Source organism: Enterobacter sp. 4974935 (genome assembly GCF_058661735.1).
In genome coordinates, this window is record NZ_JBZWGT010000003.1 from 565,587 (window position 1) to 622,892 (window position 57,306).

Consider the following 57,306-nt stretch of genomic DNA (forward strand, 5'->3'; position numbering starts at 1 on the left):
GGTTTCAGGAACCAGCCAGATCGTGAGAACAATAAAGAACAGGTTCAGACCGGCGTAGACCCAGAAGGTATTGGCATTACCCAGGGTATTGAGCATGGTCAGGAACGTTGCGCCGACGATCATGTTGGCAATCCAGTTGGTTGCGGTAGAGCAGGTGATACCAAAATCACGCCCTTTCAGCGGCTGGATCTCAGAACACAGTACCCAAATCAGCGGACCGGCGCTCATCGCAAACCCAATAATAAACATCAGCAGCATCGCCACGGCGAAGTACTGTGCCGTTGGGGAGTGAATGCCCATGTGCATCATGGTACCCAGCACGCCCATCCCGACGGCCATGACCAGGAAGCCCAGCGTCAGGGTTGGTTTACGCCCCCAGCGGTCCACCAGACCGATAGCGATAAAGGTCGCCAGCACGTTGGTCAGGCCGACGATCACGGTGCCCCACATCTGTTCGGTGGTGTTGGTGTAGCCCGCCAGTTCGAAGATTTTCGGCGCGTAATACATGATGACGTTCATCCCGGTGAACTGTTGCATGATCTGTAACAGCACACCGAGGAACACCGCGCGGCGGAAGTTGCTGTTCTCTTTGAACAGCGCCCAGCCGGACTGTTTGACCTTCAGGCTTTCGCGGATCTCTTCCAGCTCGTTTTTGGCTTCGGCGCTGGTATCACGCAGGCGTAAGAGCACGCGTTCGGCATCGTGGAAGCGGCGTTTGGCGGCGAACCAGCGTGGGCTGTCCGGCAGGAAGAAGACACCAATCAGCAGCAGAATGGCCGGAATGATGATGACGCCCAGCATCCAGCGCCATGCGCCGCTGTAGCTGAAGGCGGTATCGGAAAGATACGCCCCCAGAATACCGATGGTGATCATCAGCTGGTACATGGAAATCATGCTGCCGCGGATTTTTTCCGGTGCGATTTCAGACAGGTACAGCGGGGCAGTATAAGACGCCACGCCCACTGCCAGACCGAGCAGCACGCGGGAGAGGATCAGCACTTCAACGTTAGGCGCAGCGGCAGAGAACAGTGAGCCGGCAACGAACAGGATCGCGCCGATCATCAGGCTCTTTTTACGCCCGAGCTTAAAGGAGAGCCAGCCGCTGCCGACCGCGCCGACGGCGGCACCGAACATCATGGAGCTGACCACCCATTCCTGAGTGTGTGCGCTAATCTGGAACTCATCGGTGATGAAAGGTAATGCACCGGCAATTACGCCAATATCCAGGCCAAAGAGTAATCCTGCCAGAGCGGCGAGGAAGCAGACGAAGAACGTCATTGCCTTATTGGACGTACGCCCCTGTTTATTATTGTCAGGCATTATGCCCTCCAGTTGGGTTATCAGTTTTTACGATATTAAGAGTAGGTGAGCGGCTCATAAAAATATGTGAGTCAAATCACAACGGTGTAATCGGTTACACTAGTTTGTAACCGTAAAAATAATTAAAGCTTTGAAAATATAGAGGTAAATTAATTGATATGCATCGCGTTTGCACAAATTTCAGACTTAACTGAAAGGGAATGTAACAGCAGAAGAAATGCGATCATGCAAAGAGAATATTCTGAAAGCGGGGTATAGAGAGTGAGGTGTAAACGGTTCCAAACATTGCCGGGTGGCGGCTGCGCCTTACCCGGCCTACCAAAATTCACTACCCGTAGGTCGGGTAAGGCATAGCCGCCACCCGACATAAAAAAGGCCAGCACAAAGGCTGGCCTGTTTAAGCTGCTGGCAGTCGATTATTTCAGACCGGCAGCATCACGCAGCAGGGCGGCTTTGTCGGTTTTTTCCCAAGGGAAATGTTCGCGACCAAAGTGACCGTACGCTGCAGTTTCCTGGTAGATTGGGTGCAGCAGATCCAGCATCTGAATCAGACCGTATGGACGCAGGTCGAAGAACTCACGCACCAGCAGGGTCAGCTGTTCAGAAGGCACTTTTTCAGTACCGAAGGTTTCCACCATGATGGAGGTTGGCTCAGCCACGCCGATGGCGTAGGAAACCTGAATTTCACAGCGGTCAGCCAGGCCCGCAGCAACGATGTTTTTCGCCACATAACGTGCAGCGTACGCCGCAGAACGGTCCACTTTAGACGGGTCTTTACCGGAGAACGCGCCGCCACCGTGGCGCGCCATGCCGCCGTAGGTATCTACGATGATTTTACGACCGGTCAGACCGCAGTCACCCATTGGGCCGCCGATAACGAAGCGTCCGGTTGGGTTGATGAAGAATTTGGTCGCAGAGCTCAGCCATTCAGTTGGCAGAACCGGCTTGATGATCTCTTCCATCACCGCTTCCTGCAGGGATTTCTGGTCAATATCTTCAGCATGCTGCGTGGAAAGAACCACGGCATCAATGCCGACGATTTTCCCGTCGTCATACTGGAAGGTCACCTGGCTTTTTGCATCCGGACGCAGCCACGGCAGGGTGCCGTTTTTACGCACTTCAGCCTGACGCTGCACCAGACGGTGTGCGTAAGTCACCGGCGCTGGCATCAGCACGTCGGTTTCGTTGGTCGCGTAGCCGAACATCAGGCCCTGGTCGCCCGCGCCCTGTTCCAGCGGATCGGCACGGTCAACGCCCTGGTTGATGTCCGGGGACTGTTTGCCAATAGCGCTCAGTACGGCGCAGGAGTTGGCATCAAAGCCCATATCAGAATGTACATAACCGATCTCACGCACCGTGTTACGGGTGATCTCTTCGATATCAACCCATGCGCTGGTGGTGATCTCACCGCCAACCAGAACCATGCCGGTTTTGACATAGGTTTCACACGCTACGCGCGCCTTTGGATCCTGCGCGAGGATCGCATCCAGCACCGCATCGGAGATTTGGTCAGCAATTTTATCAGGATGTCCTTCTGATACGGACTCGGACGTAAACAGGTGTTTTGCCATGTTTTATTTCACCTAAAAGGAATTTGGTTAGCTCGAACTGCTGTGTGGAATAGCCAAAGGAGATAATTCTACCAAGGCCTGCAGGATTTTGACACTGGCAGTCTGAGTGTTAATCGGTATGGATGGATTAACATCTGGACGTCTATTTTAGGTCACTTCTTCACCCGATTTCCAGTTTTTTTTGACTCACCTCTCACTGCGTTGAAAACACGGCTGGAAATTTTTCCTGACGGCGCTGGCAACCTGCGCATTTTTGTTTTGCTTTTTAGCGACCTTCTCGGTATAAAACGCGGCGCGCGGCTCATATAAAATAAGCGCTCGATGAACACATCGTGTCGCCACTTCCAGCCGGGTTAAGCAGTGAACTTTTAGCTTTGGCTTGTGGTCCGTTTCAGCAGAGGCGGCCGTGGAGGTGATACGAGATAATGAACCATTGTTTTCCGCTCATTCAGCGCAGCCGTTCTGGCGCGCATTTGATTCCCACCCGCACTTCTGGTCTAAACACCTGCCGATGTTATACCCATCTCGGTGCTTCTCAGGATTCCAGAGCCGGTCACGCTTTGTGAAAACTGAACAAGGGCGCTCTTGTTAATACAGGAGTTTTCTCGTGGTTTCGCCGAACCTTGTCATACAGAGTTCGGATACGTGTTTTACAATGATATGAATAAGAAACCGGTCGCACGGTCTGGATTTCAGCATACTCTGCTGGGAAATGGAGCCGTTAATGGGTTGTTATCGCCGTATAACGCTGCGATAGTAGTCAACTGTTTTACACTTAATACAAAGAGTTGAGGTTCGCTATGTCTGACGACATGTCTTCGCTTTCGCCTTCGTCAGCAGGCGAACAGGGTGTACTACGTTCTATGCAGGAGGTTGCGATGAGCTCCCAGGAAGCCAGCAAGATGCTGCGCACTTACAATATTGCCTGGTGGGGCAATAACTACTACGACGTTAACGAGCTGGGCCACATCAGTGTCTGCCCGGATCCGGACGTCCCGGAAGCGCGCGTGGATCTCGCTAAGCTGGTGAAAGCCCGTGAAGCCCAGGGTCAGCGCTTGCCTGCACTGTTCTGCTTCCCGCAGATCCTGCAACATCGCCTGCGTTCTATTAACGCCGCGTTCAAACGCGCGCGGGAATCGTATGGTTATAACGGCGACTATTTCCTCGTTTACCCGATCAAGGTAAACCAGCACCGTCGCGTGATTGAGTCCCTGATCCACTCCGGCGAACCGCTGGGCCTGGAAGCTGGCTCCAAAGCGGAGCTGATGGCGGTTCTGGCGCACGCGGGCATGACCCGGTCGGTGATCGTCTGTAACGGCTATAAAGACCGCGAATACATTCGTCTGGCGCTGATTGGCGAGAAGATGGGCCACAAGGTCTATCTGGTGATCGAGAAGATGACCGAAATCGCGATCGTGCTGGAAGAGGCCGAGCGTCTGAACGTGATCCCACGCCTTGGCGTGCGTGCGCGACTGGCGTCGCAGGGTTCCGGTAAATGGCAGTCTTCCGGCGGTGAAAAATCCAAGTTCGGCCTCGCGGCGAACCAGGTGCTTCAGCTGGTGGAAATTCTGCGCGAGCGCGGTCGTCTGGACAGCATTCAGCTGCTGCACTTCCACCTTGGCTCGCAGATGGCCAACATTCGCGACATCGCCACCGGCGTGCGTGAATCGGCACGTTTCTACGTTGAGCTGCACAAGCTTGGCGTAAATATTCAGTGCTTTGACGTGGGCGGTGGCCTGGGCGTGGATTACGAAGGGACACGCTCGCAGTCTGACTGCTCGGTCAACTACGGCCTGAACGAATACGCCAACAACATTATCTGGGCGATTGGCGATGCCTGCGAAGAGCACGGCCTGCCGCACCCGACGGTGATCACCGAATCCGGCCGCGCGGTCACTGCGCACCATACGGTGCTGGTCTCTAACATCATCGGCGTTGAGCGCAGCGAAATCACTGAAGCCACGCCTCCGGCAGACGATGCCCCACGTTCCCTGCAAAGCATGTGGGAAACCTGGCAGGAGATGCACGAGCCGGGCACGCGTCGTTCTCTGCGCGAATGGCTGCACGACAGCCAGATGGATCTGCACGACATTCACGTCGGTTATTCTTCAGGCACCTTTAGCCTGCAGGAACGCGCGTGGGCGGAGCAGCTCTATCTGAACATGTGCCATGAAGTGCAGAAGCAGCTCGATCCGAGCAACCGCGCACACCGTCCGATTATCGACGAGTTGCAGGAACGTATGGCGGACAAAATGTACGTCAACTTCTCCCTGTTCCAGTCGATGCCGGATGCCTGGGGTATCGACCAGCTGTTCCCGGTTCTGCCGCTGGAAGGGTTGAATCATGCGCCTGAACGCCGCGCGGTGCTGCTGGACATTACCTGTGACTCAGACGGCGCGATTGACCACTACGTCGACGGTGACGGTATCGCAACGACCATGCCAATGCCGGAGTACGATCCGGAGAACCCGCCAATGCTGGGCTTCTTTATGGTGGGTGCGTATCAGGAGATCCTCGGCAACATGCACAACCTGTTCGGTGATACCGAAGCGGTTGACGTGTTTGTCTTCCCTGACGGCAGCGTGGAGGTTGAGCTGTCCGACGAAGGGGACACCGTGGCGGATATGCTCGAATACGTTCAGCTGGATCCGAAAAAACTGCTCACCCAGTTCCGCGATCAGGTCAAAAACACCGGTCTGGACGATGCCTTGCAGCAGCAGTTCCTGGAAGAGTTTGAAGCGGGTCTGTACGGGTATACGTATCTGGAAGACGAGTAGTAAAACCTCCCTCTCCCGGTGGGAGAGGGTTGGGGTGAGGGCATCAGACCGCACAATGCCCTATACTCACTTGAACCCGTATGAATTAACGGCGATAATTCGCCCCACTATGCGATTTACGAATCAATCCCTTCCTCGTCGGGTTTAACGACGCGGAGGGGATTTTTTTTCATCTGTTTTTAATGTATCGACTTTATAAGAGGTCAGGACATGAGCACTTTAGGTCATCAGTACGATAACTCTCTGGTATCTAACGCGTTTGGTTTTTTACGCCTTCCGATGAACTTCCAGCCTTACGACAGCGATGCTGACTGGGTGATCACCGGCGTACCGTTCGACATGGCAACGTCCGGTCGTGCGGGTGGACGTCATGGCCCGGCGGCAATCCGTCAGGTTTCCACCAACCTGGCCTGGGAGCACAACCGCTTCCCGTGGAACTTCGACATGCGCGAGCGCCTGAACGTGGTGGACTGCGGTGATCTGGTGTACGCCTTCGGTGACGCGCGCGAAATGAGCGAAAAATTGCAGGCGCACGCCGAGAAGCTGCTGGCGGCCGGTAAACGCATGCTCTCCTTCGGCGGTGACCACTTCGTGACCCTGCCGCTGCTGCGCGCCCACGCGAAGCACTTCGGTAAAATGGCGCTGGTGCACTTTGACGCGCATACCGACACCTACGCGAACGGCTGCGAATTCGACCACGGCACCATGTTCTACACCGCGCCGAAAGAAGGCCTGATCGATCCGAACCACTCCGTGCAGATCGGCATCCGCACCGAGTTCGACAAAGACAACGGCTTCACCGTACTCGACGCGGGCCAGGTGAACGATCGCGGCGTGGACGATATTCTGGCTCAGGTTAAGCAGATCGTCGGCGATATGCCTGTCTACCTGACCTTCGACATCGACTGCCTGGATCCGGCATTCGCACCGGGTACCGGTACGCCGGTGATCGGCGGCCTGACGTCAGACCGCGCCATCAAGCTGGTGCGCGGCCTGAAGGATCTGAACATTGTCGGGATGGACGTGGTGGAAGTGGCTCCGGCCTATGACCAGTCCGAGATCACCGCGCTGGCCGCGGCGACCCTGGCGCTGGAAATGCTCTACATCCAGGCAGCGAAAAAAGGCGAATAAGCCTTACGCGCTGATTGCTGCTGCGCGCCGCATGCGCAGCAGCAACATTCCCCAGGCCAGCGTGAAGGTGTGGACAAACCCCGGTTATTTCGCGGGCGATGACCATTCCCGTCAGCGAGCCTAACAAAGGCGAAATCGCGCAGTCCGCGGCCCAAAGCGCAATGCTGCTTAATAATCCCTGCCGATAATGAAGTTTGCTTTCAATAACCGACGTTAATAATAGAGCGGAAAAACCATAACCCAGAAGAAAGCAGGTCATGAGTAGACCCTGTAACATTCTGTTTTCATTTAACTGAAAATGTTCGGCAAATTCCGGGTTTAAATCATTACCGAGATATTTACCCGATCGACGTACGAAATAATAATGAGTAATAAAAGCGCAATCGTGCCTTGCCATCTTGCCGTCATCATGTCCGCCTTACGTTTTTTGTAACTTATATTTTTCATCAATGTGATTGTCACAGAGCTAAAATGATTCACCTGTGAAACTCATTGTTTATTAAAGATAAATTAAAAATGAGTTTCACCGGTGAAACGCGAAAGAGGTGACGTTAATTTATTTTTAAAGAGTAAAAAGAAAGGAAGTCAATATCTTTTATTCAAAATAAGAGACCATTAAAAAAACGTATTTCTCACGCTGTAATAATGAAAATTTCATATCGCTGCATTTTTTCGTGATCCCTTGCACACTTAGTAAATTAATTGCCGATCGATTAACAAATTCGTCACATTGTCGCTTGACGAAACATTCATCGCTTTTATATTGACCGTATTAAATAAGAAACAGAGTTTCATATATGAAACAAAAGCCTGGAGGATCGTGATGAGCTGGATAGGCGTATGTGACGCAGAACAAGTACAGGAAGATTTCCCTTTTAGCGGCAACGTCGACGGGAAAGAGATCGGCGTTTACCTGATCGACGGTGAATATTACGCGCTGGAAGACGTATGCCCCCACGCCTATGCCCTGCTGAGTCAGGGCTTCGTAGAAGACGGCAAGGTGGAATGCCCGCTGCACGAGGCGGTGTTCGACGTCAAAACCGGCCAGTGTCTGCACGGCCCCGGAGGACGCAACCTCAACCGTTACCCGGTTCGGGTCTTTGAAAACCAGATTCAGATTACCTTTGTTGAGGAGACCGTGGCATGAGCGACACGCTGAACTACAACCCGGCGCTGCCGGAAAGCCGCCAGTTTACCCCGCCGGCAGAGGGCGGTAATGGCGCCATTCACAAGCCGGGCGAGTACCAGAACCTGATCTGGCAGACCCGCAGCCGTGAGCCGGAAAGCTGGGAGGTGAAGCTGATTGCGACGCTGGAAGATCTCTTCGAGCAGGGCGTTGAAACCCTGCCGGAGCTGGTAAACGGGCTGAACGCGGTGCGCATGCACGACCAGCAGGGCGAGCCGTGGAGCGACGCCAGCTTCCAGGTATTCTTACAGGTTAACGGCTACTGAGGGCAACGCGATGACAACGACCGTACAACACTATCTGGATAAAGGCCTGCGCGGCCTCTGGTATCCGGTGCTGGCGAGCTGGGAAGTGCAGTCTGCGCCGGTGGGCATCACCCGCCTGGGCGAGCAGATTGTGGTCTGGCGCAACAAAGACGGCCAGGTGCAGGCGCTGGAGGACCGTTGTCCGCACCGCGGCGCGCGCCTGTCGATGGGCTGGAACCTCGGCGACCGCATCGCCTGCTGGTATCACGGCGTAGAGGTGGCGGGCAACGGCGAGGTGAAAGACGTGCCCGCTGTGGATAAATGTCCGCTGGTCGGCCAGCAGTGCGTGCGCAGCTATAACGTGCAGGAGGCGCACGGCGCCATCTTCCTCTGGTTTGGCGTCACCGCGGACCAGCAGCCGGACGAACTGGCCTTCCCGGATGAACTCGCCGACACGGAAAACTTCAGCAACTTCCTCTGCACCGCCGCGTGGAAATGCAATTACCAGTACGCGCTGGAAAACGTGATGGACCCGATGCACGGCACCTATCTGCACTCCTCCTCGCACTCGATGGCGGAAGGGGATCGCAAGGCCGACATGGTGCTCCAGCCGACCAAAACCGGCTTTATCTTTGAGAAGAAAGGGCAGAGCGGCGTCAACTTCGACTGGGTGGAGCTGGGCAACAGCGGCACCTGCTGGATGCGTCTCTCCATTCCGTACAAGAAGCGTTTCGGGCCGGGCGGCCACTTCTTTATCGTCGGCATGGTGGTGCCGGAAGATAACGACAACTGCCGCGTCTTCTTCTGGCGCATCCGCCGCGTGCAGGGCTGGCAGCGCGATATGTGGCGCTTCATGTACCGCAACAGGCTGGAAAAACTGCACTGGGAAGTGCTGGAGCAGGACCGCGTGGTGCTGGAGAGCCTGGCGCCAAACGCCCGCGATCATGAATACCTGTATCAGCACGACGTTGGCCTCTCGCGCCTGCGTCGCATGATGCAAAAGGCCGCCAAAGAGCAGCTGGCGATGCGTGAAGCACAGCAGGGGGCCGCCTGATGAACGGGCTGCTGAGCGGCAAGCGCATCGTCATAACCGGCGCCGCGCGCGGGCTGGGCTACCACTTTTCCCAGGCCTGCGCGGAGCAGGGCGCGGCGGTGGTGATGTGCGACATCCTCAAAGGCGAGCTGGCCGAGAGCGCCCACCGGCTGAGCGAGCGGGGATATGCGATCGAATCGCACGTTATCGATCTGGCCGATCCGCAGTCCATTGAGCAGGTGTTCAGCGCGATTGGCGAGCAGGGGCAGATTGACGGTCTGGTGAACAACGCTGCGATGGCGACGGGCGTCGGCGGCAAAAATATGCTCGATTACGATCCGGATCTCTGGGATCGGGTGATGCGCGTCAACGTCAAAGGCACCTGGCTGGTAACGCGCGCCGCCGTACCGCTGCTGCGCGAGGGGGCGGGCATCGTGAACGTCGCGTCCGACACCGCGCTGTGGGGCGCGCCGCGCCTGATGGCCTACGTCGCCAGCAAGGGCGCCGTGATTGCCATGACCCGCTCAATGGCGCGCGAACTGGGTGAAAAGCGTATACGCATTAACGCCATCGCGCCGGGCCTAACCCGCGTCGAGGCGACGGAATATGTCCCCGCCGAACGGCATCAACTCTACGAAAACGGCCGCGCGTTAACCGGGGCACAGCAGCCGGAAGACGTCACCGGCAGCGTGGTCTGGCTGTTAAGCGATCTGTCGCGGTTCATCACCGGACAGCTGATCCCGGTCAACGGCGGTTTTGTCTTTAACTAAGGTAGGGCGATGATGGCAAACGATCAGGAAGTGAAGTATCTGGTGCCGGGGCTGGAGCGCGGTTTACAGCTGCTGTTGGCCTTTGGCGAGCAGCATCGCGATCTGACCTTTGCCGAACTGCATCGGCTGGTGGATATGCCGAAGGCCACCGCCTATCGCGTGGTACAGACGCTGGAGTACATGGGATTTCTGGAGCGCAACACGCGCACCAATACCTTTTCGCTGGGCATGAACGTGCTGCGTCTTGGCTTTGAGTACATCGCCTCGCTGGACGTGGCGCAGGTCGGCCAGCCGGTGATCGAGCAATTGCGCGACGTGAGCCAGTGCAGCAGCCATCTGGCGATCCGCGACGGGCGCGACATTATCTATATCGCCCGCGTCAGCGCCGCCGGGTCGCGTATCAACCAGGTCAGCATTGGTACCCGTCTGCCGGTGCACTGCACCTCGCTGGGCCGCATGCTGTTGACCGATATTTCCCGCGCTGATTTCGAACAGCTGTTCCCGCATGAGCGCCTGCCGGGCAACACGCCGGGGCAGCTTCACGACCGCGAAGCCCTGTGGCAGATGGTACAGCAGGACAAAGCCCGCGGGTATGTCATCGGCGAATCCTTCTTCCGCCACGGCATCTCTTCCATCGTCTACCCGGTGTATGACCGAAGCGGCCGCGTGGCGGCGGTGGTCAGCATTCTGGTGCCGTCGGAGGAGATCCCACTGAGCGACCGCGAGCGCCTGCAAAACGAGGTTCGCCTCGCGGCGGATAAAATTTCTGGCTTCTTAGGGTATCTGTCACAGGCCAGTTAAATCAGTGAGTTAACGTCAGGCGCTTGACTGCGTCGGGCATGTTTTACGCCCAATCTGGGCCAGATGAGGCAACGAACGATGAGTATAACCGGAATTGAAAAGCTGGAATTTGGTGTGGAAGACCTGACGCACTGCGCCAAATTTATGCGTGATTTTGGCCTGACGGGCGATGCCAGCGGCCAGCGTTTCATCACCCTGAGCGGCGCGCGCGTGGAGCTTAACCCGATCGACAGCCCCGACCTGCCGCCCGCGTTTGAAGCGGGCAACACTCTGCGCCGCATGACCTGGGCGGTTGCCAGCCAGTCTGAGCTGGATGCGCTGCGCCCGAAGCTGGCGCAACAGCCAGGTTTTCGTGAAGTGGGCGACGCGCTGGAATGCCTGGATCCGAACGGCATGACGCTGCGCGTGCAGGTGACCCAGCAGACCGACGTGGAGCTTAACGTCGAGCCAATAAACCAGTGGGGCGACGCCCGCCGTATCGACACGCCCAGCCCGGTTTACGATCGCGCCCAGCCGATCAACGTGGGGCATGTGGTGTTCTTCGTGGAAGAGCTGGCGGCAGTAGAGGAATTCTACCACGAGGTGCTCGGCTTCCAGGTCTCGGATCGCTATATCAACCGCGCCGTGTTCCTGCGCTGCGGGGCGCGTGGCGGCCATCACAACCTGTTCCTGCTGCAACTGCCGAACCGCAAGCGCGGCCTTAACCACGTGGCCTTCACCGTGCGCGACATCCACGAGGTGATCGGCGGCGGTATCGCGATGAATAAACATGACTGGAGCACCTTTATCGGGCCGGGCCGTCATCCGGTGTCGTCGGCGTACTTCTGGTACGTCAACAGCCCGACCGGCGGCGCGTTTGAGTATTACACCAACGACGACTACCTGACCGAAAACTGGCAGCCGCGCGAGCTGGAGCATTCCCTGGTCTCCTTTACCGAATGGGCGGTGGAGGGCGGGATTGACCACGACACGCGCCGTCAGCAGAAAAAGCCGGAGGCGGTATGACATCGCGCATTGTCATTATCGGCGGCGGCCAGGCGGGCGGCTGGGCGGCGAAAACCCTGCGTGACGAGGGCTTCGACGGCGAGATTTGCGTGGTGGCGGAAGAGGAATGGGATTTCTACGAGCGGCCGCCGCTGTCAAAAGCGTCTCTGCTGGAGCCGGACTCCGCGCTTCCGCGGCTGTTTAGCGAAGAAGCGCAGCAGGCGCTGAACCTGATCTGGTACCGCCCGCTGCGTGCTGAATCAGTCGATCGTGAAGAGAAAATCGTGCGTTTAAGCAACGGCGAACGTCTTAGTTACAACATCCTTTTAATCGCTACCGGCGGGCGGGCGCGCCTGCCTTCGCAGGCGTGGGCCAGCCATCCGCAGGTCTACACCCTGCGCCACTGGCAGGACGCGCAGCGCCTGAAAAGTCGCCTGTCGGAAAGTCACAAGCTGGCGATTATCGGCGGCGGCTGGATTGGCCTTGAGATTGCCGCTTCCGCGCGGAAAAGCGGCGTGGCGGTCACCCTGTTCGAGCAGCAGCCTGCGGTGTGCATGCGCTCGGTGAGCAGCGAGGTGTCCCAGCGCCTGGAGGCCATCCACCGCGAGCAGGGGGTGGAGATCCGTACCGGCTGCGGCGCGCTGGAGCTGGAGGACGATAATGGCCTGCCGGTCATCCACTGCGACGGCAACCGTGAAACCTTTGATACGGTCGTGGTCGGGATCGGCGTCGATCTCAATCTGGAGCTGGCGCTTGATGCGGGGCTGAAAACCGGGCGCGGGATCGTGGTGGATGCCCATGGACGCACCTCGGATCCATTCATCTTTGCCGCAGGAGATGTCGCCCAGCACCATCACTACGGCTTGTGCATCCAGTCCTGGGCCTTCGCCCAGAATCAGGCGGTGGCGACGGCGAAAGCGATGCTCAACCGCGATGCGCCAGGTTATGACGACGCGCCGTGGCTGTGGTCGGATCAATATCAGCACAATATTCAGATCCTCGGTATTCCGCAGCCGGAGAGTAAAACGATAGTGCGTGAAGATGCGCTGTTCTTCTCGCTGGATGAAAACGGGCGGCTGACGCAGCTGGTGGCGTTCAACGATGCGCGCACCGTCAAGCTGGCGAAGCGCTGGATGGCGGCGGGGCGGGATCTGTCGAACGTACCGCTTGCCGACCCGACATTTTCACTGATGTCACTGCGATAGCTAACCCGCACCCGTAGGGGGAGAGATGACCACACTAGAGACGAACACCGCGCCGGTTGAGGCGAGCGGTGAGGGGACCCGCACGCCCGAAAAAGCGGTGCGCTGGGCCATCCCGCTGTCGCTGCTGGCCTGCGTGCTGCTGGCGTTTTTCGACAAAATCAGCATCGCGGCGCTCTTTTCGGATACCCATTTCCAGCAGGCGATGGGCATTGATTTCGACACCACGCGCCTCGGCATATTGATGAGCGCCTTCCTGCTGAGCTACGGCTTTTCGTCGGTATTTTTGAGCGGTTTAGGCGACAAAATTGCGCCGCTGCGCCTGCTCACCGGGATGATGGCTGTGTGGTGCGTGCTGATGGTGGCGATGGGCTTTACCCATAACTACACGCTGATGATCGTCCTGCGCATCCTGCTGGGCGTGGCGGAAGGGCCGCTGTTCCCGCTGGCTTTCGCCATCGTGCGCCACAACTTCCCGCAGCATCTGCAGGCGCGCGCCACCATGCTGTGGCTGCTGGGCACACCGGTAGGGGCGGCAATTGGCTTCCCGCTCTCCCTCTGGCTGCTGAACACCTTCGGCTGGCAGAGCACCTTCTTTGTCATGGCCATGCTTACCGTGCCGGTGCTTATCTTTGTACGCATCGGCCTGCGCGGGATCCGTCTGGAGGCTAAACCCGGCACTTCGCAGGCGTCTCAGGACGAGCGGCGCGCGGCGCGGCGCGAGCTGTTCGTCAGCCCGCATTTCTGGATCATCTGCATCTTTAACATCGCGTTCCTGACCTACCTGTGGGGCATCAACGGCTGGCTGCCGGGCTACCTGATCAAAGGCAAAGGCATTCACCTTGAGCATGCAGGCTGGCTGTCGTCGATGCCGTTCATCGCCATGCTGGCGGGGGAAGTGATTGGCGCGTGGCTCTCGGACAGGGTCGATAAGCGCGCGGCGGCCTGCTTTATCTCGATGGCGGGGGCGGCGGTGGGGCTGGCGGCGGTGATGCACCTCGATACCCCGCTCGCCGTCATCGCGGCGATGAGCTTCAGCACCTTTATGTGGGGCACCGGCGCGCCCAACATTTTCGCCCTGCTGGCGAAGGCCACCCATCCCCGGGTGAGCGCCACGGCGGGCGGCATTTTCAACGGGCTGGGAAACTTTGCAGGCGCGCTGTCGCCGGCGGTGATGGGCGCGCTTATCGCCTTCACCCACAGCATGGATTCCGGGCTGATTTTTCTGGCGGTGATGGCGGCGGTGGGCTGCGTCCTGTTACTGCCGCTGCTGAGACGTTACTGAGGAGAGTGTCATGACTGATTCAACCGTAACCCACAAAACGGGCATCAAACCTGACCATCTGACGATGGAAGAGTGGGTCGAGTCGCGCATCGCGCGCTTCGAAGGCCGTAAATACGACTGGAACGCGCTGAAGTTCCAGGCCGATTTTGACCCGAAATACCGCCGGGCGCAGATGCGCTACATCGGCACCGGCGCAACCGGCGTGGCGAACGACACCAATACCGTGCAGGCGGACCATTTTACCTTCTCCACCATGGTACTGCCGTCGAAGTGCGAAGGGCCGCTGCACCTGCACGACGACGTGGAAGAGGTGTTCTTCATGCTCAAGGGGCAGATCACGCTGATGATCCAGGACGGCGACAACTACACCGAAACCGTGCTGCGCGAGCGTGACCTGATCTCCGTCCCGCCGGGCATCTATCGCGGCCTGTTTAACCACGGGGAAGAGGAAGCGCTGATGTGCGTCATGCTGGGGACCAACAAGCCGGAAATCCCGACCTATCCGTCCGACCATCCGCTCTCGAAAGTGAAGCGGAACTAAGGGGGCGCCATGACGGGTTTTCGTGAACAGGGAAGCGGCATTCCGCTGATGCTGCTACACGGGATCAGCTCTGGCGCTGCGTCCTGGCACAAGCAGATGGCGCTGAACGGTTTTCGCGTGCTGGCGTGGGACATGCCCGGTTATGGCGAAAGCCCGATGCTGGCCGTCGCGCGGGCAAACGCGGGGGATTACGCCGACGCGCTGGCGGCGATGCTGGATCGCGCCGGTGTCTGGCAGGCGGTGCTGGTGGGCCATTCCCTGGGGGCACTGGTCGCAAGTGCCTTTGCGGCGAAGTTCCCGGATCGCGTCATTCATCTTGTACTGGCCGACGCTGCGCAGGGCTACGGCAATGCCGCGCCGGAGCAGCGGGAGCAGGTCTGGCGCAACCGCGAGCAGCAGATGGCGTTGGGCGGCGAAATCCTCGCCCAGACCCGTGCCGCGAAGCTGCTGCGCCCCGGCGCGCGCGCGGAAGATATCGCCACCGTCGCGGCGGGCATGCGCACGCTGCGCCCGGAAGGCTACCTTGCCGCCGCGTGGATGCTGGCGCATGACGACATTCACGGCTGGCTTAAACGATACTCCGGCACGTTTGAAGTCTGGTGCGGCGAGCAGGACGCGATAACGCAGCCCGAACTGGTGCAGGGGCTGGCGCTGCGCTACGGCATGCCGTTTACCGCCATTCCGCAGGCCGGGCACGCCAGCTATCTCGATAACGACGTGTTTTTCAACCAACAGCTTTTACGCATTAACGAAGAGGTGCGCGATGAATGCACAAATTGACGGGCGCGTAGCGGTAGTCACCGGCGGTTCTTCTGGCATTGGCTTTGAAACGCTGCGCCTGCTGCTGGGTGAAGGGGCGAAAGTCGCCTTCTGCGGCCGTGACCCGGATCGGCTCGCCAGCGCCCATGCGACGCTGCAAAACGAATTCCCCCACGGGGAGATTTTTTCTTACCGCTGCGACGTGCTGAACGCCGACGAGGTTCAGGCCTTTGCGGATGCGGTGCAGGCGCGCTTTGGCGCGGCTGATCTGCTGATCAACAACGCCGGGCAGGGCTACGTGGCGCACTTCCATGACACCCCGCGCGAGGCGTGGCTGCACGAGGCAGAGCTGAAGCTGTTTGGCGTCATCAATCCGGTGCAGGCGTTTCAGCCGCTGCTGGAGCAGTCAGACATTGCCTCTGTTACCTGCGTCAACTCCCTGCTGGCGCTACAGCCGGAGGAGCACATGATCGCTACCTCCGCTGCTCGTGCCGCGCTGCTGAACATGACGCTGACGCTCTCGAAAGAACTGGTGGGTAAAGGCATTCGCGTCAATTCCATTTTGCTCGGCATGGTGGAGTCCGGCCAGTGGCAGCGCCGCTTTGAAAACCGGGCGGACAAAAGCCAGAGCTGGCAGGAGTGGACGGCGGATATCGCGCGCAAGCGCGGCATTCCAATGGCGCGCCTCGGCAAGCCGCAGGAGCCCGCGCAGGCGCTGCTGTTCCTCGCCTCGCCGCTGGCCTCGTTTACCACCGGCGCCGCGCTGGACGTTTCCGGCGGCTTCTGTCGCCATCTGTAAGGACGCATCATGAAAAAGGTAATGTTGATTGGTTTTGGTGCCATGGCGCAGGCGGTGATTGAGCGCCTGCCCGCCGGTGTGGCTATCGGCTGGATCGTGGCGCGCGCGTCTCACCATGCCGCCATTCACGACCAGTTTGGCGATGCGGTCGAGGCGCTGTCGTCGCCAATGGCGTGCGCGCAAACGCCGGATCTGGTGCTGGAATGCGCCAGCCAGCAGGCGGTGGCCCAGTACGGGGAAGAGATCCTGCGTCGCGGCTGGCATCTGGCCATCATTTCCACCGGCGCGCTGGCGGACAGCGCGCTGGAGCAGCGTCTGCTCGCTGCGGGCGGAAAACTCACCCTGCTTTCCGGTGCGGTGGCCGGTATCGACGGGCTGGCGGCGGCGAAAGAGGGCGGCCTTGAGCGCGTTACCTATCAGTCGCGCAAAAGCCCGGCCAGCTGGCGCGGCAGCTATGCCGAGCAGCTTATCGATCTGAATGCGGTGTCAGAGGCAGAGGTCTTTTTTGAAGGCAGCGCCCGCGAGGCGGCGCGGCTGTTCCCGGCGAACGCCAACGTGGCGGCGACCGTGGCGCTCGGCGGCGTCGGGATGGATGACACCCGCGTGCAGCTGATGGTTGACCCGGCAACGAAACGTAACACTCACACGCTGCATGTCGAAGGATTATTCGGCGAGTTCCATCTGGAGCTGAGCGGGCTGCCGCTGGCGTCTAACCCTAAAACCTCCACCCTGGCGGCACTGAGCGCGGTGCGCGCCTGCCGCGAGCTGGCCCTGAGCTGAGGAGTGACGATGGACGATCTGAAGATTTTTATCGGCGGCCAGTGGCGACACGGCGGAGGTAACCCGATGCAGAGCCACTTCCCGGCAGACGGGTCGATCAACGCGACGCTGAACGCCGCCAGTCTGGATGACCTGGAGGAGGCGGTAGACGCCGGAGAGCGCGCCTGGCGCGATCCCGCCTGGCGTAACAGCCTTCCGCACGTGCGGGCGAAGATCCTGCACAAGGTGGCGGATCTTATTGAATCCCGTGTGGATGAACTGGCGCAGATGCAGAGCCGGGATAACGGCAAGCCGCTGGCGGAAGCGTGCGGGCTGGTGATGAGCGCGGCGGGAACGGCGCGCTACTTTGCCGCCGCCTGCGAGCTGCTGGAGGGTGAACTTCCGACACCGCGCCAGCCGGATCTGCTGACGCTGAGCCGCTACGAGCCCCTTGGCGTGGTGGCGGCCATCACGCCGTGGAACTCGCCGATTGCCAGCGAAATGCAGAAGGTCGCACCGGCGATTGCCGCCGGGAACGCGGTGATCCTCAAGCCCGCCGAAGCCACGCCGCTGATGGCGCTGGAGCTGGCGCGGATTTTTGAACAGGCCGGGCTGCCCGCCGGGCTGCTGAGCGTGCTGCCGGGCAAAGGCTCGGTGATTGGCGATGCGCTGGCGCGTCATCCTCGCGTGCGCAAAATTTCCTTTACCGGCGGAACCACTACGGGCCGTCATCTGGCGCACGTGGCGGCGGAAAAACTGATCCCGGCCTCGCTGGAGTTGGGCGGCAAATCGCCGACTATCGTGCTGGAGGATGCCGATATCGAACAGGCCGCGCGCGGGATCTGCTACGGCATTTTCAGCTCGGCGGGGCAGGCGTGCATCGCCGGATCGCGGCTGTTTATCCACGAGAGTATTTACGCCCCGCTGATGGCGAGGCTGCTGGAATTAACTCGCGGGCTGCGCGTCGGGCATCCGTTTACCGACGGCGTGCATGTAGGACCGCTGATCGGCGAGAAACATCGCCAGAGCGTAATCGAGTACGTCGAACTGGCGAAGCGGGAAGGGGGCCGCGTGCTGTGCGGCGGCGAGATCCCCGCCGATCCCGCTCTGGCAAACGGCAGCTTCTTCCAGCCAACCATTATCGAAGGGCTACACAACAGCGCCCGCGCATGTCAGGAAGAGATCTTCGGCCCGGTGCTGGTGGCGATGCCGTTTCGCGATGAAGCGGCGCTTATTCGCGTGGCGAACGACTCGGTTTACGGCCTGGCGGCGGGGATCTGGACGCGCGATACCGGGCGCGCCCTGCGTCTCAGCGAGCAGCTGGAGGCAGGCACGGTGTGGATCAACACCTACAAAGTTTTTGCGATTTCGACCCCGTTCGGGGGCTTTAAAGAGAGCGGTCTGGGCCGCGAGAAGGGTATCCAGGGGCTGAAAGCCTGGATGCAACAAAAGAGCATTTATCTGGCGACGGGTAACAGCGTCAACCACTGGTGCGACTGAGAAAGGGTGAGCAATGAGCGAAATGATAACCGTCGGCGACGCCATCGCCAGAACGCTGGAGCAGTATCAGGTTGAGGCCATCTACGGCGTCATCTCCATTCACAACCTGCCGATAGCGGATGCGGTTGGGCAGCGGGGCAATATCCGCTTTGTGCCCGCGCGCGGTGAAGCCGGTTCCGTCACCATGGCCGATGCCCACGGGCGCTTTTCCGGCCTCGGCGTGGCGCTGACCAGCACCGGCGCGGGGGCCGGGAACGCGGTAGGCGCGCTGGTGGAAGCGATGAATGCCTGCACGCCGCTGCTGCATTTAACCGGGCAGGTAGAGAAAGCCTGGCTGGACGCCGACACAGGGTTTATCCATGAAACCCGCGACCAACTGACCTTCCTGAAGGCCAGCTCAAAACGGGCGTACCGTATCAGCAATGCGAATCAGGCGATAGCCATTCTGCATAAAGCCATCCAGGACGCGCAGACCCCGCCGTGCGGACCGGTTTCGGTGGAAATCCCGATTGATATTCAGGGCGCCAAAATTCCGCTGTCGCTGGTAACCGCCCCGGTAAAACCGGCATCGGTTCCAGCCGTGGATACCGGGATGGTTGACGCGCTGTGGGCGCAGCTCAAACAGGCGAAACAGCCGCTGCTGTGGCTGGGCGGCGGGGCGCTGGGAAGCGCTGAGGCGGTGAAAAAACTGGCGGATGCGGGCATCACCGTGATTTCCAGCACCCACGCGCGCGGCGTGCTGCCGGACGACCACCGCGCCAGCCTGCGGGCGTTCCACAACTCGCCGTCGGTGGAGGCGCTGATTGCGCAGTGTGATTTTACGCTGGTGGCCGGTTCACGTCTGCGCAGCAACGAAACCCGCTCCTGGACGCTTGAGCTGCCGTCCCCGCGGGTGCAGATTGATATCGACCCGGCGGCGGCCAGCCGTAACTACCTGATGGATAGCACGTTGATAGCAGATTGTTCAGCGCTGCTTGGCGCGCTGGCTAAAAAAGTGCAGGGCCGCGAGTGGGGCAACGCCCAGTGGGATATGCAGGTGCAGCAGGCGGTCGGGCAAGCTGAGCAGGGGCTGCGCGAGCAGTGCGGCGCCTATGCGAAGCTTAACGACGCCATAGAAAAAGCCCTGCCGAAAGACGGCCTGCTGGTGCGCGATATCACCGTGTCCGGCAGCCTGTGGGGTAGCCGCCTGTTCAGGGCTAACGGTCCGCTGCTGAACATTCACTCCCTCGCCGGGGCGATTGGTATGGGACTGCCGATGGCCATCGGCACCGCGATTGCTAACCCGCAGCGCAGGGTGGTGGGACTGGTGGGCGACGGCGGCCTGAGCCTGAATTTAGGCGAGCTGGCGACGCTGGCGCAGGAGAAAGCCAACGTGACGCTGCTCATCATGAACGACGGGGGCTACGGCGTAATGCGCGGTATTCAGGATAAATATTTTGGCGGGCGTCAGTATTATAACGAACTGCATACACCGGACTTTACCCTGCTGGCGCAGGCGATTGGCCTACAGGCCTGGAGCGTTGAGCGGGCTGAGGACTTTGATGCGGTGATGACGGAAGCGCTGGCGATGCCGGGGCCGTCGGTGGTAGAAGTGCGGATGGGGCAGATTGGCGCCCTGAAGTTTGCCGGGCCGCCACAGAAAACGCTGTACTGATTGAGCCTTGTTGCCCGGTAGCGCGGCGCGCACCGGGCCGAAGTTTTATTTAATTCCGTCTGCCGCCATGCGGTCACGGATATGCTGCGCGCGTTCAACGGAGGCCGGGTGATCGTCAAACATGGAGCTTTGACGGCCTTCCTCCAGTTTCGCCAGTTTTTCGAAGCTGGTGGCTAAACCCGATGGATTGATGCCGCGTTTGCGCAACAGATCGTAAGAGTAGTCATCCGCTTCCGACTCCTGACGCTGGGAGAACTGGGAGTTAACCAGTTTCTCACCCACGTCGCCCAGCTGCGACTGGGACAGGCTGCCGACAATGCCGCCCGCAGAGGCCGCCGCAGCACGCACGGCATTGGTGCCCAGCGCAACCTGCATCCCTTTCTTTACGTGACCGAGAGCAACGTGACCCATTTCATGGCCGATCACCGCTTCCACTTCGTTGTCGGTCATCATGTCCATCAGGCCGCTGTAAACGCGGATACAGCCGTTAGCCATCGCGAAGGCGTTGACGTCTTTCGCCATATACACCTTGTAGTTCACCGGCTGACCGTTAATGTTGTCGCCCAGCGCGGAAGCAATCTTGTTCAGACGCTGCGTGTAGGTGCTGTTTGCCGGGGCAAGCGTAGCTTTTCCATCCATATCCTTACAGGCCTCGTCGCTCAGCGCTTTCACCTGCGCATCGCTCAATGAGTAGGCCTGAAAAGCTTCTGCGCCTGAGGTCATCAGGCCGTTAGAATCCATATTCTGACAGCCGCTTAGCAGGAGCGTTGTTCCCACAGCCAGCCCAATTGCACGCATTTTCATGATGTTGCTTCCGTACTCGTTAATCTGAATTAATTCCGAAAAATGCACCGTCAACGAAGCCGGTGTCGGGCTAAGTATAAGGAATATCTACAGGGGCGGGCGAGTAGATTGCGCAACATGCGAGCATGATCCAGAGATTTCTTAAGCTGCAAAAGAATGGTCCATGTACATGCCCTGCGGCTTGGGTTACATTGTTGGCACTTTTTTCCGGCGTAGCCCAAAACGCGCTGTCGTCAAGGGCATGGCCTTTAACAGTCCGATCTGGAGTTAAAATGTCCTCACGTAAAGAGCTTGCTAATGCTATTCGTGCGCTGAGCATGGACGCAGTACAGAAAGCCAAATCCGGCCACCCGGGCGCCCCTATGGGCATGGCTGACATCGCCGAAGTCCTGTGGCGTGATTTCCTTAACCACAACCCGCAGAACCCGGCATGGGCAGACCGCGACCGTTTCGTGCTGTCTAACGGCCATGGCTCTATGCTGATCTACAGCCTGCTGCACCTCACTGGCTACGATCTGCCAATCGAAGAGCTGAAAAACTTCCGTCAGCTGCACTCCAAAACTCCAGGTCACCCGGAAGTGGGCTACACCGCTGGCGTTGAAACCACTACCGGTCCGCTGGGTCAGGGCATTGCGAATGCCGTGGGTATGGCGATTGCTGAGAAGACCCTGGCGGCACAGTTCAACCGTCCTGGCCACGACATCGTTGACCACTTCACCTATGCGTTCCTGGGCGACGGCTGCATGATGGAAGGCATTTCTCACGAAGTGTGCTCCCTGGCAGGCACCCTGAAGCTGGGTAAACTGGTTGCGTTCTACGACGACAACGGCATCTCCATCGACGGTCACGTTGAAGGCTGGTTCACTGACGACACCGCCGCACGTTTCGAAGCCTACGGCTGGCACGTTGTGCGCGGCGTTGATGGCCACGATGCTGACTCGATTAAACGTGCCGTAGAAGAAGCGCGCGCCGTGACCGACAAACCGTCCCTGCTGATGTGCAAAACCATCATCGGCTTCGGTTCTCCGAACAAAGCGGGCACTCACGACTCCCACGGCGCACCACTGGGCGACGCGGAAATCGCACTGACCCGTGAAGCGCTTGGCTGGAAACACCCTGCCTTCGAAATCCCATCTGAAATCTACGCGCAGTGGGATGCGAAAGAAGTGGGCCAGGCGAAAGAAGCGGCCTGGAACGAGAAGTTCGCGGCTTACGCGAAAGCCTTCCCACAGGAAGCGGCTGAATTCACCCGTCGTATGAAAGGCGACATGCCGTCTGACTTCGACGCGAAAGCGAACGAGTTCATTGCGAATTTGCAGGCGAACCCGTCTAAAATCGCCAGCCGTAAAGCGTCTCAGAATGCGATCGAAGCGTTTGGTCCTCTGCTTCCAGAATTCCTCGGCGGCTCCGCTGACCTGGCGCCATCTAACCTGACCCTGTGGTCTGGCTCTAAGCCAATCAACGAAGACACTGCCGGTAACTACATCCATTATGGTGTACGTGAATTCGGTATGACTGCGATTGCCAACGGTATCGCTCTGCACGGTGGTTTCCTGCCGTACACCTCTACCTTCCTGATGTTCGTAGAGTATGCACGTAACGCCGTGCGTATGGCCGCGCTGATGAAACAGCGTCAGGTGATGGTCTACACCCACGACTCCATCGGTCTGGGCGAAGATGGTCCAACTCACCAGCCGGTAGAGCAGGTGGCTTCCCTGCGCGTGACCCCGAACATGAGCACATGGCGTCCATGTGACCAGGTTGAATCTGCGGTGGCGTGGAAATACGGCGTTGAGCGTCAGGACGGCCCGACTGCGCTGATCCTCTCCCGTCAGAACCTGGCGCAGCAGGAACGTACCCCAGAGCAGCTGGCAAACATCGCCCGCGGTGGTTACGTGCTGAAAGATTGCGCGGGCCAGCCTGAGCTGATCTTTATCGCGACCGGTTCTGAAGTTGAACTGGCCGTTGCCGCATGGGAAAAACTGACTGCTGAAGGCGTGAAAGCGCGCGTGGTTTCCATGCCGTCTACCGATGCGTTCGACAAGCAGGATGCCGCGTACCGCGAATCCGTACTGCCTAAAGCGGTCTCCGCTCGCGTGGCAGTGGAAGCGGGTATCGCTGACTACTGGTTCAAATACGTTGGCCTGAACGGCGCTATCGTCGGTATGACCACGTTTGGTGAGTCTGCGCCGGCTGAACAGCTGTTTGAAGAGTTTGGCTTCACCGTTGAGAACGTTGTCGCTAAGGCGAAAGAACTGCTGTAATTGCCGTTTTGCCCGGTGGCGCTAACGCTTACCGGGCCTACAAATGGCATAAAATGTAGGCCGGGTAAGCGTTAGCGCCACCCGGCTTTTTTGTATGCACGATTCCTCAGACATGTAACTGCTCTGTAAATTATTCCACCGAAAATGTGATGCAAGTCATATAGCTCGCTTATTCATCTGGACAGAGATTCCTTTTATTCCCCGATTCGCTTATTCTTGCTGAAGCGTTTCAGTCGATTAAATGTTCGACAATTGACCAATCAATCGCAGTTTGTGACAGCAAGGATTCCCCTTCGGGCGTCGCTGGATTACTCTTTCAGCCACCTCAAACTCAGGGATAGCTTTGCAGGAGATCTATGACCGTACGCGTAGCGATTAATGGCTTCGGTCGCATCGGGCGCAACGTGGTTCGTGCTTTATATGAATCCGGGCGTCGTGCGGAAATCACCGTGGTGGCAATCAATGAACTGGCGGATGCTGCGGGCATGGCGCATTTGTTGAAATATGACACCAGCCACGGTCGCTTTGCCTGGGACGTTCGCCAGGAAAGGGAACAGCTGTTCGTCGGTGACGATGCCATCCGCGTGCTGCATGAGAACAGTATTGAAGAGCTGCCCTGGCGCGAACTGGGTGTGGATGTGGTGCTGGACTGTACCGGCGTGTACGGTAACCGTGAACATGGCGAAGCGCATCTGAATGCTGGCGCGAAAAAAGTGCTGTTCTCCCATCCCGGCAGTCACGACCTCGACGCCACCGTCGTGTTTGGTGTCAACCAGCACGAGCTGCAGGCTGAACACCGCATTGTCTCCAACGCCTCCTGTACCACCAACTGCATTATTCCGGTCATTAAACTGTTAGACGATGCGTATGGCATTGAATCCGGTACCGTGACCACGATTCACTCCGCCATGCATGATCAGCAGGTTATCGACGCCTACCATCCGGATTTACGACGCACTCGCGCGGCGAGCCAGTCCATCATTCCGGTGGATACGAAACTGGCTGCCGGGATCACGCGTATTTTCCCGCAGTTTAACGACCGTTTCGAAGCGATTGCCGTGCGCGTCCCGACGATAAACGTCACCGCAATCGATCTTAGCGTGACGGTGAAAAAGCCGGTAAAAGCCTGTGAAGTCAACCTGTTGCTGCAAAAAGCGGCACAGGGAGCATTTCATGGTATAGTTGACTATACGGAATTACCGTTGGTCTCAGTAGATTTTAACCACGACCCGCACAGCGCCATCGTGGATGGCACGCAGACGCGAGTCAGTGGTGCGCACCTCATCAAGACGCTGGTCTGGTGTGATAACGAATGGGGCTTTGCTAACCGAATGCTCGACACCACGTTAGCCATGGCCGCAAAAGGTTTCAGGTAGAGCGCACCTTGCGCTTGCAAAACTTTAAGAATCAACGAGAGGATTCACCATGTCTGTAATTAAGATGACCGATCTGGATCTGGCAGGTAAACGCGTTTTCATCCGTGCCGATCTGAACGTACCGGTTAAAGATGGCAAAGTGACCAGCGACGCGCGTATCCGTGCATCTCTGCCAACCATTGAACTGGCTCTGAAGCAGGGCGCTAAAGTGATGGTCACCTCCCACCTGGGCCGTCCAACTGAAGGCGAGTACAACGAAGAGTTCTCTCTGCTGCCGGTTGTTAATTACCTGAAAGACAAACTGTCCAACCCGGTTCGCCTGGTGAAAGATTACCTGGACGGCGTGGAAGTTGCCGAAGGTGAGCTGGTTGTTCTGGAAAACGTTCGCTTCAACAAAGGCGAAAAGAAAGACGACGAAACCCTGTCCAAAAAATACGCTGCGCTGTGCGACGTATTCGTGATGGATGCATTCGGTACGGCTCACCGTGCGCAGGCTTCTACCCACGGTATCGGTAAATTCGCAGACGTCGCCTGTGCAGGTCCACTGCTGGCTGACGAACTGGAAGCGCTGGGTAAAGCACTGAAAGAACCTGCTCGTCCGATGGTCGCTATCGTTGGTGGTTCTAAAGTTTCTACCAAACTGACCGTTCTGGATTCCCTGTCCAAAATCGCTGACCAGCTGATCGTTGGCGGTGGTATCGCGAACACCTTCGTTGCTGCGCAAGGCCACAACGTGGGTAAATCCCTTTACGAAGCGGATCTGGTTGACGAAGCCAAACGCCTGCTGAGCACCTGTGATATCCCGGTTCCAACTGACGTTCGCGTGGCGACCGAGTTCTCCGAAACTGCTACCGCAACCCTTAAATCTGTTAATGACATCAAAGATGAAGAGCAGATTCTGGACCTGGGCGACGTTTCTGCACAGAAACTGGCTGAAATCCTGAAAAACGCAAAAACTATCCTGTGGAACGGTCCTGTCGGCGTGTTCGAATTCCCGAACTTCCGCAAAGGGACTGAAATCGTGGCTAACGCTATCGCAGACAGCGAAGCGTTCTCTATCGCAGGCGGTGGTGACACCCTGGCAGCTATCGACCTGTTCGGTATCGCTGACAAGATCTCCTACATCTCCACTGGTGGCGGCGCATTCCTCGAATTCGTGGAAGGCAAAGTCCTGCCAGCAGTAGCAATGCTCGAAGAGCGCGCTAAGAAGTAAGCCATTCAGGGGCAGGGAAACCTGCCCAATTTTCAGCGCGCTTATCAGAGCTCGCACCTTTTCTAACGGCCGAAGATACAGGACTAAGCAACATGTCTAAAATTTTTGATTTCGTAAAACCTGGCGTTATCACTGGTGATGACGTACAGAAAGTGTTCCAGGTAGCTAAAGAAAACAACTTCGCTCTGCCAGCAGTTAACTGCGTAGGTACCGACTCCATCAACGCCGTACTGGAAACCGCTGCAAAAGTCAAAGCACCGGTTATCGTTCAGTTCTCTAACGGCGGCGCTGCGTTCATCGCAGGTAAAGGCGTGAAAACTGACGTTCCTCAGGGCGCTGCTATCCTGGGTGCTATCTCTGGCGCACATCATGTTCACCAGATGGCTGAGCACTACGGTGTTCCGGTTATCCTGCACACTGACCACTGCGCGAAAAAACTGCTGCCATGGATCGACGGTCTGCTGGACGCAGGTGAAAAACACTTCGCAGCAACCGGTAAGCCACTGTTCTCTTCTCACATGATCGACCTGTCCGAAGAGTCTCTGGAAGAAAACATCGAGATCTGCTCTAAGTACCTGGCGCGTATGTCCAAAATGGGCATGACCCTGGAAATCGAACTGGGTTGCACCGGCGGTGAAGAAGACGGTGTGGACAACAGCCACATGGACGCTTCTGCTCTGTACACTCAGCCAGAAGACGTTGATTACGCTTACACCGAGCTGAGCAAAATCAGCCCACGCTTCACCATCGCAGCATCCTTCGGTAACGTGCACGGCGTGTACAAGCCAGGTAACGTGGTTCTGACCCCGACCATCCTGCGTGATTCTCAGGAATATGTGTCTAAGAAACACAACCTGCCGCACAACAGCCTGAACTTCGTCTTCCACGGCGGTTCCGGTTCTTCTGCTCAGGAAATCAAAGATTCCGTAAGCTACGGCGTAGTGAAAATGAACATCGATACCGACACCCAGTGGGCAACCTGGGACGGTATCCTGCAATACTACAAAACCAACGAAGCTTACCTGCAAGGTCAGCTGGGCAACCCGAAAGGCGAAGACCAGCCGAACAAGAAATACTACGATCCACGCGTATGGCTGCGCGCTGCCCAGACTTCTATGATTACTCGTCTGGAGCAGGCTTTCAAAGAACTGAACGCGGTTGACGTTCTGTAATTTGTACTGCTGACAGCACATCAGAAGGCCCGCAAATGCGGGCCTTTTTTTATGCTTTTTCAATATCCTGCAATACCTGATTTTGTGATCTGTTTGGCATTACCCGCTCTTTTTGTTTACCCTTTACTGACCTGCCTGTCCCCTTAAGGGATAGATTTTGTGTTTTGGTTTAGCAAAAGGAAGAATAAATGGAACAACTTGATGTTGTAGACAGCATCAATCACGCGGGTAACTGGCTGGTGCGCAACCAGGCGCTACTGCTGAGCTACGCTGTGAATATTGTTGCCGCTATTGCCATCATCATTGTCGGGATGATCGTGGCGCGTATCGTATCGAACGCGGTCAATCGAGTGATGGTTGCACGTCACATTGACGCCACGGTCGCCGATTTCCTCTCCGCGCTTGTGCGTTACGGCATCATCGCCTTTACGCTGATTGCGGCGCTGGGGCGTGTCGGCGTGCAGACGGCATCCGTCATCGCTGTGCTCGGTGCTGCCGGTCTGGCCATTGGTCTGGCATTACAGGGTTCGCTGTCGAACCTGGCGGCGGGCGTACTGCTGGTAACCTTCCGTCCGTTCCGTTCCGGTGAATACGTGGATTTAGGCGGGATCGCGGGTACCGTGTTGCAGGTACAGATTTTCTCTACCACTCTGCGTACTGTCGACGGTCGTATTGTGGTGGTACCGAACGGGAAAATCATTGCCGGCAATATCATTAACTTCTCCCGCGAGCCGGTGCGTCGTAACGAGCTGATCATCAGCGTGGCGTACGATTCCGATATCGATCAGGTGAAGTCTCTGATTACCAACATCATTGCTTCAGATGACCGTATTCTGAAGGACCGCGAGCAGACCGTTCGTCTGAATGAACTGGGCGCATCATCCATTAATTTTGTGGTGCGCATCTGGAGCAAAAGCAGCGATCTGCAAAACGTATACTGGGATGTGCTGGAGCGCATTAAGCGTGACTTCGATGCCAACGGCATCAGCTTCCCGTACCCGCAGATGGACGTAAACGTCAAAAAAGTCAAAGAAGCAGAGTAACGTCTCCGTAGGCCCGGTAAGCATCAGCGACACCGGGCTTTTCTTTTATTAGCCTCGCTAATCCCCAATTAATATTATCCATTTCCTCTAATGTCGTTCCCGCAGTATAGTCTGCCCCAGGACAACTCTGCGAGAATTACGTTATGTTATCTTACTATTTTCAAGGGCTTGCGTTAGGTGCGGCCATGATCCTTCCCCTTGGTCCACAAAATGCGTTCGTGATGAATCAGGGCATTCGCCGTCAGTACCATCTGATGATTGCCTTGCTGTGCGCGGTGAGCGATCTGCTGCTGATTTGCGCCGGGATTTTTGGCGGCAGCGCCCTGTTGATGCAGTCGCCGTGGCTGCTGGCACTGGTTACCTGGGGCGGCGTAGCGTTTCTGCTGTGGTACGGGTTTGGCGCCCTGAAAACGGCCATGAGCAGCAATCTTGAGCTGGCGAGCGCCGAAGTGATGAAGCAAGGGCGCTGGAAGATTATCGTCACCATGCTCGCCGTGACATGGCTTAACCCGCACGTTTATCTTGATACGTTCGTGGTGCTCGGCAGCCTGGGTGGACAGCTGGACGTTGAGCCGAAACGCTGGTTTGCGCTCGGTACGGTCAGCGCCTCCTTCCTCTGGTTCTTTGGTCTTGCGATCCTGGCGGCGTGGCTGGCGCCACGACTGCGTACCGCCAAAGCGCAGCGCATTATCAATACCCTGGTGGGGCTGGTGATGTGGTTTATTGCCTTCCAGCTGGCGAAAGAGGGCATTCATCACGTACAGGGATTGTTCAACTAAGCGTTGTCTTATGGACATCTGAACAAGACCCGCTAAGCTTGCTGGCATGAGCCCTGTTAACAGGGCACTCTTCGCAACATGGAGGAATGACAGTGAAGTTTAAGGTGATGGCCCTGGCGGCATTAGTAAGTTTAGGTGCGGTGTCGGTGCAGGCGAATGAACTGCCAAACGGCCCGCACATTGTCACTTCAGGTACGGCAAGCGTGGATGCGGTACCGGATGTTGCAACCCTGGCAATTGAAGTGAACGTGGCGGCGAAAGATGCTGCTTCCGCCAAGAAACAGGCAGACGATCGTGTTGCGCAATACCTCTCTTTCCTGGAACAGAACGGTGTCGCGAAAAAAGACATCAGCTCTGCGAACCTGCGTACTCAACCGGATTACGATTACCAGAACGGCAAAAGCATCCTGAAAGGCTATCGCGCCGTGCGTACTGTAGAAGTGACCGTCCGCCAGCTTGATAAGCTCAACGGATTGCTGGATGGTGCGCTGAAGGCAGGGCTGAACGAAATTCGTTCCGTCTCGCTGGGCGTTGCGCAACCGGAGAAGTATAAAGACGAAGCGCGTAAAGCGGCGATTGATGATGCCATTCATCAGGCACAGCAGCTGGCATCCGGCTTCAAGAGCAAGCTCGGTCCGGTTTACAGCGTGCGTTACCACGTCTCAAACTACCAGCCAAGCCCGATGGTGCGGATGATGAAAGCGGACGCCGCGCCGGTTTCTGCTCAGGAAACCTACGAGCAGCCAACCATTCAGTTCGACGATCAGGTTGATGTGGTGTTCCAGCTGGAGCCGACTGAAAAGCCAGCTCAGTAACCCGTAGGCCGGGTAAGGCGAAGCCGCCACCCGGCTTGTTTTTCAATCCTGTCTTAACACCTTATGCCCAAACGCCAGCAGCGCGTCGGTGACGTTGCGCATCATGCGGCTTTCCGGCGCAAAACGGTGCCAGTACAACATCCGGCGCTGATACAGCCCCGGAGTTAAATCAATCAGCTCACCGCTTTTCAACTCTTTCTCAATCTGCAGATGCGGGATCATGCAGCAGGTGGTTCCCTGACGTGCAAGCTGCACAAAGGCTTCGGACGAGTTAACGATATGACACGGCACGCTGCCCGGCGGCAGATCGAAGTTTTGCTGCAGGAAGGCCTGATGCATATCGTCCAGATGGTCGAACGCGACGGCAGGGGCTTTTAGCAGCGCGGCGCGGGTCACACCGTTCGGGAAATAGCGCTCGGCAAAGGCTTTTGAACCGACGAAGAGGTAATCCAGCGCGCCCAACTGATCCACCAGACAGCTTGGCAGCGCCTGAGGCTGAATACTGACGGCACCAACCACTTCGCCGCGACGCAGACGTTCCTGGGTGCGGGTTTCATCTTCAACCTGGAGATTCAGGCGGATAGGGGAGTCGGCCAGCACCGGCGCAAGGGCCGGCAGCAGCCAGGTTGCCAGACTGTCGGCGTTCACCGCCAGCGACAGCAGCAGCGGCGTGGAGCCGGTCTGTTCATCGCCCAGCCACTCATCTTCCAGCAGTTCAACCTGACGTAGCAGGGCGAGGAGCTTTTGTCCTTGCTCCGTTGGACGCGGCGGTACGGTACGCACCAGCAGCGGCTGCCCGAACATGTTTTCAAGCTGTTTGATACGCTGTGATACGGCGGACTGGGTGATGCACAGCTTTTGCGCCGCGCGCTCAAAACCGCGTTCACGAATAACTGCATCAAGTGCCTGTAGTGTTCTGTAGTCCGGACGTTTCATTGCTCTGGCTGACTCCTTAATTTTGCTTAATCTGCACTATGACACAATTTTCCCTTCGTGGCAGACGAAATCCATTCGACGTGTTCTATAATGCGCCCTGAGTTTTCACACCACAGGCAAAACGATCATGACGCAGGATGAACTGAAAAAAGCAGTAGGATGGGCGGCTCTCCAGTACGTACAGCCGGGTACCATTGTCGGTGTTGGTACGGGATCGACGGCGGCGCACTTTATCGATGCGCTGGGCACGATGAAGGGGCAAATCGAGGGCGCGGTTTCGAGCTCCGATGCTTCCACGGAAAAGCTGAAAAGCCTCGGCATCACTGTTTTCGACCTCAACGAAGTGGACCGTCTGGGCATTTACGTTGATGGCGCGGATGAAATCAACGGCCACATGCAGATGATCAAAGGCGGTGGCGCGGCGCTGACCCGCGAAAAAATCATTGCCTCCGTGGCGGATAAGTTCATCTGCATCGCGGACGCCTCCAAGCAGGTCGACATTCTGGGGAGTTTCCCGCTGCCGGTCGAAGTGATCCCGATGGCGCGCAGTGCCGTGGCACGTCAACTGGTGAAGCTGGGTGGTCGTCCGGAATACCGTCAGGGTGTGGTGACCGACAACGGCAACGTGATCCTCGACGTTCACGGCCTTGAGATCCTCGATGCCATTGCGCTGGAAAATGCGATCAACGGCATTCCGGGCGTCGTTACCGTAGGGTTATTTGCCAACCGTGGCGCGGACGTGGCGCTGATCGGCACGGCTGACGGTGTAAAAACCATCGTAAAATGATCTGACGGGGGGAGCGCTCCCCCCGCTAAAAAATTTTGAAAAGCTAAATTCGGTGACTTGTGTCACGTTTTTCCGCCTCTTTTGCCGATCCTGCCGCGTTTGTAAATTTCCATAGCATTTTCCTCTGTCATTTTGCTCTGTATGACTTTTCTTCAGAGTGCCGACGCAAACGTTCATATTGCTGCAATAGTTTTTTTTGATATGTTGGCTGCACGGGATTTATATCCAGCACAACATCAGTTCAGATAAAAACAGGGTCGGGTAAATGGCAAAGGTATCACTGGAGAAAGACAAGATTAAATTCCTGCTGGTTGAAGGCGTGCACCAGAAAGCGCTCGATAGCCTTCGCGCTGCAGGTTACACCAACATCGAATTTCACAAAGGCGCGCTGGATACTGAAGAGCTGAAAGCGTCCATCCGTGATGCCCATTTCATTGGCCTGCGATCCCGTACCCAACTGACTGAAGACGTTATTGCTGCGGCGGAAAAGCTGGTGGCGATTGGCTGTTTCTGTATCGGTACCAATCAGGTTGATCTGAATGCCGCCGCAAAACGCGGTATCCCGGTTTTTAACGCCCCGTTCTCCAACACCCGTTCCGTGGCGGAGCTGGTGATTGGCGAGCTGCTGCTACTCCTTCGCGGTATTCCGGAAGCTAACGCCAAAGCGCACCGCGGCGTGTGGAATAAGCTGGCCGCGGGCTCCTACGAAGCGCGTGGTAAAAAACTCGGGATTATTGGTTACGGCCACATCGGTACGCAGCTTGGTATTCTGGCGGAATCCCTTGGCATGCACGTGTTTTTCTACGATATCGAAAACAAACTGCCGCTGGGTAACGCGACGCAGGTGCAGCATCTTTCTGACCTGCTGAACATGAGCGACGTGGTCAGCCTGCACGTGCCGGAAAATGCGTCCACAAAAAACATGATGGGAGCGGAAGAGCTGGCGCTGATGAAGCCGGGCTCACTGCTGATCAACGCCGCGCGCGGTACAGTAGTCGATATTCCTGCGCTGTGCGATGCGCTGAAGCGTAAGCATCTGGCGGGTGCGGCGATTGACGTGTTCCCGACGGAACCGGCCACCAACAGCGATCCGTTCACCTCTCCACTGTGCGAGTTCGACAACGTGATCCTGACGCCGCACATCGGCGGTTCTACTCAGGAAGCGCAGGAGAATATCGGCCTGGAAGTGGCGGGCAAGCTGAGCAAATATTCCGACAACGGTTCAACGCTCTCTGCGGTAAACTTCCCGGAGGTGTCTCTGCCGCTACACGGCGGGCGTCGTCTGCTGCACATTCACGAAAACCGTCCGGGCGTGCTGACTGCTATCAACCAGATCTTTGCCGAACAGGGCGTCAACATTGCCGCGCAGTATCTGCAAACGAACGCGCAGATGGGTTATGTGGTGATTGATATTGAAGCGGATGAAGACATTGCTGAGAAAGCATTGCAGAGCATGAAGGCCATTCCGGGGACGATTCGCGCGCGTCTGCTGTACTGATAGTGCGGTCTGTGGTGTCGGGTGGCGCTTACGCTTACCCGACCTGCAATGTTCGTGCGGTCTGTGTGTCGGGTGGCGCTTACGCTTACCCGACCTACAATGTTCGTGCGGTCTGTGTATCGGGTGGCGCTTACGCTTACCCGACCTACAACGGTCGTGCGATCTGTGTGTCGGGTGGCGCTCACGCTTACCCGACCTACAATGTTCGTGCGGTCTGTGTATCGGGTGGCGCTTACGCTTACCCGACCTACAATGTTCGTGCGGTCTGTGTATCGGGTGGCGCTTACGCTTACCCGACCTACAATGTTCGTGCGGTCTGTGTGTCGGGTGGCGCTCACGCTTACCCGACCTACAATGTTCGAGGATTTATGTAGGCCGGGTAAGGCGTAGCCGCCACCCGGCTTTGTTCTACCAGGTCCAGGTTTTACTGGGCGTCACCACCGCCGGCAACGGCACATCCCATTTCTCCACGGGTAATGCCTCCACGCCCTGGCAATCATGCGCATAGCCCACCGGCTGCAACCCGTACTGCTGCCAGTTTTGTAGCGTTCTGTCGTAAAAACCACCGCCCATACCTAATCGCTGTCCCTGCTCGTCAAACGCCACCAGCGGCGTAATCAGCACATCCAGTTCAGATAGCGGCAGCACATCGCGCACGTCGAGTTTGGGTTCGGTGATTTTCAGACGATTCACCACCAGCTCGCTGTGCGGATGGTAGTGCAGAAACAGCAGATTGCCCCGGCTAAAGGGATGCAGCACCGGCAGATAAACTTTTTTCCCGGCGCGCCAGAGCTGGTCGATAAGCGGTTGGGTATCCAGCTCACCATCAAACGAAAGAAACAAGGCGACGGTGTTTGCCATCACCACAGGCGGATAGGCCATCATACGGGCGGCGGCCTGCTGGGCAAACTGTGCCTGTTGTTCGGCGCTTAAGGCACGACGACGCTGGCGAATGAGCTGACGGATATCCTGGCGTGAAGCAGAAACTTCAGGGAATTGAGTCATGGTAGTTGGTAGAAGAAGAGAGAGGGAATCTCCGAGATGCCGCCGCAGGCTGTAACCCTTGAACCCTTGGTTCAAGGTGAATGTGTCGTCATAGTTTTAAGGCTTCTCGGACGGACCGAGCATGCTCACCAACCATGGAGCGCCACATTCTTGTGGTATGAAATATCGGCTCAGGGGACTGGCCCGCTTGCAAACATCTCAGAGAAATTTTGTCTTCACAGTTACTCTACCATAGTCAACTGAGAAGTGTTATTCAAACTTTGGTCCCGGTCTTTCAGGACTGCGACCTTGATCAAGCAATGCCTGTTCAATGGTCTGCTGGAGCATTTTAATGCGCTGCTCCATGCTTGCCGCGTAATCGCGGGTCTTCGCTTTTTCCTGAGTCAGTTCATAGCTGATGTTCAACGCGGCGATGAAAACCAGCTGCTCAGTATTTGTGACTCTAGTGCGTTCTTTTAGATCTTGCAACCGCTGATTCAAATCGTCCGCAGCCTGATTCAAAGCATCCCTTTGTTCAGGCGGACAATTCACTCGCAGTGAACGGCCAAAAATCTGGAGATCGACGGGTTGTGCAGACATGCCACCTTCCTGCTGATTGACTGCGCTGCCTTCGCTTACTGCCCCGGGGGCTGCGAAGGGGCGACACTATAGCTACCCTGATGTGAAGATACAAGCCCTTTTCTGGTATCACCAGGGTCCAAAGTGGTAGCATATCATGAATATCCTCCCTTTGATGACGAATGCGTATGTCTATACAGAACGAAATGCCTGGTTACAAGGATTTAAACCAGTTACTGAACCAGCAGGGAGTCGGTCTAACCCCTGCCGAAATGCACGGTCTGATCAGCGGCATACTGTGCGGCGGAAACAGCGACAGCTCATGGCAGCCGCTGATCCACGACCTCACCAACGAAGGGCTGGCGTTTGGCCACGAACTGGCGGAAGCGCTGCGTAAAATGCACGCCGCAACCAGCGATTCCCTGGAAGACGATGGCTTTCTTTTTCAGCTTTATCTGCCTGAAGGCGACGATGTCAGCGTCTTCGATCGCGCCGATGCGCTCGCGGGTTGGGTAAACCACTATCTTCTTGGCCTGGGCGTAACCCAGCCTAAACTGGATAAAGTGACCGGCGAAGCGGGTGAAGCGATCGACGATCTGCGTAACATCGCCCAGCTCGGCTACGATGAAGACGAAGACCAGGAAGAGCTGGAAATGTCTCTCGAAGAGATCATCGAGTACGTGCGCGTGGCGTCTCTGCTGTGCCACGACAACTTTACGCGCTCGCAGCCGACCGCGCCGGAAGTTCGCAAGCCAACATTACACTAAGAAAAATAACGCACAGGAGGGTGTCATGGTTATCTCCAGTCAAGAGTATTCTCGCCGTCGTCAGGCGCTGCTGGCAAAAATGCAGCCGGGAAGCGCTGCCCTGATTTTCGCCGCGCCGGAAGTGACGCGCAGCGCCGACAGCGAATACCCCTATCGCCAGAGCAGTGATTTCTGGTACTTCACCGGGTTTAACGAGCCGGAAGCGGTACTGGTGCTGATTAAAAGCAATGGCACCCACAACCACAGCGTGATTTTTAACCGCGTGCGCGATCTGACCGCGGAAATCTGGTTTGGCCGCCGCTTAGGGCAGGAGGCGGCGCCGGAAAAACTGGGCGTGGACCGCGCGCTGGCCTACAGCGAAATCAACCAGCAGCTCTATCAATTGCTCAACGGCCTGGACGTGCTCTATCACGCGCAGGGTGAATACGCGTATGCGGATGAGATTGTTTTCACTGCGCTGGATAAGCTGCGTAAAGGCTCACGTCAGAATTTGTCTGCACCCGCAACCCTGACAGACTGGCGACCGGTGGTGCATGAGATGCGCCTGTTTAAGTCTGAAGAAGAGCTGAACGTGATGCGCCGCGCGGGCGAAATCAGCGCCCTGGCGCATACCCGCGCCATGGAAAAGTGCCGTCCCGGTATGTTCGAGTACCAGCTTGAAGGGGAAATTCACCATGAATTTAACCGTCACGGCGCGCGCTTCCCGTCCTATAACACCATCGTAGGCGGCGGGGAAAACGGCTGCATTCTGCACTACACCGAAAACGAAAGTGAACTGCGCGACGGCGATCTGGTGCTGATTGACGCCGGCTGTGAATATCAGGGTTACGCGGGCGACATCACCCGTACCTTCCCGGTGAACGGTAAATTCACCCCAGCGCAGCGTGAAATCTATGACATCGTGCTTGAGTCTCTGGAGACCGCGCTGACGCTGTTCCGCCCTGGCACCTCCATTCAGGAGGTTACGGGCGAGGTGGTGCGCATCATGATTACCGGGCTGGTGAAGCTTGGCATTCTGAAAGGCGATGTGGACACCCTTATAACCGAAAACGCCCATCGCCCGTACTTTATGCACGGCCTGAGCCACTGGCTGGGGCTGGATGTGCATGACGTGGGGGCATACGGTCCGGAACGTTCGCGCGTGCTGGAGCCTGGCATGGTGCTGACCGTTGAGCCGGGGCTGTACATCGCGCCGGATGCCGACGTGCCGGAACAGTACCGCGGGATCGGCATTCGTATTGAAGATGACATCGTCATCACCGAAACCGGTAACGAAAACCTGACCGCGACCGTGGTGAAAAAAGCCGACGACATCGAGGCGCTGATGGCGGCGGCACGCGGATGAGCGTGATCATCGTTGGCGGAGGCATGACCGGCGCTACTCTGGCGTTGGCTATTTCGCAGTTAACCCAGGGCCAGCTTCCGGTGCATCTGGTTGAGGCGGTCGCGCCGCAGGCGGCCGATCATCCCGGTTTCGACGCCCGCGCTATCGCGCTGGCGCAGGGAACCTGCCAGCAGCTTGCGCGCATTGGCATCTGGCAGGCGATAGCGGACTGCGCGACGGCCATCGGCACCGTTCACGTCAGCGATCGCGGCCATGCCGGGTTTGTGACGCTGGATGCCCACGATTACCGAATTGAGGCACTGGGGCAGGTTGTCGAGCTGCATGACGTAGGGCTGCGGCTGTTCCGTCTTTTACAGGACGCGCCTGGCGTCACGCTGCACTGTCCGGCGCGCGTCGCCAGCTTTAACCGCCGTGACGAAGCCGTCAGCGTGACGCTGGACAACGGCACCACGCTGGAGGGGGAACTGCTGGTGGCGGCGGATGGTTCACGCTCCGCGATCGCCACGCAGTGCGGCGTCGAATTGCGCTCTGAACCCTATGGGCAGGTGGCGGTCATCGCTAACGTCTCTACGGCTGGCGCGCATAACGGCAGGGCATTTGAGCGCTTCACGGAGCACGGCCCGCTGGCCATGCTGCCGATGTCGAACGGGCGCTGCTCGCTGGTGTGGTGCCATGCGCAGGACCGGGCCGATGAGGTTCTCTCCTGGTCCGACGAACGTTTTAGTTCCGAGCTGCAAAAAGCCTTCGGCTGGCGGCTTGGGCGTATCACCCAGGCCGGAAAACGCGTGGCCTATCCGCTCGCGCTGACGACCGCATCGCAGACTGTCTCCCATCGCGTCGCTCTGGTCGGCAACGCCGCGCAGACGCTGCACCCCATCGCCGGGCAAGGCTTTAACCTTGGCCTGCGCGACGTGATGAGCCTGGCTGAGCTACTGGCGCAGACGTGGAGCGAACAACAGGATTGTGGCGCATACTCAGTGCTGAGCCATTACCAGAAACGACGTCAGGCGGACAAAGCGGCGACCATTGGCGTTACCGACGGTTTAGTCCACCTGTTTGCCAATCGCTGGGCACCGCTGGTTGCGGGTCGCAACCTTGGGCTGATGGCGATGGAACTGTTCATTCCGGCACGTGACGTGCTGGCGCAGCGGACCCTGGGTTGGGTCGCGCGTTAAGGAGTAATCACCGTGCAAAATGTTGATGTCGCCATTGTCGGCGGCGGAATGGTAGGACTGGCGCTGGCCTGTGGTTTACAGGGCAGCGGCCTGCGCGTGGCGGTGCTTGAGCAAAACGCGCCGCAGCCCGTGGCGCAGGATGCACCGCCGGAGCTGCGCGTCTCGGCGATCAATGCCGCCAGCGAAAAGCTACTGACGCACCTTGGCGTCTGGTCTGAAATCGTGGCGCTGCGTGCCAGCTGTTACCATGGCATGGAAGTGTGGGATAAAGACAGCTTCGGCCATATCGCGTTTGACGATGAAAGCATGGGCTACAGCCACCTTGGGCACATCGTTGAAAACGCGGTGATCCACCACGCGCTGTGGCAAAAAGCGCAGCAGTGCAGCGACGTCACGCTGATCGCACCGGCGAAACTTCAGCAGGTGGCGTGGGGCGAAAACGACGCGTTTATCACTCTTGAAAGCGGCGACATGCTGACCGCGCGGCTGGTAGTGGGTGCCGACGGCGCCAATTCCTGGCTGCGTAACAAAGCGGATATTCCGCTGACCTTCTGGGATTACCGTCATCACGCCCTGGTTGCCACAATCCGCACCGAAGAGCCGCACGGCGGCGTGGCGCGCCAGATTTTCCACAATGATGGCATTCTGGCCTTCCTGCCGCTTGCTGATCCGCATCTCTGCTCCATCGTCTGGTCTTTAGAGCCGGAGAAAGCGCAGCAGATGCAGGAGGCGACGCCGGACGCCTTTAATCAGGCGCTATGCGTGGCGTTTGATAACCGTCTGGGCCTGTGCACGCTTGAAAGCGAACGCCAGGCGTTTCCGTTAACCGGTCGCTACGCGCGTCAGTTTGCGGCGCACCGTCTGGCGTTGGTGGGGGATGCGGCGCATACGATTCATCCGCTGGCCGGGCAGGGGGTGAACCTCGGCTTTATGGACGCGGCCGAGCTGGTTGAAGAGCTGCGTCGTCTGCATCGGGAAGGTAAAGATATTGGTCAGCATCTGTATCTGCGTCGCTACGAGCGCAGCCGCAAACACAGTGCGGCGATGATGCTGGCGGGTATGCAGGGCTTCCGCGAGCTATTTGCCGGAGCGAACCCGGCGAAAAAACTGCTGCGCGATATCGGCCTCAAACTGGCCGACACCCTTCCCGGCGTCAAACCGCAGCTTCTTCGTCAGGCAATGGGCCTTAACGATCTTCCCGACTGGTTACGTTAATCTCGATCCCCGTCACACTTTATTTTCCCGGCCTTCGCGCCGGGGAAATCTCCTCGTTTGAAATAATCTAATTTCACGTCATTTTTCGCATTAGAAAATCTAATCTTACTATTTTTATGTTACGGAAATTCGGCCCGTTTTTCCGCACGAAATATCACCATCTGCTAAATCCTGTTAGCTCGATGTTAATTTTATGCGGGTTTAATCGCATTTTACCAGTGAATAACTCTGTAGGCTTTTCAGCGAATTTTGGTCATAAGCTAATGTGATGACCCGTTTTACCTTATGGTTAACCGCCGGTTTCGGTGGTAAGTTCAGGTAAAAGAGAACGTTTGCGTCGGCCCCCGATCGCGAGGTCGACACCGGGTTTCACGGTGAATTTTTCAACGAGGAAAAGATGGCTCAACAGACTCCTTTGTACGAACAGCACGTGTTATGCGGCGCCCGCATGGTGGACTTCCACGGCTGGATGATGCCGCTGCACTACGGCTCGCAGATTGATGAGCACCACGCGGTGCGCACCGATGCCGGTATGTTCGACGTGTCTCATATGACGATTGTCGACCTGCGCGGAAGCCGCACCCGGGAGTTTTTGCGTTATCTGCTGGCAAACGACGTCGCCAAACTAAAAACGCCGGGCAAAGCGCTCTATACCGGCATGCTCAATGCCTCTGGCGGCGTGATTGACGACCTCATCGTCTACTACTTCACCGAAGATTTCTTCCGCCTCGTTGTAAACTCCGCCACCCGCGAAAAAGACCTCTCCTGGATTTCCCAACACGCTGAACCTTACGCCATCGACATCACCGTTCGTGACGATCTGTCGCTGATTGCGGTGCAGGGGCCAAACGCCCAGGCGAAATCCGCGTCTCTGTTCAGCGACGAGCAGCGCAAAGCAACCGAAGGCATGAAGCCGTTCTTCGGCGTGCAGGCGGGGGATCTGTTTATCGCCACCACCGGCTACACCGGTGAAGCGGGCTACGAAATTGCAATGCCAAACGAAAAGGCCGCCGATTTCTGGCGTGCGCTGGTGGAGGCGGGTGTGAAGCCTGCGGGCCTGGGCGCGCGCGATACGCTGCGTCTGGAAGCGGGGATGAACCTCTACGGTCAGGAGATGGACGAAGGCGTCTCACCGCTGGCGGCCAACATGGGCTGGACCATCGCGTGGGAACCGGCTGACCGTGATTTTATTGGCCGTGAAGCGCTGGAGATGCAGCGCGAGAAGGGCACTGAACAGCTGGTTGGCCTGGTGATGAAAGAAAAAGGCGTTCTGCGCGGCGAGCTGCCGGTGCGCTTCACCGATGCCGATGGCAATCATCGCGAAGGCGTGATCACCAGCGGAACGTTCTCCCCGACGCTCGGCTACAGTATTGCACTGGCACGCGTGCCAGCGGGGATTGGCGAAACGGCGGTGGTGCAGATCCGCAACCGCGAAATGCCGGTCAACGTGACCAAACCGATTTTTGTTCGCGCCGGTAAGCCGGTCGCCTAACTATTTTTATCAGGAGAACTTCAATGAGCAATGTGCCAGCAGAACTGAAATACAGCAAAGAACACGAGTGGCTGCGCAAAGAGGCGGACGGCACTTACACCGTTGGGATCACCGAGCACGCGCAGGAACTGCTGGGCGACATGGTGTTTGTTGACCTGCCGGAAGTGGGCGCAACCGTGAGCGCAGGCGACGACTGTGCGGTGGCGGAATCCGTTAAAGCGGCCTCTGACATCTACGCTCCGGTGAGCGGTGAAATTGTTGCCGTGAACGACGCGCTGAGCGACTCCCCGGAGCTGGTGAACAGCGAGCCTTATGAAGGCGGCTGGATCTTTAAGATCAAAGCCAGCGACGAAGCGCAGGTTGCCGCGCTGCTGGATGCGACCGCGTACGAAGCACTACTGGAAGACGAATAACGTTGTGCCGGATGGCGCTGCGCTTATCCGGCCTACAGATCTACGTAGGCCCGGTAAGCGTTAGCGCCACCGGGCAACAGCGTTACAGATAATTACGATTCACTGCACGTTTCAGGAACCATCGCTCATGACACAGACTTTAAGCCAGCTTGAAAACCGTGGCGCCTTCATTGAACGTCACATTGGGCCGGATGCTCAGCAACAGCAGGAGATGCTGAAGACAGTTGGCGCGGATTCATTAAACGCACTGATCGGCCAGATCGTGCCAAAAGACATCCAGCTTGCCACACCGCCGCAGGTAGGCGAGTCCACGACGGAGTTCGCCGCGCTGGCGGAGCTGAAGGCCATCGCCGGCCTTAACAAGCGCTATAAGTCTTACATCGGCATGGGCTACACCAACGTGCAATTACCGCCGGTGATCCTGCGTAATATGCTGGAAAATCCGGGCTGGTACACCGCTTACACCCCGTATCAGCCAGAAGTCTCCCAGGGCCGTCTGGAAGCGCTGCTGAACTTCCAGCAGGTGACGCTGGATCTGACCGGTATGGATATCGCCTCTGCCTCGCTGCTGGATGAAGCCACTGCCGCCGCTGAAGCGATGGCGATGGCGAAGCGCGTGAGCAAGCTGAAAAACGCCAACCGCTTCTTCGTCGCGGCGGACGTGCATCCCCAGACGCTGGACGTGGTGCGCACCCGTGCGGAAACCTTCGGCTTTGAGGTGATTGTCGACGACGCTGACAAAGTGCTGGATCACCAGGACGTCTTCGGCGTGCTGTTACAGCAGGTGGGCACCACCGGGGAAGTGCATGATTACAGCGCGCTGATCGCCGAGCTCAAATCCCGTAAGGTTATTGTTAGCGTCGCCGCTGATTTTATGGCGCTGGTGCTGCTGACGGCGCCAGGTAAACAGGGCGCGGATATTGTCTTCGGCTCAGCGCAACGCTTCGGCGTGCCGATGGGCTACGGCGGCCCGCACGCGGCGTTCTTTGGCGCGAAAGATGAATTTAAACGTTCCATGCCAGGCCGTATTATCGGCGTATCGAAAGATGCCGCCGGTAACACCGCGCTGCGCATGGCGATGCAGACCCGCGAGCAGCATATCCGCCGCGAGAAAGCGAACTCCAACATCTGTACCTCGCAGGTGCTGCTGGCTAACATTGCCAGCTTATACGCGGTGTTCCACGGTCCGGCAGGTCTGAAACGCATTGCCAGCCGCATCCACCGTCTGGCCGATATCCTGGCCTGCGGTCTGCAACAGAAAGGTCTCAGGCTGCGTCATGAGCACTACTTCGACACCCTGTGCGTCGAGGTGGCAGACAAAGCGGCCGTGCTGGCACGCGCCGAGGCAGCACAAATCAACCTGCGCAGCGACATTCACAATGCGGTCGGTATTACGCTGGACGAAAGCACCACCCGTGACGATATCCTGACCCTGTTCAACGTATTGCTGGGTGACGCACAGGGTCTGGACGTTGATACGCTCGACAAAGAGGTTGCGCTCGACAGCCGCTCCATTCAGGAAAGCATGCTGCGCGACGACGCGATCCTGACTCACCCGGTGTTCAACCGCTATCACAGCGAAACCGAGATGATGCGTTACATGCACTCTCTGGAACGTAAAGATCTGGCGCTGAACCAGGCGATGATCCCGCTGGGCTCCTGCACCATGAAGCTGAACGCCGCGGCTGAGATGATCCCAATCACCTGGCCTGAATTCTCCGAGCTGCACCCGTTCTGCCCGGCTGAGCAGGCGGAAGGTTATCACATGATGATCAACCAGCTCTCCGACTGGCTGGTGAAGCTGACCGGGTACGACGCGCTCTGCATGCAGCCGAACTCCGGTGCGCAGGGTGAATACGCCGGTCTGCTGGCGATCCGTCACTATCACGAAAGCCGCAACGAAGGCCACCGCGATATCTGTCTGATCCCAAGCTCTGCCCACGGCACCAACCCGGCCTCTGCCCAGATGGCAGGGATGGAAGTGGTGGTCGTGGCGTGCGACAAAAACGGCAACATCGATCTGGCCGACCTGCGCGCCAAAGCAGAGCAGGCAGGCGACAAACTCTCCTGCATCATGGTGACCTACCCGTCCACCCACGGCGTGTACGAAGAAACGATCCGTGAAGTGTGTGAAGTGGTGCATCAGTTCGGCGGCCAGGTTTACCTCGACGGCGCGAACATGAACGCCCAGGTGGGCATTACCTCTCCGGGCTTTATTGGCGCGGACGTGTCGCACCTCAACCTGCATAAAACGTTCTGTATTCCGCACGGCGGCGGCGGCCCGGGCATGGGCCCAATCGGCGTCAAAGCGCACCTGGCACCGTTTGTGCCAGGCCATAGCGTGGTGCAGATTGAAGGCATGCTGACCCGTCAGGGCGCGGTCTCCGCGGCACCGTTCGGCAGCGCCTCTATCCTGCCAATCAGCTGGATGTACATCCGCATGATGGGCGCGGAAGGGCTCAAGCAGGCCAGCCAGGTGGCGATCCTCAACGCCAACTACATCGCAACACGTCTGAAAGACGCCTATCCGGTGCTCTACACCGGCCGCGATGGTCGCGTGGCGCACGAATGCATCCTCGATATTCGTCCTCTGAAAGAAGAGACGGGCATCAGCGAGCTGGATATTGCCAAGCGTCTGATCGACTACGGCTTCCACGCGCCAACCATGTCCTTCCCGGTTGCAGGAACGCTGATGGTTGAGCCGACCGAGTCTGAAAGCAAGGTGGAGCTGGATCGCTTTATCGACGCGATGCTGGCGATCCGCAGCGAAATCGACTGCGTGAAAGGCGGGGAATGGACGCTGGAAGATAACCCCCTGGTTAACGCGCCGCATACCCAGAACGAACTGGTGGCAGAGTGGAACCACGGTTATACCCGCGAGCTGGCTGTCTTCCCGGCAGGTGTAGCAAACAAATACTGGCCAACCGTGAAACGTCTTGATGATGTTTACGGCGACCGTAACCTGTTCTGCTCCTGCGTACCGATGAGCGAATACCAGTAACGTTGTTCCTGTAGTAACGTAGGCCGGGTAAGGCGAAGCCGCCACCCGGCTTTTTTATTTGGAGAACAGAATGGCAATTGCATTGGTCACCGGCGCCAGCCGGGGTATTGGTAAAGCCACCGCGCTACAGCTGGCAAGCGAAGGCTACACCGTTGCGGTGAATTTTCATCACAACATCAAAGCCGCGACAGAGGTTATTAATCAGATCGTGGACGCGGGCGGTAAGGCCTTTGCCGTGCGCGCGGATATCAGCGATGAATCGCAGGTGATGGCGATGTTCGACAGCATCGATCGCGAAGGTGAGCCGCTCGCCGCGCTGGTGAACAACGCCGGGATTTTGTTTGAACAATCCTCCATCGAAAACCTCTCCGCTGAACGTATTAACCGCGTGCTGTCCACCAACGTCACTGGCTATTTTCTCTGCTGCCGTGAGGCGGTGAAACGCATGTCGCATAAACACGGCGGCAAGGGTGGCGCGATTGTGAATGTCTCCTCGGCGGCCTCACGACTGGGCGCTCCGGGGGAGTATGTGGATTATGCTGCCTCCAAAGGGGCGGTGGATTCCCTCACCACCGGCCTCGCGCTGGAGGTGGCGGCGCAGGGCATTCGCGTTAACTGCGTGCGGCCAGGCCTGATTTATACCGATATTCACGCCTCCGGCGGCGAGCCGGGGCGTGTGGATCGGGTGAAGTCGATGTTACCGATGCAGCGTGGCGGTCAGCCGGAGGAGGTCGCCCAGGCCATTACCTGGCTGCTGAGCGACAAAGCCTCCTATGTCACCGGTAGCTTCCTGGAGCTGGCTGGCGGGAAGTAACGCTACGACGCCAGCCACAGCCGCAGGCGCATTCCCCAGCCGCTGGTCCAGCCGGTGGTGATCGACTTCACTTCACCGTGAGAGATCACCACAAGCGTTGGCGTCACCTGAACGTCCCACTGACGCGCCAGTTCTCCGCTGGCGTCGTTGACCGTGGGCATCATCGCCTTCTTCTTTCTCATCCATGTTTCGAGCGTCGCGTTATCGCCCGAGCGCAGCGCAACCGACATCACGTTACCCCCGTCCGCGGCAATCGCCGCCACCGACGGCGTGGTGTAGCGGCAGACGCCGCACCATGTCGCCCAGACGTAGACCAGCAGCGGTCGCTCCTTACTCATGGCGATAAGATCGACGGGCTGACCGTCGAGGGTGTGCAGTGCCGTCGCGGAGAAATTCTGCGGCAGCGCGGGCTGGCGGAAATAGTCCACCGCCAGGCTCACGGCTACGCCAATCAGCAGCCACACGGCCAGCTCGCGCAGCAGGCGCGGAAGCTTACTTGCCACGGGCGTTTGCCAGCTGTTCTTTGACCAGCCCCTCCAGATCGTCATACGGGATTGCGCCCGCCACCATCTGGTCACCGATGATGGTCGCCGGGGTGCCCTGAATATTCAGCACCTGCGCCAGGATCAGGTTCATCTTTACGCTGTCCATGGTTTTATCATCGGTTTTAATGCTGTCCGTCCCGGTCTTCACCTGCGCGGCGGCGATGCTGGCGTCATCGTGATAGCCCTTTTTCATCATCAGCCGCTGGTGTAGTGCCCAGAATTGATCCGGCGCCTGCTGCCACGTTGAGAGCGCCGCTTTCGCGGCATTTACCGAGCTTTGTCCCTTGAACGGCAGCAGTTTGATGATGAGCTGCACGTCGGGATTTTCCTGCACGATTTTCTCCAGCATTGGGTCGAACTGCTTGCAATACGGGCAGTTGTAGTCCGTGAAGGAGACGATGGTGAGCTTCGGCGATGTCGCGCCGGTTCGCGGGCTGTTGGTGTCGTTAAACAGCAGTTTTGCCAGCTGGTCGTTGGAAGCGTCATCTGACGGTGCGGCGAAACCGAACGTTGATAACGACAGCAGAAGTAAGGCAACAAAGGCTCTCATGTTATTTTCCTTTTGCATCGGACAGGGTGCTCAGCACCGCTTCGCGGCTTAACAACGCAGGCAGCACGTGGCCCTGCGGTAATCCCGGTCCGTAGATCTGGTTAAACGGCACGGCGGCGCTGCCGCGCGTGGTTAAAAACTGGCTGATGGTATCTGAGGGGCGGCTCCAGTCGCCGCGCAGGGCGACAACGTCCGGGGCGGAGAGCGCGACCTGCACGTCGTCGCGCAGCAGTACGTTGTATTTATTGGCTTTACAGGTCACGCACCAGTCGGCGGTCACGTCGACGAACACCCGTTTGTTCTCCGCCAGCGCGCGGACAATGGCCTGCTCGCTGAGCGGCTGCCAGTGAATACGATCGCGGCGGGAGCCCTCGCCGCCGGAGCCGGAAACAAACGCGACTACCCCGGCCACCAGTACAGCTAATACCCCGGCGCGCAGTGCCGTTTGCCAGCGGTAGCGCCAGGCGGTGACCAGCAACAGCGCAAGGATCAGCAGCACGCCCAGCGTAATGACGGGCAGGCTGCCAATATGCACCGTCAGCAGGCTCAGCAGCCACAGCGATGAGCCGAGCATCATCATCCCCAGCACTATGCGTACAACGTTCATCCAGCGCCCCGGACGCGGCAACCGCAGGGCCAGCCCCGGCCAGGCCGCCACCAGCAGCCACGGCAGGCTCATGCCGATACCCATCGCCACGAAGATCCCCCACAGCAGGGGAAGCGGTGCCGCCAGCGCGACCGAGACCGCCGTCCCCAGGAACGGCGCGGTGCAGGGTGTCGCCAGCAGCGTGGCAAACGCGCCTTGCCAGAAATGACCCGCAAGCCCGTTGCCGCCGCGCGTGGCGAGGAAGGTGCTGGCGCCGGAAGGGAGACGGATTTCAAACAACCCCAGCAGGCTGGCGCTGAAAAGCACCATCACCAGCGCCATCGCGGCAATAAACCACGGGTTCTGGAACTGGATCCCCCAGCCGAGCGCCTGATTGCCTAAACGTAATACCGTCATCATCAGCGCCAGTGCGAGGAACGAGATCACGATCCCGGCTACCGATGCAAGAAACTGCCTGCGCACCTGACCCCGCGCCTGCCGTTCGGTTTGCATCAGCGTGCCCAGCTTCATGGCCAGCACGGGCAGTACGCAGGGCATAACGTTGAGGATCAGGCCACCAGCCAGCGCCATCAGCAGCACCCAGCCTAACGGGAGCGTCGGCGCGGCGTTCCCCGGCTCAATGCTCAGGCTGGACTCCTGCGCCTGCCCGCTATCGGCCAGAACCAGTGACAGGGTTTTGCCGCTGAGGTTGGGCGCGGCCTCGCCCCAACTGTCCGTCACGGGCACGGTGGCGACCAGCGAATCACCGCGCACGGTGAGGGCCGGTTTGCCGAAATCAACATCATCCATACCGTCGATAAACAGCGACGGCGCCTGCCAGCCTGCGTCACGCTGCGCCGTTACGGTCAGCTTGCCGGGGGCATAGGTGGCGTTAAGCGTTGAGGTCAACCCGCCGCTGAGGGGAAGGGTGCCCATGGCCCGACTGAAATCGTAATCAAAACTGGCGCCTGCGGATGCGGTCATGTTCAGTGAAAACGGGTAGTCGGTAAGAATACAGACGTTGCTACAGGTGGAGAGAGTCAGCACGCCGCTCAGGATCGTCGGGACGTCGCCCCGCAGAGTGAGGGGAAAGCTGACATCGCCGTGATAGCCCTGCGTGGTGATGCCCGCGACGTCGAAACGCTGCGGCACAGGCCAGCGCCAGATCGCCTCGACGGGCTGATGCCATTTAATCGCGGGTGCGACGCCGCCTTCGCCCGGCGAGCGCCAGTAGGTTTTCCAGCCTTTTTGCAGGGCGACGTCCAGCAGCAGGCGGGTTTCGCCAGTGCTTTCAGGTTGCGCACGCAGCCTGACGCTGGCGTGCTGATTATCGGCGGCGCGCAGCCAGCCGCTGTCGGCAGCCTGGCTGAGGGGCAGCCATAGCCAAAGCAGGCAGACCAGCAGTCGCCTGAATACAGTAAACATAAATTTTCTCCGTAAATGATGAATTAACCTGAAGTAACAGGCGAAGGCTCATTCACGGAAGACGCATAATCGCAGATGCACCCTTAACCGGGGCGGGGAGATAACGCGGGGAGGCCACTGCCGTTCGCGGCGCGGTGGACTGGCTGCCAGCAACGCAAGCAGCAGGGTGACGGCAATCAGGGCGCCTTCAAACAAAACAGGCGGGACCGACATCAGCGACTTGGCGCTTAGCTCACACGGGGTTACCGGTGCGTCGGCACTCTCCTGCCCCTGCTGGACAGACTGGCTCGTGGCGGTGACGTTCATGACAAGCGCGTGCATCCCGGCCATCCGCTGGGCGGTACATATCAGCACCACCAGACAGGCCAGGGCTACAAGCAGGATAGCGTTGCGTTGTCGCTTAATCATGTTCGCCTCAAATATTCAGGATGCCTATATTATCGGGCGAACATATTTTGGCAACGCAAAAGCTGTAAAGAAGTGTCTGGAAGATAAGCAGTTTGCCCTCTCCGCTTGCAGAGAGGGCAAGCCATTACAGCGTTTCGCCGTTGCTGGCAATGACGGTTTTATACCACTCAAAGCTCTTCTTACGGGAGCGGGACATGTCACCGGTGCCGTCGTCGTGCTTGTTGACGTAGATAAAGCCGTAGCGCTTGCTGTACTGGCCGGTGGTGAAGGAGACGCAGTCGATGCAGCCCCACGGGGTGTAGCCCATCAGATCCACGCCGTCCCAGGTCACCGCCTTCATCATCTCTTCCACGTGGGCGCGCAGGTAGTCGATGCGGTAGTCATCGTTGATGCTGCCGTCCTCTTCCACCTTGTCGTAGGCGCCGAAACCATTTTCCACGATAAACAGTGGCTTCTGGTAGCGCTCGTACAGTTCACACAGCGAATAACGCAGGCCCACAGGGTCAATCTGCCAGCCCCAGTCGGACGCCTTGACGTGTGGGTTCGGCACGCTGCCCTCGAAGCCGGAAATGGCGTCACCGGTGCCGCCTTCCGCTTTGACCGCGTTGGTCATGTAGTAGCTGAAACCTAAGTAATCGCAGGTGCCTTCACGCAGGATCTGCTCGTCGCCTGCTTCCATTTTGATGGAGAAGCCACGGCGTTCCCACTCGTTCAGCACGTAAGACGGGTAGTAGCCGCGCAGCTGTACGTCGGTAAAGACGTAGCGCTCGCGCATGGATACCTGAGCAAACATGACATCTTCTGGCTTGCAGGAGTATGGATAGAGCGCCACCATCGCCAGCATGCAGCCGACTTTCATCTCCGGGTTAATGCGGCGGGCGGCTTTCACCGCCAGCGCGCTGGCCACGAACTGGTGGTGCAGCACCTGGTACATGGTCTCTTCCGGGTTGTCGTGCTCGGTATAGACCACGCCAGAGCAGCAGTAGCCGAACAGCGGCGCACGCCAGTTGCGCTGGTTGTTGATTTCGTTGAAGGTCATCCAGTATTTGACCTTATTTTTGTAGCGCTCAAATACCACTTCCGAGAAGCGGACAAAGAAATCGACTACTTTACGGTTGGTCCATCCGCCGTATTCCTGAACGAGGTGCAGCGGCATTTCAAAGTGGGAGAGGGTGATCACCGGCTCGATGTTGTACTTCAGCAGTTCATCGAACATGTCGTCGTAAAACTTCAGCCCCTCTTCGTTTGGCTGAGTTTCGTCGCCTTTCGGGAAGATGCGCGTCCAGGCGATAGAGGTACGGAAACATTTGAAGCCCATCTCGGCAAACAGCTTGATGTCTTCTTTGTAATGGCCGTAAAAGTCGACGGCTTCGTGGTTCGGGTAATATTTGCCTTCAATCACTTCCTGCGTGATTTCACGCGGAACGCCGTGTGCGCCGCCGGTGAGCACGTCGCAAATGCTTGGCCCTTTGCCGCCTTTGTTCCAGCCGCCTTCAACCTGGTGCGCCGCCACCGCGCCGCCCCATAAAAAATCTTTCGGTAAAGTGAGTTTTTTCATCTTTGCTATTCTCAATTCAGGACTTATTGATTTCGAGTCTAGCAAAGCGGAAATAAATGTCACGATATAACATTTTGCGGAAATTGTAATTTGTCACATCAAAAAAACAGGATGTTTTATTCTGTTAATTTCTTCGCCAGTTTCCGGCCTAATGATTCCAGAATATAGATGACAGGGATTTGGGTGGTTATATCGTAAACGCCGCCTATGCGCGTTTGGGGGACATGCCAGGAGAGATTAAAGTCCGCCAGTTTCGCGAGACGAGAATGTTCGTGGCTGGTGACAGAGAGCACCTTGCAGCGATGCAGGCTGAACTGGCTGGCGAAGCGCAGGATTTCCTCGGTTTCTCCGGAGACGGAAAGTACAATGGCCAGCGCATTTTTAGCCATATCGTTAGTGACCGGGAAATAAGGATCGTCGATATGGTTGCTGAATTTCCCGATATTTGAAAAGAAACGTGCGCCATATTTTGCCAGCGATCCGGACGTGCCTGCGCCAACAAAAATAATTCGTTCAGATGATAAAATAATATCGACGGCTTTATCTAATAACGCATCGAACTCTTCGTTATTTACGCTTTTAAAGAAGCTGATAATTTCACTGGCACCAAAATTCGCCTGCTGGGGCTCGTTCTGCTCCAGATAGAGTTTAAAGCGCACCCGAAATTCCGAGTAGCCTTCGCAGTTGAGCTTTCGGCAGAAGCGCAGGATAGTAGTGGTAGAGACTCCCGCCGCATCCGCCAGCTCGCGGATGGTCATGTACATCACTTTGTCACGGTTCTTAATGACATAGTTGTAGACCATCATTTCCAGATTGTTGAGGCTGGCAATGGCGGAATGGCTGAACATACTCACAATGGCTAAACTCGCTGTCGGACACTATCCCTGAAGCATACCATGATGACGAAGGGTGAGAGACGGATTTATCTCCTTGATTACTCAGGTGTTAATGAAATCATTTACACCTGTGCGGTGGATTTATTTTTCATTATACTGATTTGTAAGGATAAATATTGATTACGGATTTATTTTAGCTAACAGGTGTTCACTGGAATCATTCTCAGTTAGCATAGACTGGCGATGAATAATCATCTTTTGTTTTCCCGGAGTTAAGTATGGTGAGCAGACCATTAATCGCACAGGGATATTCGCTGGCTGAGGAAGTAGCCAACAGTATAAGCCATGGCATTGGCCTGGTGTTTGGGATTGTCGGCTTAGTATTGCTGCTGGTGCAGGCGGTAGATACCAACGCCAGCGCGATGGCCATTACCAGCTACAGCCTGTATGGTGGGAGTATGATCCTGCTTTTCCTGGCCTCAACGCTGTATCACGCTATTCCGCATCAACGGGCGAAGATATGGCTCAAGAAATTTGACCACTGCGCAATCTATCTTCTCATTGCAGGCACTTACACGCCATTTTTGCTGGTGGGGCTCAACTCACCGCTGTCGCGTGGCCTGATGATTGTGATCTGGAGCCTGGCGCTGCTGGGGATCCTGTTCAAGCTGACCATCGCGCACCGGTTCAAAGTGTTGTCACTGGTCACCTATCTGACAATGGGCTGGCTGTCGCTGATTGTGGTGTATCAGTTAGCCATTAAGCTGGCGGTAGGGGGCGTGACGCTTCTGGCGGTGGGCGGAGTGATCTACTCGCTGGGCGTGATTTTCTACGTCTGCAAGCGTATCCCGTACAACCATGCCATCTGGCACGGCTTTGTGCTGGGCGGCAGCGTGTGCCACTTTCTGGCAATTTATCTGTATGTTGGTCAGGTGTAGTTTTTTTGTAAGGTGCGGTCTGATGCCCTCACCCCGACCCTCTCCCACAGGGAGAGGGTGAATATCAACACCGGGCGATACAGCATCAATCTTCCAGTGAATACGGCAGCGGCTCAATGCTGAGCGTGTTTGCATCGTCCCGCACGCGGAACACGCTGTCGGGCTCCATATCATTATTCATGACAACCTGCACCAGCAGGCGGCCATCATCGAGCTGGACGGCGGCTAACACGGTGCCGGTACGGCGCCAGTTTTCGCCCATCTTCATCTCGAGATCTTCACCCGCTTCCGGCACACGGCTGGCGTGACCAGCCAGCGTCCACAGGGCGCGTTTGTTCGCGCCGCGGAATTTCGCACGCGCCACCATTTCCTGTCCGGTGTAGCAGCCCTTCTTAAAGCTGATACCACCCAGCGCCTGGATGTTTGTCGCCTGCGGGATAAACTGCGCGCTGTTTGCCGCGTCAATGACCGGCAGGCCCGCTTCGATGTTCAGCGCCAGCCACTGCTGGCTGTTGTTGAGCTGTGCTTCACCGCGCAGGGCGTCAGTGACGCGTTCCGCCGTTGCTTCGTCGGTTACCAGCAGGAAGCGCTCCGCAGGGTGTTCGAACCACAGAATGGAGGTTTCTCCCTCGCTGATCAGCTGTTTTCCGGCATCCGGTAGCTCGGCAAACAGGTTTTTCAGTGCTGCACGCGCCTGGAAACCCGCTACCCCCAGCAGAACGTGTTCATCGTCCGGGGCGATGGTGACTTTAGAAAAGACCGCGTATTTTTTAAGCTCTTTAAGCTGGGCGTCACGCAGGCTGCGACGCTCAATGAAGGCGAATCCGTCCTGACGGCGGAACAGACGCAGGTTGCTCCACATTTTGCCTTTTGGATCGCAATGCGCGGCCAGCAGATGCTGGTGCTCAGTCAACTGCGCCACGTCCGCCGTGACCTGGCCTTGCAGGTATTTTTCGCTGTCCGCACCGGTCAGTGTCGCCAGTGCCCAGTCATCAAGAGTAATCAGCGTCAGCGGCAGACGCGCAGAGGCGGCGGGCTGGCGAGGAGAAAATGGTGTAAATGCCATAGTGATGTCCTGAATTGCTTAACGCTTTGATAATACCTAATGGTAAAAGAGACTGTATTCAATGCAAGCGCTTTCAGCAGGCCATTCGTGCCATTACGCGGTTATGCGTGGCGCTACGCAAAATAGTGTAATCCGCTGTCTTTATAAGGATTATTCAGGAAGCCTGCTCGAGGTTCGCAATATTCCAGTAAAGAAACGGTCAAAAACACGTTACACTAGCAGGTGTTCCCGAAGAGCAATAATGAATACCGAACGGGATACCGACTGTGCCAAACGTAATGCAGGAAACAGAACATGGATATTAACAACAAGGCCCGTATTCACTGGGCGTGCCGTCGCGGCATGCGTGAACTTGATATCTCCATCATGCCTTTCTTCGAGTATGAGTACGACAGCTTAAGCGATGACGATAAGCGCCTGTTTGTCCGTCTGCTTGAGTCCGACGATCCGGATTTATTCAACTGGCTGATGAATCACGGCAAGCCCGCCGACACCGAGTTGCAACGGATGGTGCAATTAATTCAAACACGGAATCAGGAACGTGGTCCTGTGGCAATCTGATCTTCGCGTCTCGTGGCGCTCACAGTGGATGTCCTTACTGCTCCACGGTCTGGTCGCGGCAATGGTGTTATTGGTGCCGTGGCCGCTAAGCTATACCCCTCTGTGGCTGCTTTTGCTGTCGTTTGTAGTGTTTGACAGCGTGCGCAGCCAGCGTCGAATCAACGCCCGTCAGGGTGAAATTAAGCTGCTGATGGATTCTCGCCTGCGCTGGCAGGGAAAAGAGTGGGAAATGATAGGGACGCCGTGGATGCTCAACACCGGGATGATGCTACGGCTGCGTCGGGTCGATGACAATCGTCGCCAGCACTTGTGGCTGGCAGCTGACAGTATGGATCCTGCGGAGTGGCGAGATCTGCGCCGGTTGATCGTGCAACAGCCGACGCAGGAGTAAATCAGCTGAACTGCTCGGCCATCTCACCCAGAATCTGCTCGCACCAGCTCTGGAGGCGCTCGTCGCTAAGATCGTACTGGTTGGTTTCATCCAGCGCGAGCCCGACAAACAGCTGACCGTCGGCAATAATCGGTTTTTGACTGGTGAACTCATAGCCTTCCGTAGGCCAGTAGCCGATAAAGGTCGCGCCCTTTGGCGCCAGTTTGTCGTGCAGCATGCCGAGTGCGTCAAGGAACCACTCCCCGTAGCCCAACTGGTCGCCCATGCCGTACATCGCAATGATTTTGCCTTCAAAATTGACTGAATCAAGCTGATCCCAGATCGCTTCCCAGTCTTCCTGAATCTCACCAAAGTCCCAGGTAGGGATACCCAGAATCAGCACATCGTACTGCTCCATCAAGGCAACCGCGTCATCTTTCAGGTTATGCAACGTCACCAGTTCCGGGCCAATAATGTCGCGAATTTTCTCCGCCGCCATTTCGGTGTAGCAGGTGCTGGAACCATAGAACAGACCAATATTCATCGCGTAACTATCTCAATTCTTGCTATGACTTTGCGCGTAGTGTACCAGAAACCGATGGCAATCAGGCATAATGGCCAGATTGCAGAACCATAGGGGTTGATGTGGAAAAGGATCTCGCACTCATCGAACAGTTTCTCGACGCGCTGTGGCTGGAGAAAAACCTCGCTGAAAATACGCTCAGCGCCTATCGTCGGGATCTCACTCTGCTGGTCGAGTGGCTGGCGCACCGGGGGCTGACGCTTGAAAGCGCACAAAGCGATGACCTGCAAGGGTTACTGGCTGAGCGGATGGAAGGGGGGTACAAAGCCACCAGCTCCGCACGTCTGCTGAGCGCCATGCGCCGCCTGTTCCAGCACCTTTACCGCGAGAAGATCCGCGCGGATGATCCCAGCGCACTGCTGGCATCGCCTAAACTGCCTCAGCGGCTGCCAAAAGATCTCAGCGAAGCGCAAGTTGAGAGATTATTACAGTCGCCCACAGTTGACCTTCCGCTGGAGTTACGCGATAAAGCCATGCTTGAACTATTGTATGCCACGGGCTTGCGCGTTTCTGAGCTGGTGGGCCTGACGATGAGCGATATCAGCCTGCGTCAGGGCGTGGTGCGCGTTATCGGTAAAGGGAACAAAGAACGGCTGGTGCCGCTGGGTGAAGAGGCGGTCTACTGGCTGGAGACGTATCTGGAACACGGGCGTCCGTGGCTGCTGAACGGCGTCTCCATAGATGTATTATTCCCGAGCCAGCGCGCGCAGCAGATGACGCGACAAACGTTCTGGCATCGCATTAAACATTACGCCACACTGGCGGGTATTGACAGTGAGAAGCTGTCGCCGCACGTTTTGCGTCACGCCTTCGCGACGCATCTGTTAAACCACGGCGCGGATTTACGCGTGGTGCAGATGTTGCTTGGACACAGCGATCTTTCAACGACGCAAATATACACCCATGTCGCGACGGAACGCCTGCGGCAGCTACACCAACAGCACCACCCTCGCGCGTGAGTGCCGACGAATTGTTACAGGATCATATATGAAAAAGTCTTTAGCGCTGTTCACCCTGCTGGCAGCTTCGGTTTCCGGTTTTGCCCATGCGGATGATGCCGCCATTAAACAGTCTCTGACGAAACTCGGCGTCGCCAGCAGCGAGATCCAGCCAGCGCCGGTGGCTGGCATGAAAACGGTGCTGACCAACAGCGGCGTGCTGTACGTGACCGAAGACGGAAAGCACATCATTCAGGGGCCAATGTACGACGTGAGCGGTGCGCAGCCGGTGAACGTCACCAACCAGCTACTGATGAAAAACCTGAATGCGCTCGAAAAAGAGATGATTGTCTACAAAGCGGCGCAGGAAAAGCACGTCATTACCGTCTTCACCGACATCACCTGCGGCTACTGCCACAAGCTGCATGAAGAGATGAAAGACTACAACGCGCTGGGCATTACCGTGCGTTACCTGGCCTTCCCACGCGCTGGCGTGCAGAGTCAGCCTGAGCAGGATATGAAAGCGATCTGGTGTGCGAAAGACCGCAACAAGGCCTTTGATGACGCGATGAACGGCAAAGGCGTGAAGCCCGCCTCCTGCGATATCGACATCGCTAACCACTACGCGCTGGGCGTACAGTTTGGCGTGAGCGGTACGCCAGCCATTGTGCTGAGCAACGGCTATGTGGTGCCGGGCTACCAGGGGCCAAAAGAGATGAAAGCGTTCCTCGACGAACACCAGAAACAGACGGGTGGTAAATAATTCGCGTGAAAGCCCCGATAAAACTGCGCCGCCGCGATGCGGTTGAAACCGCGGATTTACCAGATACGCTTCCGCTGCTGTTAAAGCGGTTGTACGCCAGCCGTGGCGTGCGTACGGCAAGCGATCTTGAGCGCAGCGTTAAAGGCATGCTGCCCTGGCAAGCGCTGAGTGGCATCGAAAAAGCGACTGAAATGCTCTACGACGCGTTCCGTGACGGGACGCGGATTGTCGTGGTGGGCGATTTCGATGCCGACGGCGCAACCAGTACCGCGCTGAGCGTACTCAGCCTGCGTGCGCTGGGCTGCGATAACGTGGCTTACCTGGTGCCGAACCGGTTTGAAGACGGCTACGGCCTCAGCCCGGAAGTGGTCGATCAGGCCCATGCCCGTGGTGCACAGATGATCATGACCGTGGATAACGGGATCTCTTCTCATGCGGGGGTCGATCATGCCCATGCGCTGGGGATCCCGGTACTGGTCACCGATCACCACCTGCCAGGAGAAACCCTGCCAGACGCCGAAGCCATCATTAACCCGAACCTGCGCGACTGCGATTTCCCGTCGAAATCGCTGGCCGGAGTAGGGGTGGCGTTTTATCTGATGCTGGCGTTACGCACGTTGCTGCGTGATAAGGGCTGGTTCGAATCGCGCGGGATTGCCGTGCCGAATCTTGCGGAGTATCTCGATCTGGTGGCGCTGGGAACCGTGGCGGACGTGGTGCCGCTCGATACCAATAACCGTATTCTCACTTGGCAGGGCTTGAGCCGCATTCGGGCGGGCAAATGCCGTCCGGGGATCAAGGCGCTGCTGGAAATCGCCAACCGCGATCCGCTGAAGCTTGCGGCAAGCGATTTAGGCTTTGCCCTCGGCCCGCGCCTGAACGCGGCGGGGCGGCTGGACGATATGTCGGTTGGCGTCGCGCTGCTCCTGTGCGACAACATCGGCGAAGCGCGCGTGCTGGCCAGTGAGCTGGACGCACTCAACCAGACCCGTAAAGAGATTGAGCAGGGGATGCAGGCCGAAGCGCTGACCCTGTGCGAAAAGCTGGAGCGCAGCGGCGATAACCTGCCGGGCGGGCTGGCGATGTATCACCCCGAATGGCACCAGGGCGTGGTGGGCATTCTGGCGTCGCGCATTAAAGAGCGTTTCCACCGCCCGGTGATCGCGTTCGCCCCCGCCGGGGACGGCACGCTGAAAGGCTCCGGTCGTTCCATTCAGGGGCTGCATATGCGCGATGCGCTGGAGCGTCTCGACACGCTTCATCCGAACCTGATGATTAAGTTCGGCGGCCACGCGATGGCGGCAGGCCTGTCGCTGGAAGAGGCGAAGTTCGACGAGTTCCAGCGTCTGTTTGGCGAACTGGTCACCGAGTGGATCGATCCGTCTCTGTT

The 57,306-nt window shown here is 57.6% G+C and carries 56 protein-coding genes, 1 other RNA gene and 1 pseudogene (2 of these 58 running past the window's edge); 42 read left to right on the forward strand and 16 right to left on the reverse strand.

The window, feature by feature from the left end; all coding sequences use genetic code 11:
- Together galP and metK are read right to left on the reverse strand one after the other, a co-directional pair.
- A protein-coding gene (galP, locus tag AC4OVS_RS03895; RefSeq protein ID WP_023298566.1) for a galactose/proton symporter crosses the window boundary here: on the reverse strand, positions 1-1,320 show its 5' portion. Its footprint begins 78 nt before the window's first position; the window shows 1,320 of its 1,398 coding nt (coding positions 1-1,320); its start codon is at positions 1,318-1,320; its stop codon lies off the left edge, out of view.
- Between the two features lie 416 nt (positions 1,321-1,736).
- A complete protein-coding gene (gene metK, locus AC4OVS_RS03900) occupies positions 1,737-2,891 on the reverse strand; it encodes a methionine adenosyltransferase (protein WP_022649349.1) in 1,155 nt (384 codons plus the stop codon).
- A 425-nt stretch (positions 2,892-3,316) separates the two neighbouring features.
- Here metK and AC4OVS_RS03905 point away from each other — a divergent pair, with 425 nt between their 5' ends.
- The 4 genes from AC4OVS_RS03905 to speB all read left to right on the forward strand — a co-directional run bounded on the left by AC4OVS_RS03905 (position 3,317) and on the right by speB (position 6,799).
- Positions 3,317-3,457 (forward strand): hypothetical protein, encoded by a 141-nt coding sequence (locus AC4OVS_RS03905; RefSeq protein ID WP_418251239.1) that lies wholly within the window; start codon positions 3,317-3,319, stop codon positions 3,455-3,457.
- 94 nt (positions 3,458-3,551) lie between these two features.
- Positions 3,552-3,683, forward strand: a complete 132-nt coding sequence (gene yqgB / locus AC4OVS_RS03910) for an acid stress response protein YqgB (protein ID WP_057979949.1) — start codon at positions 3,552-3,554, stop codon at positions 3,681-3,683.
- Between the two features lie 8 nt (positions 3,684-3,691).
- Positions 3,692-5,668, forward strand: a complete 1,977-nt coding sequence (speA, locus tag AC4OVS_RS03915) for a biosynthetic arginine decarboxylase (RefSeq protein ID WP_022649348.1) — start codon at positions 3,692-3,694, stop codon at positions 5,666-5,668.
- 210 nt (positions 5,669-5,878) lie between these two features.
- Entirely contained in the window at positions 5,879-6,799 is a 921-nt protein-coding gene (gene speB / locus AC4OVS_RS03920) for an agmatinase (protein ID WP_017382921.1), read from the forward strand.
- A 76-nt stretch (positions 6,800-6,875) separates the two neighbouring features.
- Here the strand turns inward: speB and AC4OVS_RS03925 are convergent.
- Positions 6,876-7,207 (reverse strand): annotated as a pseudogene (locus AC4OVS_RS03925) (MFS transporter); the annotation flags it as partial.
- 415 nt (positions 7,208-7,622) lie between these two features.
- On the opposite strand from AC4OVS_RS03925, the gene AC4OVS_RS03930 reads away from it, so the two are divergent.
- The 14 genes from AC4OVS_RS03930 to AC4OVS_RS03995 all read left to right on the forward strand — a co-directional run bounded on the left by AC4OVS_RS03930 (position 7,623) and on the right by AC4OVS_RS03995 (position 20,317).
- Positions 7,623-7,946: a Rieske (2Fe-2S) protein gene (locus tag AC4OVS_RS03930; RefSeq protein ID WP_003860044.1), complete on the forward strand. Its 324-nt coding sequence runs from the start codon at positions 7,623-7,625 to the stop codon at positions 7,944-7,946.
- The gene (locus AC4OVS_RS03935; RefSeq protein ID WP_108367934.1) at positions 7,943-8,251 is read left to right on the forward strand and encodes a recombinase-like helix-turn-helix domain-containing protein; all 309 of its coding nucleotides are present in this window, start codon (positions 7,943-7,945) and stop codon (positions 8,249-8,251) included. The genes AC4OVS_RS03930 and AC4OVS_RS03935 overlap by 4 nt, the downstream gene beginning before the upstream one ends.
- Before the next feature lie 10 nt (positions 8,252-8,261).
- Entirely contained in the window at positions 8,262-9,284 is a 1,023-nt protein-coding gene (locus tag AC4OVS_RS03940; protein WP_047734791.1) for a Rieske 2Fe-2S domain-containing protein, read from the forward strand.
- A complete protein-coding gene (locus AC4OVS_RS03945; protein WP_491922189.1) occupies positions 9,284-10,033 on the forward strand; it encodes an SDR family oxidoreductase in 750 nt (249 codons plus the stop codon). Before AC4OVS_RS03940 ends, AC4OVS_RS03945 begins: the two co-directional genes overlap by 1 nt.
- Positions 10,034-10,045: 12 nt before the next feature.
- Complete coding sequence (locus tag AC4OVS_RS03950) at positions 10,046-10,834, forward strand: IclR family transcriptional regulator (RefSeq protein WP_032671673.1); 789 nt, start codon at positions 10,046-10,048, stop codon at positions 10,832-10,834.
- Between the two features lie 78 nt (positions 10,835-10,912).
- A complete protein-coding gene (locus AC4OVS_RS03955) occupies positions 10,913-11,839 on the forward strand; it encodes a VOC family protein (protein ID WP_491922190.1) in 927 nt (308 codons plus the stop codon).
- Positions 11,836-13,023 carry an NAD(P)/FAD-dependent oxidoreductase gene (locus AC4OVS_RS03960; protein ID WP_491922191.1) on the forward strand — a complete coding sequence of 396 codons (1,188 nt, stop codon included), beginning with the start codon at positions 11,836-11,838 and terminating at the stop codon, positions 13,021-13,023. The genes AC4OVS_RS03955 and AC4OVS_RS03960 overlap by 4 nt, the downstream gene beginning before the upstream one ends.
- Before the next feature lie 25 nt (positions 13,024-13,048).
- Positions 13,049-14,305, forward strand: a complete 1,257-nt coding sequence (locus tag AC4OVS_RS03965; protein WP_022649340.1) for an MFS transporter — start codon at positions 13,049-13,051, stop codon at positions 14,303-14,305.
- A 10-nt stretch (positions 14,306-14,315) separates the two neighbouring features.
- Positions 14,316-14,846, forward strand: coding sequence for a cupin domain-containing protein (locus AC4OVS_RS03970; protein ID WP_022649339.1), 531 nt, complete (start codon positions 14,316-14,318; stop codon positions 14,844-14,846).
- Between the two features lie 9 nt (positions 14,847-14,855).
- A complete protein-coding gene (locus AC4OVS_RS03975) occupies positions 14,856-15,626 on the forward strand; it encodes an alpha/beta fold hydrolase (protein ID WP_032626143.1) in 771 nt (256 codons plus the stop codon).
- Positions 15,610-16,404: an SDR family oxidoreductase gene (locus tag AC4OVS_RS03980; RefSeq protein ID WP_417929664.1), complete on the forward strand. Its 795-nt coding sequence runs from the start codon at positions 15,610-15,612 to the stop codon at positions 16,402-16,404. The genes AC4OVS_RS03975 and AC4OVS_RS03980 overlap by 17 nt, the downstream gene beginning before the upstream one ends.
- Positions 16,405-16,413: 9 nt before the next feature.
- Complete coding sequence (locus AC4OVS_RS03985; RefSeq protein ID WP_491922192.1) at positions 16,414-17,184, forward strand: aspartate dehydrogenase; 771 nt, start codon at positions 16,414-16,416, stop codon at positions 17,182-17,184.
- A gap of 9 nt (positions 17,185-17,193) precedes the next feature.
- Entirely contained in the window at positions 17,194-18,663 is a 1,470-nt protein-coding gene (locus tag AC4OVS_RS03990) for an aldehyde dehydrogenase (protein WP_063152130.1), read from the forward strand.
- Positions 18,664-18,676: 13 nt separating this feature from the next.
- Positions 18,677-20,317, forward strand: coding sequence for a thiamine pyrophosphate-binding protein (locus AC4OVS_RS03995; RefSeq protein WP_063150139.1), 1,641 nt, complete (start codon positions 18,677-18,679; stop codon positions 20,315-20,317).
- A 45-nt stretch (positions 20,318-20,362) separates the two neighbouring features.
- Here the strand turns inward: AC4OVS_RS03995 and loiP are convergent, their stop codons facing one another.
- On the reverse strand, positions 20,363-21,121 hold the full coding sequence (gene loiP / locus AC4OVS_RS04000; protein ID WP_003860073.1) for a metalloprotease LoiP: 759 nt from the start codon (positions 21,119-21,121) through the stop codon (positions 20,363-20,365).
- Between the two features lie 272 nt (positions 21,122-21,393).
- Here loiP and tkt point away from each other — a divergent pair, with 272 nt between their 5' ends.
- From tkt to AC4OVS_RS04035, 7 genes are all read left to right on the forward strand, one after another.
- The gene (tkt, locus tag AC4OVS_RS04005; RefSeq protein WP_491922193.1) at positions 21,394-23,385 is read left to right on the forward strand and encodes a transketolase; all 1,992 of its coding nucleotides are present in this window, start codon (positions 21,394-21,396) and stop codon (positions 23,383-23,385) included.
- Positions 23,386-23,741: 356 nt separating this feature from the next.
- Positions 23,742-24,761: an erythrose-4-phosphate dehydrogenase gene (gene epd, locus AC4OVS_RS04010; protein ID WP_022649326.1), complete on the forward strand. Its 1,020-nt coding sequence runs from the start codon at positions 23,742-23,744 to the stop codon at positions 24,759-24,761.
- Between the two features lie 49 nt (positions 24,762-24,810).
- Positions 24,811-25,974, forward strand: a complete 1,164-nt coding sequence (pgk, locus tag AC4OVS_RS04015) for a phosphoglycerate kinase (protein WP_023298554.1) — start codon at positions 24,811-24,813, stop codon at positions 25,972-25,974.
- 92 nt (positions 25,975-26,066) lie between these two features.
- Positions 26,067-27,146, forward strand: a complete 1,080-nt coding sequence (gene fbaA / locus AC4OVS_RS04020) for a class II fructose-bisphosphate aldolase (RefSeq protein ID WP_017692704.1) — start codon at positions 26,067-26,069, stop codon at positions 27,144-27,146.
- A gap of 188 nt (positions 27,147-27,334) precedes the next feature.
- Entirely contained in the window at positions 27,335-28,189 is an 855-nt protein-coding gene (locus tag AC4OVS_RS04025) for a small-conductance mechanosensitive channel MscS (protein WP_022649325.1), read from the forward strand.
- A 143-nt stretch (positions 28,190-28,332) separates the two neighbouring features.
- Positions 28,333-28,968: an arginine exporter ArgO gene (gene argO / locus AC4OVS_RS04030; protein ID WP_003860085.1), complete on the forward strand. Its 636-nt coding sequence runs from the start codon at positions 28,333-28,335 to the stop codon at positions 28,966-28,968.
- A gap of 92 nt (positions 28,969-29,060) precedes the next feature.
- On the forward strand, positions 29,061-29,783 hold the full coding sequence (locus tag AC4OVS_RS04035) for an oxidative stress defense protein (RefSeq protein ID WP_022649323.1): 723 nt from the start codon (positions 29,061-29,063) through the stop codon (positions 29,781-29,783).
- A 42-nt stretch (positions 29,784-29,825) separates the two neighbouring features.
- On the opposite strand, the gene argP is transcribed toward AC4OVS_RS04035, so the two are convergent.
- The gene (gene argP, locus AC4OVS_RS04040) at positions 29,826-30,719 is read right to left on the reverse strand and encodes a DNA-binding transcriptional regulator ArgP (protein ID WP_003860089.1); all 894 of its coding nucleotides are present in this window, start codon (positions 30,717-30,719) and stop codon (positions 29,826-29,828) included.
- 127 nt (positions 30,720-30,846) lie between these two features.
- Between argP and rpiA the strand changes: the two genes are divergently transcribed.
- From rpiA to AC4OVS_RS04055, 3 genes are all read left to right on the forward strand, one after another.
- Positions 30,847-31,506: a ribose-5-phosphate isomerase RpiA gene (gene rpiA, locus AC4OVS_RS04045; protein ID WP_022649322.1), complete on the forward strand. Its 660-nt coding sequence runs from the start codon at positions 30,847-30,849 to the stop codon at positions 31,504-31,506.
- 265 nt (positions 31,507-31,771) lie between these two features.
- The gene (gene serA, locus AC4OVS_RS04050) at positions 31,772-33,004 is read left to right on the forward strand and encodes a phosphoglycerate dehydrogenase (protein ID WP_022649321.1); all 1,233 of its coding nucleotides are present in this window, start codon (positions 31,772-31,774) and stop codon (positions 33,002-33,004) included.
- Positions 33,005-33,018: 14 nt separating this feature from the next.
- A complete protein-coding gene (locus AC4OVS_RS04055; protein WP_491922194.1) occupies positions 33,019-33,378 on the forward strand; it encodes a hypothetical protein in 360 nt (119 codons plus the stop codon).
- Between the two features lie 34 nt (positions 33,379-33,412).
- On the opposite strand, the gene AC4OVS_RS04060 is transcribed toward AC4OVS_RS04055, so the two are convergent.
- The 3 genes from AC4OVS_RS04060 to zapA form a co-directional block, all read right to left on the reverse strand.
- Positions 33,413-34,009 (reverse strand): 5-formyltetrahydrofolate cyclo-ligase, encoded by a 597-nt coding sequence (locus tag AC4OVS_RS04060; protein WP_022649320.1) that lies wholly within the window; start codon positions 34,007-34,009, stop codon positions 33,413-33,415.
- 24 nt (positions 34,010-34,033) lie between these two features.
- A non-coding RNA gene (gene ssrS, locus AC4OVS_RS04065) (6S RNA) lies at positions 34,034-34,217 on the reverse strand.
- A gap of 41 nt (positions 34,218-34,258) precedes the next feature.
- A complete protein-coding gene (gene zapA / locus AC4OVS_RS04070; RefSeq protein WP_003860096.1) occupies positions 34,259-34,588 on the reverse strand; it encodes a cell division protein ZapA in 330 nt (109 codons plus the stop codon).
- Between the two features lie 167 nt (positions 34,589-34,755).
- On the opposite strand from zapA, the gene AC4OVS_RS04075 reads away from it, so the two are divergent.
- From AC4OVS_RS04075 to AC4OVS_RS04110, 8 genes are all read left to right on the forward strand, one after another.
- A complete protein-coding gene (locus AC4OVS_RS04075; RefSeq protein WP_003860099.1) occupies positions 34,756-35,334 on the forward strand; it encodes a YecA/YgfB family protein in 579 nt (192 codons plus the stop codon).
- A gap of 31 nt (positions 35,335-35,365) precedes the next feature.
- Positions 35,366-36,679, forward strand: coding sequence for a Xaa-Pro aminopeptidase (pepP, locus tag AC4OVS_RS04080; protein WP_491922753.1), 1,314 nt, complete (start codon positions 35,366-35,368; stop codon positions 36,677-36,679).
- The gene (ubiH, locus tag AC4OVS_RS04085; protein ID WP_063841971.1) at positions 36,676-37,854 is read left to right on the forward strand and encodes a 2-octaprenyl-6-methoxyphenyl hydroxylase; all 1,179 of its coding nucleotides are present in this window, start codon (positions 36,676-36,678) and stop codon (positions 37,852-37,854) included. The genes pepP and ubiH overlap by 4 nt, the downstream gene beginning before the upstream one ends.
- Before the next feature lie 12 nt (positions 37,855-37,866).
- Positions 37,867-39,069: an FAD-dependent 2-octaprenylphenol hydroxylase gene (ubiI, locus tag AC4OVS_RS04090; RefSeq protein ID WP_022649317.1), complete on the forward strand. Its 1,203-nt coding sequence runs from the start codon at positions 37,867-37,869 to the stop codon at positions 39,067-39,069.
- A 397-nt stretch (positions 39,070-39,466) separates the two neighbouring features.
- Complete coding sequence (gene gcvT, locus AC4OVS_RS04095; protein WP_023298548.1) at positions 39,467-40,561, forward strand: glycine cleavage system aminomethyltransferase GcvT; 1,095 nt, start codon at positions 39,467-39,469, stop codon at positions 40,559-40,561.
- A 23-nt stretch (positions 40,562-40,584) separates the two neighbouring features.
- Entirely contained in the window at positions 40,585-40,974 is a 390-nt protein-coding gene (gene gcvH / locus AC4OVS_RS04100; RefSeq protein WP_006811885.1) for a glycine cleavage system protein GcvH, read from the forward strand.
- A 127-nt stretch (positions 40,975-41,101) separates the two neighbouring features.
- Positions 41,102-43,975 carry an aminomethyl-transferring glycine dehydrogenase gene (gcvP, locus tag AC4OVS_RS04105; RefSeq protein WP_491922195.1) on the forward strand — a complete coding sequence of 958 codons (2,874 nt, stop codon included), beginning with the start codon at positions 41,102-41,104 and terminating at the stop codon, positions 43,973-43,975.
- A 70-nt stretch (positions 43,976-44,045) separates the two neighbouring features.
- Positions 44,046-44,789: an SDR family oxidoreductase gene (locus AC4OVS_RS04110; protein WP_023306889.1), complete on the forward strand. Its 744-nt coding sequence runs from the start codon at positions 44,046-44,048 to the stop codon at positions 44,787-44,789.
- 2 nt (positions 44,790-44,791) lie between these two features.
- On the opposite strand, the gene AC4OVS_RS04115 is transcribed toward AC4OVS_RS04110, so the two are convergent.
- The 6 genes from AC4OVS_RS04115 to AC4OVS_RS04140 form a co-directional block, all read right to left on the reverse strand.
- Positions 44,792-45,292 carry a protein disulfide oxidoreductase gene (locus AC4OVS_RS04115; RefSeq protein WP_032626112.1) on the reverse strand — a complete coding sequence of 167 codons (501 nt, stop codon included), beginning with the start codon at positions 45,290-45,292 and terminating at the stop codon, positions 44,792-44,794.
- Positions 45,282-45,884, reverse strand: a complete 603-nt coding sequence (locus AC4OVS_RS04120) for a DsbA family protein (protein WP_491922196.1) — start codon at positions 45,882-45,884, stop codon at positions 45,282-45,284. The genes AC4OVS_RS04115 and AC4OVS_RS04120 overlap by 11 nt, the downstream gene beginning before the upstream one ends.
- A gap of 1 nt (position 45,885) precedes the next feature.
- Entirely contained in the window at positions 45,886-47,895 is a 2,010-nt protein-coding gene (locus tag AC4OVS_RS04125; RefSeq protein ID WP_491922197.1) for a protein-disulfide reductase DsbD family protein, read from the reverse strand.
- A 48-nt stretch (positions 47,896-47,943) separates the two neighbouring features.
- Positions 47,944-48,303 (reverse strand): hypothetical protein, encoded by a 360-nt coding sequence (locus AC4OVS_RS04130; RefSeq protein WP_022649310.1) that lies wholly within the window; start codon positions 48,301-48,303, stop codon positions 47,944-47,946.
- A 124-nt stretch (positions 48,304-48,427) separates the two neighbouring features.
- On the reverse strand, positions 48,428-49,861 hold the full coding sequence (bglA, locus tag AC4OVS_RS04135; RefSeq protein ID WP_491922198.1) for a 6-phospho-beta-glucosidase BglA: 1,434 nt from the start codon (positions 49,859-49,861) through the stop codon (positions 48,428-48,430).
- Positions 49,862-49,977: 116 nt separating this feature from the next.
- Positions 49,978-50,709, reverse strand: a complete 732-nt coding sequence (locus tag AC4OVS_RS04140; RefSeq protein ID WP_022649308.1) for a MurR/RpiR family transcriptional regulator — start codon at positions 50,707-50,709, stop codon at positions 49,978-49,980.
- A gap of 266 nt (positions 50,710-50,975) precedes the next feature.
- Between AC4OVS_RS04140 and trhA the strand changes: the two genes are divergently transcribed.
- On the forward strand, positions 50,976-51,635 hold the full coding sequence (gene trhA / locus AC4OVS_RS04145) for a PAQR family membrane homeostasis protein TrhA (RefSeq protein ID WP_022649307.1): 660 nt from the start codon (positions 50,976-50,978) through the stop codon (positions 51,633-51,635).
- 85 nt (positions 51,636-51,720) lie between these two features.
- Here the strand turns inward: trhA and ygfZ are convergent, their stop codons facing one another.
- Complete coding sequence (gene ygfZ, locus AC4OVS_RS04150; RefSeq protein WP_032626101.1) at positions 51,721-52,701, reverse strand: tRNA-modifying protein YgfZ; 981 nt, start codon at positions 52,699-52,701, stop codon at positions 51,721-51,723.
- Positions 52,702-52,995: 294 nt separating this feature from the next.
- Between ygfZ and sdhE the strand changes: the two genes are divergently transcribed.
- Positions 52,996-53,262, forward strand: coding sequence for an FAD assembly factor SdhE (gene sdhE, locus AC4OVS_RS04155; RefSeq protein ID WP_003863437.1), 267 nt, complete (start codon positions 52,996-52,998; stop codon positions 53,260-53,262).
- Positions 53,243-53,653, forward strand: coding sequence for a protein YgfX (locus AC4OVS_RS04160; protein ID WP_063163565.1), 411 nt, complete (start codon positions 53,243-53,245; stop codon positions 53,651-53,653). The genes sdhE and AC4OVS_RS04160 overlap by 20 nt, the downstream gene beginning before the upstream one ends.
- 1 nt (position 53,654) lies before the next feature.
- Here AC4OVS_RS04160 and fldB read toward each other — a convergent pair whose 3' ends face one another.
- Positions 53,655-54,176, reverse strand: coding sequence for a flavodoxin FldB (gene fldB, locus AC4OVS_RS04165; protein ID WP_015571793.1), 522 nt, complete (start codon positions 54,174-54,176; stop codon positions 53,655-53,657).
- A 101-nt stretch (positions 54,177-54,277) separates the two neighbouring features.
- Here fldB and xerD point away from each other — a divergent pair, with 101 nt between their 5' ends.
- The 3 genes in view from xerD to recJ are tightly spaced (at most 28 nt apart) and all read left to right on the forward strand, a layout consistent with a single transcriptional unit that may run on beyond the window.
- Positions 54,278-55,174: a site-specific tyrosine recombinase XerD gene (gene xerD / locus AC4OVS_RS04170; RefSeq protein ID WP_063163564.1), complete on the forward strand. Its 897-nt coding sequence runs from the start codon at positions 54,278-54,280 to the stop codon at positions 55,172-55,174.
- Positions 55,175-55,202: 28 nt separating this feature from the next.
- Complete coding sequence (gene dsbC / locus AC4OVS_RS04175; RefSeq protein ID WP_022649304.1) at positions 55,203-55,916, forward strand: bifunctional protein-disulfide isomerase/oxidoreductase DsbC; 714 nt, start codon at positions 55,203-55,205, stop codon at positions 55,914-55,916.
- Positions 55,917-55,921: 5 nt separating this feature from the next.
- On the forward strand, positions 55,922-57,306 hold the 5' portion of the coding sequence (gene recJ / locus AC4OVS_RS04180; protein WP_022649303.1) for a single-stranded-DNA-specific exonuclease RecJ. It continues 349 nt past the right edge of the window; only the first 1,385 of its 1,734 coding nucleotides appear in the window; the start codon lies at positions 55,922-55,924; its stop codon lies off the right edge, out of view.

Coding starts and splice junctions, on each gene's coding strand:
- metK (WP_022649349.1), bottom strand. CDS start 2,891: ATGGCAAAACACCTGTTTACGTCCGAGTCCGTATCAGAAGGACATCCT.
- AC4OVS_RS03905 (WP_418251239.1), top strand. CDS start 3,317: ATGAACCATTGTTTTCCGCTCATTCAGCGCAGCCGTTCTGGCGCGCAT.
- yqgB (WP_057979949.1), top strand. CDS start 3,552: ATGAATAAGAAACCGGTCGCACGGTCTGGATTTCAGCATACTCTGCTG.
- speA (WP_022649348.1), top strand. CDS start 3,692: ATGTCTGACGACATGTCTTCGCTTTCGCCTTCGTCAGCAGGCGAACAG.
- speB (WP_017382921.1), top strand. CDS start 5,879: ATGAGCACTTTAGGTCATCAGTACGATAACTCTCTGGTATCTAACGCG.
- AC4OVS_RS03930 (WP_003860044.1), top strand. CDS start 7,623: ATGAGCTGGATAGGCGTATGTGACGCAGAACAAGTACAGGAAGATTTC.
- AC4OVS_RS03935 (WP_108367934.1), top strand. CDS start 7,943: ATGAGCGACACGCTGAACTACAACCCGGCGCTGCCGGAAAGCCGCCAG.
- AC4OVS_RS03940 (WP_047734791.1), top strand. CDS start 8,262: ATGACAACGACCGTACAACACTATCTGGATAAAGGCCTGCGCGGCCTC.
- AC4OVS_RS03945 (WP_491922189.1), top strand. CDS start 9,284: ATGAACGGGCTGCTGAGCGGCAAGCGCATCGTCATAACCGGCGCCGCG.
- AC4OVS_RS03950 (WP_032671673.1), top strand. CDS start 10,046: ATGGCAAACGATCAGGAAGTGAAGTATCTGGTGCCGGGGCTGGAGCGC.
- AC4OVS_RS03955 (WP_491922190.1), top strand. CDS start 10,913: ATGAGTATAACCGGAATTGAAAAGCTGGAATTTGGTGTGGAAGACCTG.
- AC4OVS_RS03960 (WP_491922191.1), top strand. CDS start 11,836: ATGACATCGCGCATTGTCATTATCGGCGGCGGCCAGGCGGGCGGCTGG.
- AC4OVS_RS03965 (WP_022649340.1), top strand. CDS start 13,049: ATGACCACACTAGAGACGAACACCGCGCCGGTTGAGGCGAGCGGTGAG.
- AC4OVS_RS03970 (WP_022649339.1), top strand. CDS start 14,316: ATGACTGATTCAACCGTAACCCACAAAACGGGCATCAAACCTGACCAT.
- AC4OVS_RS03975 (WP_032626143.1), top strand. CDS start 14,856: ATGACGGGTTTTCGTGAACAGGGAAGCGGCATTCCGCTGATGCTGCTA.
- AC4OVS_RS03980 (WP_417929664.1), top strand. CDS start 15,610: ATGAATGCACAAATTGACGGGCGCGTAGCGGTAGTCACCGGCGGTTCT.
- AC4OVS_RS03985 (WP_491922192.1), top strand. CDS start 16,414: ATGAAAAAGGTAATGTTGATTGGTTTTGGTGCCATGGCGCAGGCGGTG.
- AC4OVS_RS03990 (WP_063152130.1), top strand. CDS start 17,194: ATGGACGATCTGAAGATTTTTATCGGCGGCCAGTGGCGACACGGCGGA.
- AC4OVS_RS03995 (WP_063150139.1), top strand. CDS start 18,677: ATGAGCGAAATGATAACCGTCGGCGACGCCATCGCCAGAACGCTGGAG.
- loiP (WP_003860073.1), bottom strand. CDS start 21,121: ATGAAAATGCGTGCAATTGGGCTGGCTGTGGGAACAACGCTCCTGCTA.
- tkt (WP_491922193.1), top strand. CDS start 21,394: ATGTCCTCACGTAAAGAGCTTGCTAATGCTATTCGTGCGCTGAGCATG.
- epd (WP_022649326.1), top strand. CDS start 23,742: ATGACCGTACGCGTAGCGATTAATGGCTTCGGTCGCATCGGGCGCAAC.
- pgk (WP_023298554.1), top strand. CDS start 24,811: ATGTCTGTAATTAAGATGACCGATCTGGATCTGGCAGGTAAACGCGTT.
- fbaA (WP_017692704.1), top strand. CDS start 26,067: ATGTCTAAAATTTTTGATTTCGTAAAACCTGGCGTTATCACTGGTGAT.
- AC4OVS_RS04025 (WP_022649325.1), top strand. CDS start 27,335: ATGGAACAACTTGATGTTGTAGACAGCATCAATCACGCGGGTAACTGG.
- argO (WP_003860085.1), top strand. CDS start 28,333: ATGTTATCTTACTATTTTCAAGGGCTTGCGTTAGGTGCGGCCATGATC.
- argP (WP_003860089.1), bottom strand. CDS start 30,719: ATGAAACGTCCGGACTACAGAACACTACAGGCACTTGATGCAGTTATT.
- rpiA (WP_022649322.1), top strand. CDS start 30,847: ATGACGCAGGATGAACTGAAAAAAGCAGTAGGATGGGCGGCTCTCCAG.
- serA (WP_022649321.1), top strand. CDS start 31,772: ATGGCAAAGGTATCACTGGAGAAAGACAAGATTAAATTCCTGCTGGTT.
- AC4OVS_RS04060 (WP_022649320.1), bottom strand. CDS start 34,009: ATGACTCAATTCCCTGAAGTTTCTGCTTCACGCCAGGATATCCGTCAG.
- zapA (WP_003860096.1), bottom strand. CDS start 34,588: ATGTCTGCACAACCCGTCGATCTCCAGATTTTTGGCCGTTCACTGCGA.
- AC4OVS_RS04075 (WP_003860099.1), top strand. CDS start 34,756: ATGTCTATACAGAACGAAATGCCTGGTTACAAGGATTTAAACCAGTTA.
- ubiH (WP_063841971.1), top strand. CDS start 36,676: ATGAGCGTGATCATCGTTGGCGGAGGCATGACCGGCGCTACTCTGGCG.
- gcvT (WP_023298548.1), top strand. CDS start 39,467: ATGGCTCAACAGACTCCTTTGTACGAACAGCACGTGTTATGCGGCGCC.
- gcvH (WP_006811885.1), top strand. CDS start 40,585: ATGAGCAATGTGCCAGCAGAACTGAAATACAGCAAAGAACACGAGTGG.
- gcvP (WP_491922195.1), top strand. CDS start 41,102: ATGACACAGACTTTAAGCCAGCTTGAAAACCGTGGCGCCTTCATTGAA.
- AC4OVS_RS04110 (WP_023306889.1), top strand. CDS start 44,046: ATGGCAATTGCATTGGTCACCGGCGCCAGCCGGGGTATTGGTAAAGCC.
- AC4OVS_RS04120 (WP_491922196.1), bottom strand. CDS start 45,884: ATGAGAGCCTTTGTTGCCTTACTTCTGCTGTCGTTATCAACGTTCGGT.
- AC4OVS_RS04125 (WP_491922197.1), bottom strand. CDS start 47,895: ATGTTTACTGTATTCAGGCGACTGCTGGTCTGCCTGCTTTGGCTATGG.
- AC4OVS_RS04130 (WP_022649310.1), bottom strand. CDS start 48,303: ATGATTAAGCGACAACGCAACGCTATCCTGCTTGTAGCCCTGGCCTGT.
- bglA (WP_491922198.1), bottom strand. CDS start 49,861: ATGAAAAAACTCACTTTACCGAAAGATTTTTTATGGGGCGGCGCGGTG.
- AC4OVS_RS04140 (WP_022649308.1), bottom strand. CDS start 50,709: ATGTTCAGCCATTCCGCCATTGCCAGCCTCAACAATCTGGAAATGATG.
- trhA (WP_022649307.1), top strand. CDS start 50,976: ATGGTGAGCAGACCATTAATCGCACAGGGATATTCGCTGGCTGAGGAA.
- ygfZ (WP_032626101.1), bottom strand. CDS start 52,701: ATGGCATTTACACCATTTTCTCCTCGCCAGCCCGCCGCCTCTGCGCGT.
- sdhE (WP_003863437.1), top strand. CDS start 52,996: ATGGATATTAACAACAAGGCCCGTATTCACTGGGCGTGCCGTCGCGGC.
- fldB (WP_015571793.1), bottom strand. CDS start 54,176: ATGAATATTGGTCTGTTCTATGGTTCCAGCACCTGCTACACCGAAATG.
- dsbC (WP_022649304.1), top strand. CDS start 55,203: ATGAAAAAGTCTTTAGCGCTGTTCACCCTGCTGGCAGCTTCGGTTTCC.